The organism is Nostoc sp. ChiQUE01b (genome assembly GCF_034531255.1).
Lineage (GTDB): Bacteria > Cyanobacteriota > Cyanobacteriia > Cyanobacteriales > Nostocaceae > Nostoc.
This window is the reverse complement of sequence record NZ_JAVRBM010000051.1, coordinates 1-57,671: the sequence shown is the minus strand read 5'-3', so window position 1 is coordinate 57,671 and position 57,671 is coordinate 1. Positions and strand designations below refer to the sequence as shown.

Sequence of the window (57,671 nt, the reverse complement as noted above, 5' to 3'; positions counted from 1 at the left end):
GGGTACGAGCTTCACAGCCCATCGTAGACATCGCCTCTGATTTAGTTCTTTTTCCCGGAAGATACTAGCTGCCCCTAGAAAAGATTATTGGTAGATGCACCCTGATAACTCACTCTCCTAGTAGGTTAACACCGACTGGGGGTTTTTTTATTTAAGAAAAATAACTGACCCTGATAACTCACTCCCTTGATAGGTTAACACCCACTGGAAGTTTTTTCTACTAGTTGCGTTACCAATAGCGATCGCAAATGCGTCTCATAGAGGAATGTTAGCGAGTCTTTTCCTCTCAGAGATGCTATGCATAGCTTGCTTCTCCATAGAGGTACGAGCGTCACAGCCCGTTATAGACATCGCCATCAACTTTAATTTAGTTCATTTTTCCCGGAAGATACTAGCTGCCCCTAGAAAAGATTATTGGTAGATGCACCCTGATAACTCACTCCCCTAGTAGGTTAACACCGACTGGGGTTTTTTTATTTAAAAAATAACTGACCTTTGTACAAATTTATCCGGAGTATGGTCTTCAACCTGAGAACATTTAATTGGTAGATGCACCCTGATAACTAACTCCCCTGGTTGGCTAACGCTCGCTGGGGGTTTTTTTTGGCACAGACGCGTAGCGGTAAGCCACATAACTGGAGTACATCACTACTTTTGTTACTACTGGTGGTAGACCTTGAGTATCCTCCTGTTGCCAGGATAGAGCATAACTTACTCACTCAATCCCTGAATTGCTTTCTTTTTATTGTGAGCTAAAAATGCCACTCCAAAATGATTGCTATGATATTTAATCAAATTCTTAATTTTTTTTATATATTTTCACGAGTTCCTTTTTAACTTTCACTATTTGTCTGCTTGTCTGTCTTTAGCAAACTTTATACCAATTTAAAAAAAGAATGTGACCGATACATACTTCCAAACTTTGTTCTATCTGGCTTTCTTAATGCGTGAATTTTGTTAGCGCAGCGTTAGCAAGTCCGCGTACTCTTACAGAGAAGCAAGCTACGCGCAGCGTCTCGTAGAGAGCGTCATTTTGAATTTTGAATTGGTATTACCTTCTCACTCAGTACAGACTCACAGACTAAATGTCAAGCTATCCATGTACAGCACTCCTGAAGCAATTGAAAACTTCTAGAAGTTCCAATTTTTTAGCTGGCTGGGATTAGACGGTATTTGTGTGGTAAACAGGCGGTCTAAAATTTCTGATTTCTGTTCTGAACTGAAGTTGTCATCAAAATTTTCAAGTTTCTCAACTATTGGGAAATTTCTCAAAGCCTCTAAATTAGAATCTGGTTTTTCAATTAGAGATTTTTGTTTATTCTGGGAATAAGTAAGTATGTCTACTGTATGATTATTCGTTCGATGCACAAGCTGCATTAATAAATCCATTGCAACAGTTGGCAGAACACGGTAAGTATCATTCACAAAAAAATCAAAAGTCATATTTCCTAGACGGATGCGATCGCCATCTTTGAGCTTGATCGGCCTAACAGCGCGATTACCATTCACAAACGAGCCATTGGTACTGTTGAAATCAATTAAGTAAAAGCCTTGCTCGTCAATATGCTGAATCGCAGCGTGGCGACGAGACAGATGACTGTCAGCAATGTAAATACCACTGTTGCGATTACGACCTATCGTCCAGATTTGTTGTGGCTGGTGTAAACTCTGAGTCTGATTGTCACCCAAGTTAGTTATCAAATAAACAGCAGTATTATCCACGACACCATGTACGTAACCCGCCTTGACTCTCCTCAACGACGGTTGAGATAGGTTTTCTAGCTGAAGAATTTCATCTAGAAGGCTGCTGTGGTGTTCATACAACTTGAGGAATACTTGATATAAAGTTAATCGCCGTTCTATTTCCGTTTGTGCAAAGTCAGTCATTATACGTAAACCTTATACTACCTGATTTCGGTTGTGATATACTTCTCCAGCCTACAATCAGGGATAATTGATTTTTTGCTTTTTGTTGCCATCTGAAAAATTTAGTGGTTTAGATCATTCTATTTTAAAAATTTTAGGTGCGAGATTCACTGTTATTTATAGCCATAAAAAGCATGGAAATATCTTTAGAAAATTATTATGATACTTTATTATTTATTGTAAATAATCATTTGTTATTTGTAACAGATAAAAATCATAAAGATTTCATGAAGAATTGACAAATATCTACGTATTTTTACTAGATAATTGGATATTTTTTAATATTTGTCACACAATGCAAGGATTTTAGATTTTAGATTTTAGATTGACCCCAGCAATCAAGTCAGGGGCTTGAATAAAGAATTTACGATGTTTGGATTTTAAATTTATTCTCGCGTTTAAATTCGGGAGCCACTGCGTTGGACGGGTTCCCCGGCTTGTCCCTTGCGCGTCTCTCCTTCTCCCAAAGGGAGAGGCTAGCGCCAAGGGAGAAGCAAGTGGCGTGGGCTTCAAACCTTTTTAAATTTTGAATGAGAGAATCTTCAATTCCATTATTCAAAATTTAAAATCTAAAATTCGGTGATAGTGATGGCTATCGATCAACCTAAACATTATATATATTTGGTCAATTCTGAATGAATCTAAGTTTTTATCGAGAAGAATCAGCCCTAATTTCCCAGATATTAAGAAAAGTTCAGCCTTGTGATTCTGATATAGCAAAAGCCTTGGTGATTAGGACATCAACAGATGATAAAACTTAGACACAAAAAGACTTTTCACCCAGTCCCCATTACCCCTTATCCTCAGAGGGAATCCCACCTTCCCCAGTTCCCGTCCCTTGCTATAAAATAAGTGTTTTAAAATTGTTACTAAAAATGGAGAATTTCAAAACAGAGAGGTTGAGGCTATTTTACTAATCTCAAATAATTGATTTTAATCAAAAGGGTTCATCTGTCAGGATAATCTAGAATCTAATATAGGAGAATATTCGCATAGAACTACGGCAACAAAAGAGGCTATTCCCGATGAATTGGGAAACCCCATCCGTCTAGAGGTTGGGGTAGTTCACACTTTAAAATCACAACAAGCCTCGTTTCCCATTGGGGCGCACGGTCATCCAATTTGTTTTTGCTAGTGCTAGCTGCTCATCAGAAATTTTGGCACTGGTGAGATTAGCACCACACAGATTAGCTCCTCGGAGGTTAGCATTACTGAGATAAGCATTGCTAAGGTCTGCACCTCGCAGGTCTGCTCCTTCTAAATCAGCATGGTTAAAGTATGCTTTGCTCAAATTAGCATCCTTAAGATTTGCTCGAGTCAGACTAGCTCTGCCAAAATCACTATTGTGAAGATTAGCTCCCTGAAGATTGGTTTTTTGCAATTGAGCAGAATGGAAATTTGTTTGAGATAAATCAGCACCTTGCAGATTTAGCAAATTTAAATTGTGTAAGGCAAAATCTCGTCTTCCCTTCAGATAAGCTGTTAATAAACCTTGGGTATCTAACTTCCGCCCAACTTTAGAATTTTGAACTTGTGAACCATTGCTGTTGCTAGTGAAAGTCGTTGATTTGGCCATCCCAGAACTTTGGTGTAATCCCGCGGCTTCTGCGGTCTTGGCTCGTCTAGCACGAATCGCTGCCGCTACCTGTGCCACTCCAGTGCTGGTAGCAGCAGGGTTGTTACATAAAACAGCAGAATTTTCCAGGTGGTTATGTGTTCGCTCTTTAGATCCATTATCAGATTTAATCAGCAAACCCTTTGCTAAACTATCTAAGTATGGTTCTATTTCCAGCGCTCTGAGAACTTCTGCCGCTGACTGATAGCGATTACGTACAGACACCTCTAACATTTTTCGTAACACATTGCCCAAGTGATCGCTCACTTGCACAAGCTGCTCCCACATCATCTCGCCAGTATTGGGATTGTAATCTAAATCTTTAGGAGTTTTGCTAGTCAGTAAATAAATGCATGTTACCCCCAATGCATAAATATCACTGGCGTAGACTGGACGCATAGCCATTTGCTCTGGAGGTGCAAAACCAGGAGTACCAATAGCATACGCAGTTAATGCTGTCTGTCCTGATGGGCCTGTCGCACTTTGGCTAATTTGGTTTTTGACGGCCCCAAAGTCGATGAGTACCATTCTGGCATCTTGGGTGCGGCGAATTAAGTTGGCTGGCTTGATATCACGGTGAATCACCTTTTGCTCGTGGATGTATTGCAAAAGTGGCAAAATCTCGCTCAAAAATTGCTTAACTCCAGTTTCGCTCAAGATGCCATTAAGTTTGACCTCCTCTTGCAAGGTATCGCCACTGATATATTCTTGAACTAAGTAGAATTGCTCATGATCTTCAAAATAGTCTAACAATCTAGGTACTTGGGGATGATTGCCAATCTTACCTAAAGTTTTGGCTTCTCGTTCAAAGAGTTCTCTGGCCATCTGTAAAACGTGTGGGGCGCTTCCTGATGGGCGTAATTGTTTGATTACGCAACTCGGTTCTCCTGGTAAGCCTTGATCATTGGCTAGGAAGGTCGCTCCAAAGCCACCCTGACCTAATGGTTTGATCACCTGATAGCGATCGCGCAACAGTAGTTGCGAGCCACAAGACTGACACCTTTGGCTATATACCAAATTTTCTGGATTGGAACAGGTAGGATTTAAGCAGTAGCTCATGCACTCTCAACTCGCTGCACGAATAATTACGGGGAGTGTTATACTCCCTTTCAATTATTTAGACATTAATCAACTCTTGCCAGGTAATTTTTGCTGGAAATCCTTTGAAGAGTTCCTAAAGTTTAGCTGAGATTACCTAAAGCGATCGCTAAATAAGATTGTTTATTATACTTAGATTGGCAAATACTGTTTATACTACTTTCTACCAATTCTTCTCTCAAGGCTTGTGACGTGCATCGTGCTGTTATCCCATTCAGGAAATCAGCTTTAATCTGGTTTTTTGCATGGGATAATTGGTATTAAAAGGTATTGGAGGGCAGTGCCCAACGCCAGTTACTATATTTGGGGAGACCCCAGACGCTCGCGGACTCGCTAACGCTGCGCTATCGCTTTTAGCGTCTCCCCTTCTCCCCAAGGGAGAGGCTAACGCCTTCGCGGAGCGTCTCGTAGAGAAGGGAGAAGACCGCACTGGCTACCCTACAGAAAGTCGCAGTCGCTGTAGAATTATTGGATGCCCAAATTTGGAGGCAATTTAGAATCATCTCCGTTAGTCCTTAAGAGATTATTAGCTAGCTTTCATGTTCACACTAATCAGCTGTTCGATAAGTGCAAAAACATCACTGCGGCTGAGTTTCTCTTTACCATTAGCAAGGGCGTCAAGAGTGCCGTTTGCCAAGGTGAAGGGGATTTGACAAAAATCTAAGGCTGGCCCCGTTGGAAGGTCTTTGATATAAGCTTCTGCCAAGGCTAGATTGCGCCGGGCATACTCTTGCATATTTTCTGCACTCCAACCTTCTGGGAAGAATTCTACTCCACGCCCCAAATCTTCAGTATGGTTACGTAAGATATTGACTGCTTGTAAACCCCGACCAAAACCAATCGCCTGAGTACGGTTCGTTTGTGTTCCATCATACCAAGTCCACAAGTCAGAAAGTAACAATCCCACTGCACCTGCAACTCCAAAGGTATAACAATCTAAATCAGATTCTGTATAAATTTTCCAGTTTTTTTCTGCCCAATAAGCCATCCGGTCTGCCATTGCAGCAGTGGCATCCCAAATTCGAGGTGCAATGGTATCTGGTGCTAGCAGTGACCATTCTCTAACCCTCAAAGTGACTTCTTCTAATGAATTCTCATACCCACTAAATCCCGCAAAGAAAGCATCTACTGCGAAGCCATCAACTCCTGCCTGTAATGTCAGGCTAATAGTTCTTAGCAGCTTTGCTTTAGTAGCGTTATCTAGTTCAGGATGATCTTCAATTTCATCAATGGCACGCATACACAAATATGCTGATGCTACTGCTTCTTGTAATCCTGGCGGTAAAACACTAATTGGGATATAAAAAGTTCGGCTAGTTTCTTTGAGGATTTGCAATGCATCTCTACGTAAATTCATGTTTTCACTCCCCACTTGATTTTTGCACCACATGAAGTTTGCAGTTTTTTGATGATACTGGATATAGTTTTGACTAAACCTTAAAAACTATAGACTATAAGATACGCTAGTATTTCATCTAAAAATTCATAGTTTTTGGTGTTGCAATTAACAAAACTCTCAAATTTATCAAAGTTTAGTCTAGTATAGAGGTTTTTGGTTGCAAAAGTGTTTGAGGTGTTGTTTGATATAGCTTTCATCAACTTTTAGTATAAATATAAATAATTATGGTAATATTTGGTTGGATATGACGAAATTTTTCTATAAGCAAACATCCATTTTCGCGATTTAAAAGTGCTTTAAGTCTGCGTTAATCTGACTAACAAAGTGTAATTATTGTATATATAAAGACAATTCAGGAAAAGCTGACAACGGATAACAGCATTTGTACATACCTTTGGATGGGTACAGTGGTTTACCGAAGAGTTAGGGTCAGTCAAATTGGACGACATATAAGGCTGCAATGCCTAAGTTGGACTATACCTAATCGATTGGAGTCAGAACCGCCTTGCTGTTCAAAGTGACATAAAGTGACTAAAACTCAAAACAAGAAGTTCCCGTATATTTACGAGATTGACAATAAAAAGTTGGCTGTTTGCCCACTCAACAAAATATTTGTGAATATTTGACCTTTCATATCATGTCCGCTTGATTGCTTATTAAACCCGAATAAACTCAAAGAGCTTAAACTACATTTCATCTCCCCTCCCTGCTTATCTACGGTGCACACACAAGTCCTAAAAACCTAAGCTTGATGAGGTTTTCCTCGTTCCCATACTCTGCATACGAATGAGCGGACAATAGTAAATCGAGCTTTTTTCGACTTTTGTATAACAAGGGACTCGGGACTGGGTGAAAAGTCTTTTTGTGTCTAAGTTTTATCATCTGTTGATGTCCTAATCACCAAGGCTTGTGCTATATATGCTAGCCCACTTGCAGAGAGGAGATTAAGGGGAAGCATCAAGAAATTAGTAGGTTTTTAGAGACCCCTCCCAATTTGCTCTTACTAAGGGGAGGTGCCGCAGGCAGTGGGGTTCTTTCGCGTATTCATGAAGAATCGGTATTATAGTCCAGATTATGTTTACAAACAAACCGAACAGTCTGTAAAAACTCAAAAAAATATTGAAGTATTTCTAATGATTAAATTTTCTGAATCCCTTGTTGATAATGTAAATATTTTTTCTGTAATTCCTCTGGAATGGGAATCAAACGATTATTTTGCAGACTGACAAAACCACCCTTCTGGCTAGCCACTGCTGCTAACTCATTGTTAGATAAAATTTCAGCTTGCACAGTCCACTTTAAGCGTCCTAAATTACTCAGCCATAAACGTCCAATCACCCGATCGATAATCTTTATTGGACGTTTATATTCAATTTCAGTTCCGGCTAGAATCGGTGTATATCCTTGCTCAATTTGTTGATTGAGTTGCCAATGTTCATCTAAAAACTTTAGACGTAAATCCTCTAGCCATCTGATATACACGATATTACTCACAATTCCCATAAAATCAATGTCGTATGTTTTTACAGGAATTGCTAATACTACTTCTAATGGTCTGTATAAGTTTTTATTTACTAGCATTATTTCTCTTGATATTTTTTCATACTGCTCGGCCTGTTCAATTAAAGAGAAGTTTCCAAGTATTGATTCAGGTGATTAACTACCCTATGGATATGAATTGAATTTCCATAAAGCTTGCTGATCATTATGCCTCCTTCCAGTGTTGCGATGATGATGGTAGCGATTTCATCAGCACTCACTTCCGGGCGAATTTCACCCTTTTCAATTCCTTTTTCAATAATTCGACAAATTAGATGCAGCCAAGAGTTCATCGCTTTTTGAGCACGTTCTCGCAACGCCGGATGAGCATCATCACTTTCCACAGCAGTATTCAGCAGTGGACACCCTCCCTTGAGCGGTGGATTTTGTGCGAAGCTACTAAATACCCCAATAATTGCTTGCAGACGTTCTACTGCGTGGTGTTTGCTTCGTAATGCAAATCTAGTATGCTGCTTAATGCGAGCGATCGCAAAATCAAAAGCCTGTAACGCAAGATCATCTTTGCTTTGGAAGTGATTGTAAATTCCTCCTTTTTGCAATCCGGTAACACGCATAATGTCTGACATCGATGAACCTGCATACCCCTGTTGATTAAACAGTTCGGCTGCTTGCTGGAGAATTCTGGTTTTTGTTTCTTCGCCTTTGGACATTACAGCGATTTTGATAGTAGGGAGTAGGGATTTTATTAAATTGAAAATTGCTGTAAATAAAATATTACCGACCGAATGGTTTGATTGAACTTAGCATGATAGTTGCTTGCAAGTCAAGCTTTTTTCAATACTTGGCCTTGAGTATTGTAATCACTTTCAGGATGTTGCCTAATTGCAACATAAATGCGATATATCGCATCTCTACAAAGTTTGGAATTATCCCTATGGTTATTAACTTGTAGGTAAGTTTTTTCGCAACTAGTCCGTAGTGAGTTTGACGGACTGCGGTGTATTATCCAGATATTTGAGCGATATACAACGCGAATACGCTAGACGTTTAATCATACTTCCGAGTAAAATACGGTAAGTTCATCGCCTTACGTGATTTTATATGTAAAACTGGAGAAAGACCTAGTTAGAAGTTGAGTTTGGCAGAGCAACTGACCAATAAGCAGTTATCAAAGTCTGTTTAAGCTAAATGCCAGTTGTCATGCTGACAAAAACCTCCACACAGGTTTTAAGTTGTCCAAGAATTCTTGAGAAACGCAATAACTTATTATAACTAGCCCCTGTCTACCACTGGGCTATAGTTTGGCTGAGTTACTGCTCTCTAGCTGCTCGTAGTTAAGTCAGTGAAAAGTTATCAAGGCTTCGTTTGGGGATTTAATCAACCCTTACCGACGCTGCTCACTTATAGAAGTGGGAGACTCAACAAGACTCTGATAACTGATAACTAGTTGTTGAAACCCCCGAAGAGTATGCACTATTTCTTACTACCGTTCTTAAGCTTTTTTGTTGGTATCATCGTTGGTTTGACGGGAATTGGTGGAGCGTCTCTCATCACCCCAATGTTGATTTTTATTTTTCAGGTTCCGCCTTCTATCGCTGTGAGTTCTGATGTTGTGGCTGCCACATTGATGAAGATTGTTGGTAGCGTCAAGCATTGGGAACAGAAAACCCTTGACATAGAAGTTGTCAAATGGCTGGCATTCGGGAGTGTTCCAGGCTCACTGTTTGGGGTAGGGATTTTGCACCTCATTAAACGTACAGGTGAGTATAACCTAGATAATATCTTGCTGCGTTTGCTTGGCGGGATGATTTTGTTAGTCACAGTTTTAGCACTAGTGCAATTGTTGTTATTGACTTTTTTCCCTAAATTTAATTTACCCGAACTGCCAAAGTTAAACTTAGAAACTAACTTTGGTCGATTTATGACAATTACTTTGGGAGCAATTTTAGGCTGTTTGGTTGGTCTAACTAGCGTCTCCTCAGGTTCAATGTTTGCCCTAGTGCTGATTGGGTTTTTCCGCCTTGATGCCCGGAAGTTAGTGGGTACAGATATTTCACACGCAGCGATTTTACTGCTGTTTACAGCCCTTGGTCATCTGAGCCTGGGAACAGTTGATTGGAGTTTGGTACTCCCTATATGGCTAGGCTCTGTGCCTGGGGTGTTACTAGGTGCTAAAATCTGTCAGGTAGCTCCCCAGCGCCCACTACGGTTTATCATTTATACCATTTTGATGATGGTAAGTTGGAAATTAGTTCATCAGGTTTGACAGGACTCGGTAATAGAGTTTGGTTGTAAAAGTTTTTCGCTGCTCACTCATTCTCCAAAAAGACGGCACCGAGATTAGGTGCAGCTAAATCTATCCCTCCGTTCGTTCCAGTATTCGTAGGAAAACAAGAATTAGCGACATTCAGCAGTGTTTTGGGAGTGCAAGTAACATCAGGGGCAAACAGCGAGTAGCCGTAGACCTTTTTTCCCTGTGACACCAGTTCGTCGGTGCGAATCAGAAGACCTCCTAAAACTTGGTTCGGTGGAATAGTGAGTGCAGGGTTTGTGGGAATTCCACTATTATTTTTAGCAGCATTGTTCAGGAAATAATATTGGGGAATCGGGTCTTGTAACGGTGTTTTACCCCAAGTGGAAGCTGCTATCAAGTAAATGGGTCCGTAGGAAGTGGGATTTCCGTGTTTATCCACACTTGTAATCGCCGCAATACCGAAACCATCGTGTCCAGTAGGTAATCCCCGCTCGAAGACGGTAAAGCCAATTTTATTATTTGCCTTCACAGGTCTAACAAGTACAAAGTCAAGCCGCTCGATACTAGCGTTACCGTTGTAAAGTGTGCCGCCTAAATTTGCACCTGTGTTAGTAAAAACGTTATCTGGGCCTGCCAAGATATTGTTGATACTAAACAGCGTTTTCTCTGGAAGTGGGCCCAAACTAAGAAAGTTAAAGGTATTAGAGGAAGAATCAAAACTGCCTTGGTAGTAAGCTAGCTTTCTGTCATCTGTGGCGGGGTTACGACGAATCTGCACAAAAGCAGGGATGGATCTAAATGTTGTGCTGCCTTCTGTGGTGGTCAATCCTGTAATTGATTGAATTTGCCCGCCGAAGTTGAGAGTAAAAGTACTGCCTGCGAATTCGCTATCACCTGCAACGTTTGTAATGGATGTAGTAGGAAACGAAACAGTATCAGTAGTGATTGAAGTGATATCTTGCCCAATTATCCGCGCTTGTGCTGAATTAAAGCACAAAAACGGGGCAATCATGGAAATCAGACAAAAAACAGGTTGAATGCTTGGGCGAAAATGGATAGAATTGTACCCAATTGCAGATATAAAAGAGTATTGCATGACATAGCTTCCAATGATTGAAAAAATCATTGTTCATTATATTGATGTTAAAAACACGTTTTGGTTAAGAATTGGTAAACAAAAAAGTTTGTCTCCGAATATCGAACACTAACAATTTAATTTCAGATTGGAGTTTTCATCGTTCAATCCCACCAAATCCAGCATTCAAAATCCAACGTTAATTAACTTCTCACCCAAGGTAGTAGAGTGAATGTACCTCGTTCATACATAATGAATAGACCCAAGCCAATTAACACAAAAGGTACTACAGCTTCACCGTAGCGAGTTAAAATATCAGCAATCGTAGGTTGACGGCTTAAAAAATAAGCGATCGCACACCAAACCCCTACCATGATAAAAAATATACTTAGAATTACTCCCAAGCTAGCAAGATCGTGACCAGCGAATAAAGGGATATATATACTAATATTGTCACCACCATTAGCGATCGTTACTGCTGCCACTTTATAGGTTTGGGGATGCAAAACACTCAAAATAAAAGACAATACCGAGTTAGTCGGTGTGGACTGCCTAAAATCACTACTGACTGTGTGAACTGTTATAGTTTCTTCTTTTCTAGATACTAATTGTTGAATTCCAATTGCTATTGGTAACAATCCTAGCAATCCTATCCATTCTCGCTGTACAACCAATCCCCCAAAAAAACCTGGTAAGCTAGCGATGATAATGGCTGTAAAACCCAGATATTGACCGAGTAAGATATGCCGCCGTCGAAAGTTAACATCTACCTGTGAAAAAAATATTAACAAGATAATGATGTCATCTATGTTAGTAGCTATGAAGGCAATTATCCCTTCACTGAAGGCTGTCCCTAACTTACTCATGCTGGATTTTCAGAACTTACGATTTCTCACCATACCAAATTCACTAATTCGTAATTCAAAATTCGTAATTCGTAATTATTGAGTTTAAGTTACTCACCAAATTGTATTTCTTGGTGATTTATAAAAAAGTTAGGATTTAAATTCCCAACTAAGTAGAACGATGTGGAAAAATCAAACTATGTTAATAAAAATTAAATAGACTCAAACCCTCTTCCCTCCTGCCTCCAGCATAGCTACCTCCTGCCTCATCCCAACGATAAATATTCACACTGACCGACTTAATTAAATTACGAATTCTTTTAACCTTCTGGCACAACTAAGCTTTAAAAAGACACAAGTCAAATTACCCCCCTTAATCCCCCCTATCCATTACCCGGATCTTTCTCAACATTTGTGAGAGTATTCACTCACATTTTTTCTAACCCTTATGATTTCGTCGTTAATTCTCAATAAAAACGTAGTTTTATCGAGAATTATAAGAGTCGCAGAAACTGAACTAACTTTCTACCTGAGTTTTGCCCTTCCCCATACTTACGAAATTCCCGCAGGTAGAGAAGTTGCGACTATTCGCACCGAAACAGAAGAAGCAATAGCTTTAGTGAGACTGGGCAACCCCCCGCCCCCAGCACCGTTGCAGAAGCTGATGTTGTCTTGCACTTGCCTCAAGAATTTCCCGTCACCTACTAACCGGGCTGTAATTCAGCAGGGAGGTGCGCTGGCTGTTCAGGTATTGGTGCAAAACCGGGGCGATCGCTATAAGCGTTTTATTGATTTGGAATGGTGAGGCAGTCCGGTCTTCTCCCTTCTCTACGAGACGCTCCGCGAAGGCGCTAGCCTCTCCCTCTATCCATTAGTCACATCTTTCTTTACAATCTTGAAACGCTTGTTTTGTAGGCATCTTAAACACGCTCGGTGTGAGGCATACTTGACAAGTTACCTCTTAATATTCTTGCTAAAAGTAGGTTTTTATTGAGAATTAACGACGAACGAATCAGGGTTATAAAAAACGTGAGTGAATACTCTCGCAAATGTTAAGAAAGATCCGGGTAATGGATAGCTTTGGGAGAAGGGGAGACGCCAAGGGCAATGGGATGAGGAACTGCCGTTAGCGAGCCTGCGTTCGCGAGTGCGTCTCGTAGAGAGCGTCACCCGTTAGCGAGTCTTCTCCCTTGGCGTTAGCCTCTCCCTTGGGGAGAAGGGGAGACGCCAAGGGCGAACGAGCGTCAGGGGTGGTTTATTTACGCGCCCGTTGTACTAGTGAGTAATTAATAATTAATCAAAGCAATGTGAACAACAAGATTCCCGACTTCTTAATTAAAAAAGTCGAGAATCTAAGCCGCACATCTGATTATTTTGCACCTAACTGATATCTTTCCTTTAACAGATGGGTATTATAAGCCTACTCTGCTGGTAACATCTTCATAAATTTGTCTTCAAATAAAACACATTTACGTAAATCTACTGTGAAGTAATGCTCTTCTTATTTATTAGACTTGAACTAAATAATTCTAAAAAAATCAGTGTTTACCGGATAAAATGAACAGTTTATAAATGATATAACTTTAATAAATTATCTTTTTTTTATAGCTATTTTATTTGGTAGAAGTTAGTAAAGCCAAATGTAGTAGTTAGATAAATATGGGAGCATCTCATGCCTGTGAAAATACTTGATAGGCATAAGTGAAAACTTTGAAAAAATGAAAATCCGCTATAATCCACTTGACCAGGAAGCAGCTATGTCTCGAAAACGTCAGCTATTCAAGGTAATTCAAAAAACCTTCAAACAAATTAGCAAGCAGTTTTTATCTGCAATTAATAAGCAAATTATTTGGCTTTTGCGAACTATTTTTGGTACTCAAAGAAGACGTGGCTCGGTTAACTCTGGCTTTGTATTGCCAACAGTGGCGATGGTAGTTTTGGTAGTCGTACTGTTAACAACTGCAATTTTATTTCGGTCTTTTGAGCGTTCTAAAAATGCTAGTAATATCCGTGTAAATGAAGCAACAATGCAAGCCGCCACTCCTGCATTAGAAAGGGCTAAAGCCAAAATAACTGCACTGTTTGCTGACCCAACTCTACCACGCTCTGTTCCATCAAATCTAACCCTATACAATACCTTAATTAATAAACTTTCTGTCTATACATTTGGTGATGAAACTCCTATAACCCTGGCTTATAACCTTAATAAAAGTACTTCAACTCCGATGATTGAAGCAGGTAGTAGTATGGCTTTAGAAAATCAAGAAAACATACAAACAGCCTGGAAATTTCCTGCCGATACAGATAATAACGGTAAATTTGATAGCTTTATTCTCTATGGTCTCTACTTCCGCACTCCCCCCCAAACTCGTACAACAACTGGTACAATCCAAACCAGAAGTAGAAGCCCACTAGATGCTAGAACCCCTCCGATGCTACCAGCTAAGGCAGGTGGAGCTTGTGACGTAGCTGGTGATACTAGTGCCAGCTTAGTAGGTAGTTCGGGTTGGTATAAGCTACCAACTGGCGAATTGAAAAAAAGCTTTTTCGTTTATGCAGTAACAGTTCCCATTAGTGATATTGCTCAAGCTACTTCTCTTAATACACCAACAATCAAATATGAGCAGTATCGAGGTAATAAGGGCTTTTCTGCATTAGAAATGCAACAAGATCGTAGTCAAGTTTCTATTACTAATAATGCCGTTGTCTATGAAGATGACTTAGATATTACACCAGGGCCGAGATTCCGTCTCAATGGACGCATCTTTACCAACAGTAACTTATTTACTGCTAAAAGCGATCAAAATATAACCCTATTTCAGGTTAGTAGTAGATATTCATGTTATTACGAACGTGAAAATAGCAAGATAGTTGTTGGCGGTAATATTGCAACTAGTAGCCCAATAAGTACAAGTAATACAGGTGGAACATTCGTAGATTTATTTGTAGAAAATAATACACCTACTACAAATAAATCTTTAGTAGGTACTAATAAAACCACTTCAAATAACTCGAATGACGTTGCCTATAACACTCAGGCTTATGCTCAACGCATAGACTTATTAGTGAACGCACAATTAGCTAATACTGATCCTCAAGAAATCCAAACTAATATAAATAATCGGCTTCTAAGCGATCCAAGCTTGGATGCGACTAAAGTACGTAAGGAAGAATTGGGAAATTGGTTCCGTAAACGTACTAGGCGTGTACCATTTATAGAAGTTCCTTATGGTACTTCTGGTATTGAAAAATCTGCTGGTGTCGATTACACCACAGCAGATGCAGCAACTTTTCTGAAAGGTTCTGTTAATACGCTACGTCCAATGGATGCGTGGATTTATCCAACAGATGCGAATACAACACTAACACTAAATACAGCGCAACTACCTACTAGAGATCCAGACGTTGTAGATAATACTCCTGTAATAGAAACAGAGTTAGGCGATCGCATCGTAGTAGGCAATAACCTACCTGAACTTATATGGGACAACACAAAAGGAAAGTTTGTCGGAGATGATGATCCCCAACCCATCACTCCTGCTGTGAAGTGGACAAGTAGCACTACTAAAGATCGAACTCGTACCACTCGCGTCAGACAGTTATCAGATTTAGGGGTAACAGGACGTGATGGTTTTTGGGAAATTTCAGCCGCTTCACCCCGATCTAATCCCCTTGATGTGGTCGGTGGACTGAGGGTGATTACAGGTGCGGGAGTATATAGACCTATAGGTTCTGGACTAACACCTACTCGGCCAACACCAAGTAACGATCCAAGCACCTCAGCAGTCAACGAAAATGCTGGGACAGTAGTCTGGCCTGATACTATGCCTATGCTTGTACCTGATGCGACCGATCCTCTTGATGCGACTAAACAAAAACGTGGTGATTTGGTAATGCGTGCCACAGCAGTTTATCACTACAAGTTTGATTCCTACGATCCCAAGGCGGCTACACCAGACGATTATCAAACACCCATGGCCTGTGTAAGTAGCTACTATGATCCCACAAACAATGAGACAGCAAGAAATACAGGTACACTACCGGATGTGAGCGGTCAAGTAGTTGGTGCTAGACCTGCTGGAGCCAAATCAAATAATGGGGTTGTTTACGCTGCTCCCGCTACTACATCTGCTGGCATAACTAGAGGACAGACAGTAAATAGCAATGGTTTTTTTACACCTGCGACTAGCGCTGATGATGTGACAAACACTAGTGTAACTTTGCTAGATCGCTTGAAATATCAAGCCAACTTGGTATTTCCCAATGGACGCCTTGTGAATCCTCTACTACGACAAGCACTGGCCAAAGCAACTACCAGCAAACTCACTCTCTCTGAGCAATCAGCAATTGACTCTACCATCTGTGCAATAAACATTGCTGATGGCACTCTATCTCAGAGTACTACCTACATTCCTGATGGTGCAATCACAGAAAGGGCATTTCTTGATGCCCGACAAATTAAAGCTATAGATAAAGCTGATCCATCAACATTAACTGGAAACTACAATCTGGAAGTCGAACAGCGTCAGCCTCTAGAAATTCGTGCCACTACCATAAATTTAGGTCTGCTTCGCGCACAATCAATCGGCGCTGCATCGGATAACGAATATCTATTGCCCAATAGCGGCATTATCTATGCCTCCCGTGATGATGCTCAAAAAGATGCCAGTAACTCAACTAGTGAAAATGTCAGTGCTAGTGACTACAGGCTCGATCCAGAACGTCGACCCAACGCCATTATGTTGATTAATGGCAGTGACTTGAGTCGTCAGACTAATTATAGACCAGAAGAAAAAGGCTTAATTTTAGCAACTGAGCTACCAGTGTATGTTAAAGGCGATTTTAATCTGCACACTAAACAAGAATTCAAAACCCCGGATCTTTTACCTGCTCCCAGCGCTTCTAACTACGATACTAAATTTTACACTCGTGCTGAGGCAAATCGCGATCCTGACTTTGCTTGTCGTCCTAATGACCCCAGACTACCCAATTGCACAACAGGCGAAACCTGGCGACCAGCATCAGTAATTGCCGATGCTGTCACCTTGCTTTCTAATAGCTTCCGGGAAGGTTTCCGTAATGAGGGTGATTACGACTTGCGAAATAACCAAGGAAGTGAGCCTAACCTCGTACTCAGCCGACTAAAGGTAGGTTTCTGGAATAACAACTTCGTCACTTCATCTAAATTCTTGATTGACTCTGGTAGTGATGACTACTATAAAGATACTCCCGCTTCTACTGACTCAGTAAACAATAACAGTTCTTACTTGAACAACTTCGTCACACCCATTCAGCGCCGAGGAACTTTCCCAGAGTATGTAATGGAGATGTGCTTCAAGATACCAGTTTCGGAATGTGGAGTAACTGATTGGTATATTGGTTACGATAGCGATCAAACAATACAATCCCATAATCTTCCAGCAAATGCAGAGCGTAGCAAACTCTTAGCTGGTACTACTGCCCAACCAGCAAAGGCTGGTTTTGAAAGATTTGCCCGCCGAGTTGCCTACAAACGAAATACTTCTGGTCAAACAGTTAATGCTTTGGGTGTTTTTATACCTTTTAATACCGCTACTCCCGTTGTACTGGGCATAAAAACAGTGGGCGGAACTAAGGTAGTAGACTTTTTTAGTAACGGCACCTTACCTGAAACAGCAACTAATGCCCTATGGTTTGCAACTACAACAGATCCTGTTTACACTAAAGCACCAGATTCACCACTCAATACGATAAAATACAACGCCACTAATCGTCTATTCTTCAGATACCACAAACCACCAGCACAGAGTTTGAGGGATTTTCCTGGAACTACAACAGGATTGATTCTTCAAGTCAGAGATGCGACATACCAGCCGTTATTAGAACCTGTATTGCAATTACAGGTAACAACCGCAGCACCTCAAGATAATAATTACCCCAGTTTAGCAGGATCATCTAGTCTCGTTAAAAACACTAGATGGTTGTCTCAGGCAAGTGCAACAACTTTTAATCTAGTAGTTGCGGGTGGTGATAGTCCGGCTCGTGTGGGTGCAAATACTTACGAAATCAATGGGGGTTTGCATAACTTTGTGCGCTTCTTAGAAAACTGGGGTGGGATTGATGCCAATATCAACGGTTCATTCATCCAATTTAAACGCAGTATCTATGCTACTGCACCATTCCAAGTGTTTGTTAGACCAGGACCAACAACTGCTCCAGCAACCACTGCTGACCCTAATAATAATGACACTGTTAGCCTTGCTAGGAATAACAGTATCTTTTTTAGAGTTCTGCATTCTGACAGACCTGGTTACACATCAGATAGTACTTCTATAGGTGCTACTGGTGCTGGTGAAGCGCCTTATTATATACCTCCTAACCGTAACTGGGGTTTTGATGTGGCGTTATTGGCGCAAAACCCCGACTTGTTTGCCCAGCGCTTTGTAACTCCAGCAGCAGATCCTCCGAATGAATACTTCAGAGAAGTAGGCCGCGATGACCTTTGGGTGAAAACTCTGTTGTGTGCTGTCCAAGATGAAAATGCGAATGCAGGGGATGGGTTTGAGGATGCGCCCAGTGCCTACTTTGGCACCATCGTCTCTACCCCTGTTACTACCCCTCCGACCCCTGACCGCAAGTTCAAATTTGCGCTACCTGCAACTGAACGCCCTACTAGCTGCCAACTCCAACCATCCTAAAGTATCTGAATGAGAGTTTTTACCAGCACTTTTTGGGTGAATAAACCACGTTAACAGACCTAGCCTCCTTCCCTTAATGGGGAAGAGGTTTGGAGAGAGGTTACGAATGTATTAAGCTGTTCCACATTTAAATTGCATAAGCTGGGCGGGCAGGATGCCCACCCCACAAGAGTTATATTTAATTCGATTATGCAAATTAGATGTTTTTTAGCTTACACCCGATCGCAAATTACTTTAAAACATAGCCTTATTAAGAAATTGAATATGAACCCACGCCAACTACAACAATTATCTGCCCAGTCTAACGAGTCAGGTTTTACGATCATTGAGTCGCTTGTAGCGATCCTCGTGGTTGCCATTTTGCTAGTAGCGATCGCACCTGTCCTAGTAATGTCAACAGCAACTCGTGTGCAAGCTAAACGGGTCGAATTAGCAACAGGAGCGGCTAAAGCCTTCATTGATGCTATTAAGTCTAAAACAATTGCAGAATCTCAAGTATCAACTCCTACCCCACTCAGTGCTGCAACCGCTACTTCACCTAGAACAGTATCAAGTTCAACTACCAGTGGTGACTATTTAATCAGTAGTGCAGCTGTTCCCGCAGACGCAACTAGTTTATATTGCTTTCACAATGATGGGAAAATAACTCTACCAAGCGACTGTACAACCTACAAAACAACCAGCCCAGTTCAGTTTTACATTCAGGCTTTTGGCAATGCAGTTGGAATTATCAGCACAAGTACCACTCAAATTGATAGTGGTCAAAGCTATCGTTTGGGAGTTCGGGTATATCGTTCAGATGCCTTCATCGGTACTGGTAGCTTGAAAAAAAGTAGTGATAGCAATGGAAAAACAGCAGCAACATTCACCGGAGGACTAGGCGATCGCAAAGCACCACTAGTAGAAATGACAACTGAAATTGTCAGGGGTCAAAGTTCCTATAACGCTTTGTGCGATCGCCTTGGTGGTTGTCAACCATAATTAACCTGGTAAACATAAATAATTTCATAACTCAGTATCGGTCACTAAGGAGAACCTGTAGCAAAATGAATATATTGAGGTGGCTGTTAAGTACTCAGCTAAAACCCTCTCACAAGCAAAACAAAAATAGTGGCTTTACCCTGATTGAATTACTAGTGGCTATGCTCATTGCATTTTTAGTAATTACGCCGTTACTAGGTTTTATGATCAGTGTTTTAAATACTGATGGTCAGGAACAAGCCAAAGCAACCTCTGAGCAAGAAATTAAAGCAGCCCTTGACTATATCACTCGCGATCTCCAACAAGCAATATATATATATGATGCTACTGGAATTGCTTGTCTAAGCGGTACTGTTGATACTACTTGCCCAAATGCAAGTACAACTGGGAATCAACTACCTAGCCCAACAGATAAAGTTCCTGTGCTTGTCTTTTGGAAACGAGAATTTAGCCAAAACGCTGTTGAAACTAAAAATTCTTCAGATGTGGTTCAATTTAAAGATGATTCTTTTGTATACTCATTGGTAGCTTACTATTTAATTAAAGACAGTAATCCTAACTGGTCTAAGGCTGCCCGCATCGCCAGATGGCAAATTAAAGATGGCGTTACAAATAGTACTGGAAGTACTTGTAGTGGATTTACTGAAAAATATAGTCGATGTCCAGATATAGGTTTTAAGCCTTTTGATTTATCCCAAAAAGGCATAACATTACAAGGAAAAATGAATAGTTGGACAGGAGGGGGAACTTACAATCAAGATCCCGTGGTTCTGGTTGATTTTATAGATCAAACAACAATAACAGACGAAACCCCGACAGTTACAGCAGCATCAATAACTTGCCCTGCCCCTACTAGCTTAGTTTTTCAACGAGTTCCATCAACGATTGTTAGAAGAGGCTTCTATGCTTGTGTTAATTCGGTTGGTGCAGATAATAGAAGTGCTGTTGAAGTTTATTTAAGGGGTAATGCACAAGCTCGTCTAATACAAAATGATGAAACTAAAGTACGTTACGCGCAGAGTAAATCTAGTTATTTTCCGAGTGCAAACATTAAGGTTCAAGGAAGCAGCTTCATCTTTACCAAATAGCTTCTATCTTTGACAAATATTAATAAAAGCAGGATAGTATGCCAAATATTCCTAGTTTAAGACTATTAGATTCTTTCCAGTTACACAGCCGAGAAACAAAGCTAAAGCAGCAATATTTAGCAAACAGACCCTCTACCAATGGCTACAATCAACAAGATCCTGGATTTAGTCTTATAGAGTTAATAGTAGTACTGCTGTTAGTAGGAATTTTAGCAGCGATCGCAGCTCCTGGTTGGGCTGCCTTTGTAAATCGGCAACGGATAAATAAGGTTAACGACGCCGTTTTCGCTGCACTGCAACAAGCACAGCGCGAAGCTAAAAACAAAAAACTTAGCTACAGTGTCAGTTTTCAAAGAAATAGCACAACCCAAAATGTAGAAGTTGCTATTTATCGTACCGATACAGCAACCGCCACATGGACATGGAAACCTTTAGGGGGCGATGTGGGAGCCAATTCTGATAAATTTTTGCTAGGTGGAAATCTTAGTGGGGAAAACATTGCTAATACTACTACTAATTCTCCTGTATCCTACCCTTTAAGTACATCAGCAAAAATTACCTTTGACTATATGGGAGCTCTAACTCTGCCAAATAACTTTGGAACAGTGGCAGCAGGTACAGAGCCACCCGGGTTAAAAATAGTGGTAGCTGTACCAAGCTCTGCAAATCCTACATCAGCTAGTAGCGTAAAGCGATGCGTCATTGTGAAAACTCTCTTAGGCTCAATGCTGACAGCAAAAGATGATAAATGCAGTTAAGTAATTTAAATACCACTATTTATTTAAAAATACGTAATATTGCTGAACATAAAATTGCACGTTGATAGCAAAATTGAAACATCATCTGCAGTTTTAATATTTGATAGATTTATTTAAGAGCCATTGATAAATTAACCATTGCCTGAACATAATAAAAAGCATCATCAAAATATACTTTTCGGAAAATGACTGAGAACCTTGATTTTACTGTAGCTATCCCAACTTATAACGGTGAAAGTCGTTTGCCTGAACTGCTAGAACGACTACAAAACCAACTTCACACCGAAAATTTATCTTGGGAAATTATAGTTATAGACAATAACAGCACTGATAATACAGCTAAAGTTGTTCAAACCTATCAAAAAGATTGGCGATGTCCTTACCCTTTAAAGTATTGCTTTGAAGCAAAACAAGGCGCAGCTTATGCTCGAAAAAAGGCAGTTTTAGAAGCTAAAGGTAAATTCATAGGTTTTCTAGATGATGACAACTACCCAGTATCAAATTGGGTAGTCGCAGCTTATACTTTTGGTGAAAAATATCCCAAAGCGGGAGCTTATGGCAGCCAAATTCACCCAGACTGGGAAGTAGAACCACCGGAAAACTTTAAGCGAATTGCTCCATTCTTAGCAATTACAGAGCGGGGTAGTCTACCGCTATTATATGAAGCATTTAAAAAATTACTACCCCCTTCTGCCGGACTTGTTGTTCGTAAACAAGCATGGTTAGAAAGTGTACCAAATAAGTCTATTTTAACTGGTAGAGTTAAAGACAATATGCTTACTAGTGAAGATTTAGAAATGTTGTCTTATCTCCAAAAATCAGGATGGGAAATCTGGTATAACCCCGAAATGGAAATATCACACAAAATACCAAAGTTACGTTTGCAAAAAGATTATTTGATTCCATTCTTCCGAGGGATTGGACTTAGCCGTTGTGTAACTAGAATGGTTAATATAAAACAAATATATAGACCATTTGCTCTTTTATCTTATATGATAAATGATTTGCGTAAAATCACGTTACACCTACTCAAATATCGAACTGATCTGAAAAATGATTTGGTAGCTGCTTGCGAAATGGAACTTTTTTTAAGTAGTTTCATTAGTCCTTTTTATCTTTGGAAAAATGGATACTTTAAAAAATAAATTATTAAAATATTAGGTATTATGACTGAATTAGCAGATGAAAATTTAGATATTAGCGTAGCCATTCCTGCATACAATGGAGCAAACCGTTTACCAAAAATTTTGGATAAGCTATTAACCCAGACAGGAGTAGAACAACTTAGCTGGGAAATTATTATTGTGGATAATAATAGTTCTGATAATACGTATGAAATAATTCAGAATTACCAAAAAATATATGATGGAAACTGTCATTTAAGATATTTTTTAGAACCCGAACAGGGAGCAGCTTTTGCCAGATTGCGAGCAGTACGTGAAGCCAAAGGGCAGCTAATCGCATTTTTAGATGATGATAACTTACCTGCTCCTGATTGGTTATCAGAAGCATATACCTTTGGATTAGAGCATCCTCAAGCAGGTGCTTGGAGTGGACAGATTCATGGTGATTTTGAAGTAAACCCGCCAGAAAATTTTGAAAGAATTCAAGCTTTTTTAGCTATCAGAGAACATGGTTCAAATCCATATTTGTTTGACGCAGATAATTTAAGACTTCCTCCTGGTGCGGCGCTTGTTGTTCGGAAACAGGTATGGTGTGAAAATGTACCACAGCGGCCTAATTTAAGTGGGAAACTTCCTGGTATTTTGGTACAGGGTGATGACTATGAACCATTGCTTTATATACATTATGCAGGCTGGCAAATTTGGTATAACCCTACCATGCACACCTATCATCAAATACCACATTGGCGACTTGAGAGAGATTATCTCTTAACTCTGGCACGCGGTTGTGGCTTGTGTATTTTCCAATTAAGCTTGATAAATACTAAAAATTGGCAAAAGCCAATAGTGTTTATGAAAACTGTTTTAGGGAATTTACGCCGAGTATTACAGCACCTTATTCAGTATAGAGGGCAATTGAAAAGTAATCTAATTGCACTTTTTGAAATTGAATTTTACTTAGCTAGTATGATAAGTCCTTTTTACTACTTAAAATCTAATTTTCGCAAAGGATTAAAAAATAAATTAGCCCTATAAAATGATTAACTATAGTCAACATTTGCCAAAAACTTCTGTAATTATCCCTGCTTATAATAGTGAAAATACTATTCATCACACAATTCAATCTGTTTTAAATCAAACTTTGAACGATTTAGAATTAATTGTAATTAATGATGGTTCAGAAGACTCAACTTTAGATGTTGTTACACAAATTAAAGATCCCCGAATAAAAATATTTTCTTATACCAATGCTGGCGGAAACGTTAGTCGTAACCGAGGTCTACAGCTTGCAGTTGGAGAATTTGTTAGTTTCTTAGATGCGGATGATCTTTGGACGCCTGATAAGCTTCAGTCTCAGTTAAAGGCTCTGCAAGAAAACGCTACTGCGACAGTTGCTTACAGTTGGACTGATTATATCGATGAAAATAGTGAAATAGTACTCTCAGGTACACACGTTATAGCTAATGGAGACGTTTATGAAAAGTTATTGTTGACAAACTTTTTAGAAAATGGCTCGAATCCTTTGATTCGTAGAGAAGCTTTGCTCAAATTAGGTGGATTTGACGAATCTCTAAGTGCTGCTCAAGATTGGGATATGTGGTTGCGATTAGCTGGCCAGTTTGATTTTGTATGCGTACCATCTGTACAAATATTGTACAGAATAAGTGCTAATTCAGTTTCTTCTAATCTTGTAAGGCAAGAAAAAGCTTGCTTGCAGGTGCTTGAGAGAGCATATAAAGAAAGACCCTTAGCACTTAAGGATAATTGGAATCTAAGCCTAACAAATTTATATAAATATCTGACATGTAAAGCCCTACAAAAGCCGTTTAATCGACAAAAAGCTTTAACTGCGGCTAAATTTTTATGGAATTATATTCTGAATAATTCTTTAAGGCTTCAGCGTATAACTTTCACTTTAAAATTATTATTAAAAATTTTCATAATCCTTTTAATGCCTAGATTGCTCGACAATATTACTAATCAGCACGAAGCAAAAAGTTAAAAAAACTGAAGCTTTGTTTAACAGCTAGGTAGCTGAAAAACTATCAGAAGGAAAATGGATAGCCTAGTGCATCTACCGCCTTTAGTTTATGCAAAAAACCTCTTGAAGAATAATCATTCTAACAGTGGTTTTACCTTACCAGAGATGTTAGGAGTTATTGTATTAATTGGTATATTAGCTACGATCGGAATATCCAATTGGCTGGCTTTTGTGGAAACTCGCCGTCTCAACGCTACCCAAAATGAGGTTTATTATGCTATGCGCCAAGCGCAAAGCCAAGCCACTAAAGATAAATTGACTAGGCAAACCAGTTTTCGCATACAAAATGGTGTCGTGCAATGGGCAGTTCATCAAGCAGAGGCAGGACAATTCATTCCTGATACTGTTAAAAACAATGGCAACCTATGGCATAACCTTGAGCCAAACATTCGCATTGATGAAGAGGAAAACAATAAAGGAAAAAAGGAGACAACTTTACTAAAACACCCTTCACAGCAAATGTGGCGAGTTTTATTTAACTATCACGGTTGTCCTATCTCTGAAATTGGAAATCAGTGTACAGTAGGCGGATTAGGACAGATAACCTTCTACAGCTTGAATGGTGGTAAAGCTAGACGTTGTGTCTATGTTTCTACTATTTTGGGGGCTATGCGAATGGGAAAAGATCATGCTAGAGCTAACGAAAACGACAAGTATTGCTATTAAGATATTTTTAGTTGATTCAAACAAGGTATTTTGTGCTGAACTTACCAGCAAGCCCAAAACAGCATCTGATTATTTTCACTCGCTATCCAGAACCAGGTAGGACAAAAACTCGATTGATACCTGTTTTGGGAAATGTTGGTGCTGCCAATCTTCAACGAGAAATGACTGAGCATACAATATTTCAGGTTAAAGAATTGCAAAAAGCCATTGACATATCTGTAGAAGTGCGATTTGCAGGTGGCGATTCGCAACTTATGCAAGACTGGCTGGGGTTGGATTTGGTTTACCAGTCTCAAGGTGAAGGGGATCTAGGTTTGCGGATGGCGCGATCGCTTTTTGATGCTTTTCAATCTGGTGCAGAAAAAGTAATTATCATTGGTACAGATTGCCCCGGAGTGAATGCCCAGATTTTAGCAACAGCTTTTGAGAAGTTACACGCCTTTGACCTCGTACTTGGGCCTGCGATCGATGGTGGATATTACTTAATTGGTTTGTGCCAACCCATCCCGGAGCTATTCGTTAACATCGAGTGGGGAACTGCTCAAGTATTCCAGAAAACGGTGGATATTGCCCAGAAACTTAATTTATCATACGTGGACTTGTTGCCCTTAGCTGATGTTGACCGACCGGAGGATTTGTCAATTTGGGAACAAGCCCTTGCAGGAAAGATGGAGCGATCACTTTAGACAGAAGCAATAAAATCTTGGGAAATATCAGCACTGCTGAAATAGCTCCTTAAAGCTTTTTGAGACTGCTTCAGGTTTAGCAACAATTTCGACAATTTTATTGCGTGCATCGGCTTCAAACAGCGCCTCAACAGCAACTTGGGCGACTTTCTGCCTGGGGATGCTACCATCAAACAGTGTATCTGCACTCTGCATTACGATGTGGTCGGAGTTGTCTTCATTCTTCAACCCCCCAGGCCGGACAATCGTATAAGTAAGACCACTTTTCTGAATATACTCTTCAGCTTGTTTTTTCCACAACAAAATTAGCCAAAACAAGTTCAGCGGATGGAAAAGCCGGGAAGTACACAAAGAAGAAACTAAGATAAAATGCTCAATTCCCTTTGCCTTAGCAGCATCTACTAAATTTTTAGTCCCTTCAAAATCCACTTTATAGGGGCCAGTGGGGTCAAAGCTAGGTTTTGCTCCAGTCGCAACCAACACAACTGTGCTATCTCCCAAGGCAGCAGTTAAACTTTCTGGTTGTAATACGTCGCCTACCACTAATTCGGCTTCAGGAGACAGAATACCTCTAGCTTTCTCTATATCCCGCACCAAGGCTCGAACGGGAATGTTCCGCGCGATCAATTCTTGCACAATCCGCCGACCTGTTTCACCTGCTGCCCCTGCTACAAATGCTTTCATGATAAATGCTATCCTGGGAAACTATTGTGTGCTTGTTCTGTTCTTTATTTTAGTAATTCTATGGAGTCGATCGCAGATTAATGAGGTTTCGGTCAAAATGGGATCTGAATGCGAAATGACCCAGGTGTGTGGGGAATCATTAATATAGACTAACGCCAAAATATACAGTAATGCATTTATGCTTTCAAGAAAAGGCGAATATAAATCCTGGGAAATAACAGAAGCAGTTTTACCTGTAGCGTCCAGCCAAGAAGCCGAGGACACATTAGCAGAACCAAATGTAGCGACGCTCACAAAATTTTACGGTCGTTATCAAGATTTTATGGAAATGGCTGCCCCAGTAGAGAAGGTTGCTGAGTATCTAAATGCTCACGCTTCATGGTTTTCGCGCTGTGCTGAACCCATGAAGGTACAATCACTTGGGGAAAATGGCTATGCTTTAGTAATTGGTCGTTTTGGTTCTTTTGGTTATGAAGTAGAACCGAAAATAGGTTTGGAATTGTTGCCTCCAGAGGAGGGTATTTACCGCATCCGTACAATCCCTATTCCTGACTACCAACCGCCTGGTTATGACGTAGACTATCGTGCATCTCTACAGTTAATAGAAACCGATGTTTCCACTAGCATTAGTAAGGTTACAAGAGTTGAATGGGAATTGGATTTGATAGTTTATCTTCACTTTCCCCGGTTTATTCAGCGATTACCCCAGTCTATAATTCAATCTACAGGCGATCGCTTACTTAATCAAATTGTCCGCCAAGTTTCCCGCCGCTTAACTCGCAAAGTTCAGGAAGATTTTCATAAATCTTTGGAAATACCTTTTCCTGCTAATTCTAAGAAAAAGCGCTGAGTCAACAGTCCTTTGTCATTGCTCATACACTAATGACAAATGACAAAGGACAAATGACTAGGCTTGAGTGAGAAGTTTTTGGACAATTCCCACCCCAGTAACAGCCTGCCAAGCAAAAAGTCCCAAAAGGGTAAAATTCAACAAAATGTGAATCGCACGTGCCCAATTTGCCCCTTTCTGCATATAAGGCGACAAAGCAGCAGAAAATGCAATCATACCCGTCATACCCAGTCCTGCTAGCAGGTGAGGCCCGACAAATAACTTTTGGTTATTGATGTAAGTGACACCCATCCCTCCAATTGCACCTGCCACCATCAAAGCTAGGAGGATAGACCCGATTTGGTAGTGTCTGACGTTATATTTACCTTTAATCAGTTGTTTCTTTTCTTCTCCCTGAGCATTTCTGGTACGCTGTACTTGCAGTCCTAAATAGGCAGCATAAATTGAAAGTACTAATAGCGCCCACATGAGCACCGGATGGAAGAAGTTCAGCCAATATTTCACCGACGTAGAAGGTTCCAGACTCATCGTGTTCTCGCCTAATGATTAAATCTTCATAAAAATTAGCATAACTCTATTTTCTGTGCTTAAATTTGCACAAATTAAAAAAGACTTCTCCACCTCCCCCGACTATTTTTCTTTGCCCTCTTGCCAAAGTGGATAAACAATCTCAGAGTGAACTACCTACACTGTACTGCTAGGTCAGTGTAGGCTTCTGACTTCATTGACCGTTGCCCCTTGCCCAAAAGAGTAGGTGGTCTGACACAGCCTCCATCAGCAACAACGGGGTTCCCTCCGTCATGATTTAATATCCGAATTCCTTCAGTTCTGATGTTCAATGCTGCATTACCATCACGGTCATGACGAGCTTCACATTTGGGACAATCCCACTCACGGATATCGAGTGTCAACTCATCCATGACATGACCGCAACATGAACAGGTTTTAGAACTTGGGAAGAAGCGACTTATTTCTACGAGTTGACCGTCTTTCGCTTTCAACTTGTAGTCTAGGAAGTTGACAAACATCCCCCAACCTACATCGGATATTGACTTTGACAGCTTGCGGTTTCGTACCATTCCCTTAACATTGAGATTTTCAACAATGATGACTTGGCTATCGTCTACCAATTTCCTACTTAATTTATGTAGGAAGTCTTGGCGGGAATTTGATACTCGTTCATGAACCTTGGCTACGAGTTTTCTCTACTTGTTTCTCGAATTACTTCCTTTAAGTTTACGAGCAAACTTTTTTTGCTTGCGTGCTAGATTTTTCTCGTGGCGTTTAAAATATTTTGGGTTTGAATGCTTGGTAACTTCATTGCCATCATGAACAATAGCAAAATCTTTAATGCCCAAGTCTATACCCAATGTCTTATCGCCTGCATATTGATTTGTGTTCGCCTCTGTTTCAAGCAGTATCGAAGCAAAGTATTTATCTGTAGGAGTTTTGCTAAGAGTAACTGTTTTTACTTTTCCATTGATTGGTCTGTGAAATATTGCTTTTACTTCACCAATTTTAGGAACTTTTAAGCAGTTATCCACAACTTCAACGTTTTGTGGATACTGAATTGACTGCTTATCAAACCTTGATTTAAATCTAGGAAACTTAGCTCTTCCCTCCAAAAAGTTAGTATAAGCTTTGTTCAGATTGATTGCTACGCACTGCAAAACAGCAGAATAACAATCTTCTTTCAACCAAGGATGCTCTACTTTTAGCTGAGGTAAATAAGCCTTGTATACACTTAACTTTAACGATTTTCCTGTATCTTGATAGTGCTGAATGCAAGCATTTAAGGCGTAGTTATAATACCATCTAGCACAGCCGAACGACTTGGATAGAACTATTTCTTGCTCGGTTGTTGGATATAGCCTAACTTTAACTGCTTTCAACACTTTTACCACCTACTTGTATACCTATGCTAACATAAATGTGGGATATTTGAGGGAACAAAAATGAAAAATAAAGAATTAAAAATCCGAATATCAGAACGCAGGTTAAACAAAGTACGCTTATATGCAGCGAGTAAGGATAAAACTATGACTCAGGTAATTGAAGAATGTATTGATGGATTACCAATGCCAGAAATTGACAAAAACTCAACTACCCTTCTTCCTGTCAAACCTACGGTTTGATTTGGTCAAAGGGTGTTTCGTTTTTGTCCCAAAATTCATCCCAACACTGTCAGCCGTACAGGTACAGTGTGGGGCTTCTTTTGGTTTAAGCTAAATTTTGAGGGTAGACGAACAAAACCCCCTGTGTGGGATCTCATTCATGACTGAAAACAACGATACTTTGCTGCTAAAAGCTGCTAAAAGTGGCGATATCAAGGGTCTGTGTACGCTATTGGCTGCTGGTGCGAGGGTGGACGCGTGCGATCGCCAAGGCACTACGGCGTTAATGTTTGCTGCTAATCTAGGCTACACCGAAATTGGGCGATCGCTGTTGGATGCTGGGGCAAATATCAACTTGCCCAGAAAACTCTATGGTTTGACGGCTTTGATGTTGGCGGCTAGTGCCAAACAGCTTGACATTGTGCAACTTTTACTATCTAGAGGTGCGGATGTCAATGCCACTAATGAAGATGGCAGTACAGCTTTAATGGCAGCAGTACTCAAAGGTCATATCGATGTAGTGCGAGTTTTATTGGCTGCTGGTGCCCAAGTTAATATCGCTGATAAAGATGATGATACGGCGTTGAAACTCGCCGTTAAGCAGGGAAAAATAGAAATTATAGAAGCAATTCTTCAAACTGGTGTCGATGTCAATATCCACGATGAGGAAGGTGAGACACTCTTAATGCTAGCGGCAGACTTGGGACATCTGGAGATTGTAGAAGCACTGTTAGCAGCAGGGGCTGATGTGAATGTGAAAAACGCTGATGGTGGAACTGCCCTATCGGCAGCAGCGGCGGCTGGACACAGTGCGATCGCAGCAGCTTTACTAGATGGAGGTGGTGAGATTAATCTCCAAGATAAAGATGGTGAAACTGCCTTACACCTTGCCGTTGTGGAAGGCTACATTGATGTCGTGCAAATATTACTTAACAGGGGTGCAGATGTCCAAATTAGCAACCACCTGGGCGATACACCACTGCTTGTAGCAGCATTGCAGGGGCATAGCCACATTGTTGAGGCACTGCTACGTTCTGGCGGAGATATAAATGGGAAAAATCTTGGTGAAGTACCTTTAACGTTGGCTGCATCACAAGGACACACCCAAACGGTGCAAGTGTTGTTAGACTATGGTGCTGATGTCAACATTCCAGGGGATGATGGCAAAACTGCTTTGATCAAGGCAACCGAACGCAAACACAAAGAGATCGTACATTTGCTGCTGGCAAAGGGGGCAGATGTGAATTTTCAAGACTCAGCCAGGGCCACATCATTGATGTGGGCTGCTTCAGCAGGTTATGGCGAAATTGTGCAGTTATTACTCCAAGCTGGGGCAGATGTGAATTTGAAAAACCGGGGTGGTTATACTGCTTTGATGATTGCAGAATTTAATGGTTATAAGAATGTGGTGCGGAGTCTGCAAAAAGCTGGGGCGCAAGAATAGCAATCTAATTTCTTCATCTAAAATATTTTCAGAAATCTCTTGACAAATTATTAAATGAAGGTTAACAGCTTAAATACCAAGGAAGTTTAAAAAAACCAAATCTAGACCGAAGAAACAAAGAAAGCAAAACTCCGTCGTAGCTGTTGTGAACTTGCTACGGCGGAGAAAGAAAAAATTAAAACGCCAAAAGGGAGCAGACCAAATGCTTGCGTCACAAGGATAGAAAGAAAGCAAAAATGAAGAAGTAAATTTACCTTTTACTTTTTACCTTGTACATTTTACCTTTTACCTGCTCTCCCCCTTGGCGTTTCCTACTGTGCTAGATGTGCAAAATATATAGTTTTTAATTGAACAGAAAAGTATTCTAACGATCATTTTTTATATTTTTATCCGAAAGGCTAAATACAAACAATTACCAAAAAAGGTTGATATGCAAACGTTTGAGAGATCGCTACAGAAACTCAAATAAAAATAAATAAAAATTAAATTTAGTGAAATCATTGTGGTGCATCCTCTGTCACCATAAACTCAAGCATTGACTCATGACTTGAACGAGTATAAATAGCCAATGATTATAAGATTTGCAGAACAACTAGTGTCATATCATCAGTGTTTTGTTTATCAGCACCGATGAATTGCTGAACTTGGTCAAATAGGTAATCCACAATCTCCTCTGGCCCATTGCAATATTTACAAGCCGTATTGAAGCCAGTCACAAAATTGTCTTCATCGAAGCGATCGCCACCAGCAGCAGCGGCATCAGTTAAGCCATCTGTATAATAAATAATTGTATCTCCAGGCTCTAGCTGTGCCTGGGCATCTTCATATTGGCTGTTAGCATCCAAACCGATTAACATTCCCAAAGTATCTAAACGGGTGACAGTTTTTGTAGCTGCGTGCCACCATAAAGGAGGATTGTGTGCCGCATTGCTATAAGACAGAATTCGACTGTGGGGGTTATATTCTGAGTAAAATAGTGTTACAAAGCGATGGGAATTTTCCAAATCCGCATACATAACCCTATTTAAGTTTTGTAGAATTCTGGCGGGGGAATTACCATGTAGCACTTCTCCTCGTAGCATTCCCCGCATCATCGTCATAATCAGCCCAGCAGGGACACCTTTGCCCATGACATCTCCAATAACCAAACCCCAGCGACTAGTTTCGGTGGCACCTTTGATCTTGGGCTGAATCTTATTATGATTGGTAGCAATAAAGTCGTAGTAGTCTCCGCCGACGCGATTGGCAGGTTTACAGCGTGCCGCTAGGACTGCACCAGGAATTGTAGGGCATTGACGTGGTAGAAGTCGCCGTTGAATTTCTGCGCCAATTTCTAGTTCTTGGTCTAGGCGTTCTTTTTTTCTTAGTTCTACAGCTAGTTCATCGTTTTCGATCGCTACTGCTGTTTGGTCTGCCACTAACCTAACTAACTTTTGCCTGGTTTCTGTCCAACTATATTCTGGATCGCGGCTCAAGACATAGAGCCATCCCCGTTCTGTATGCTTTATCAGAATCGCTGTACCAAAGATTTGCACATCTGGCCCCAAATAGCGATGCATCTGGTCATCCAAAATCCCCGTGGCTTTCGCTACGGGGGCAGTATTGGGCAAAAGCGTAATTTGACTACTGGCTATTTCTAGCGCTTTGCGGATATTCTTGCGCTGGCCACTATCTTGCCAATGTAACTGTTCTAACCTGACTTGACCATTAGGTTTGTAGAGAAACAGGGCGCTACCGTCTGCATCTGTTACTCTTGTTGCCATCAGCGGAATCAGTTCCAAAAACTGATTCAAATTATTGAAACTTCTCAGGGCAAATCCTAAAGAACTTAGCAAATCTTGAATTTTGTTCTGTTCCCGGTGCAACCTTGCCACGAGTTCTTTGAGTGCCACGACTGGTGTGACATCCGTGCTGGCACTACTATTATTATCAGTGGGTTGAGAGGGCAGTTGAGACACAGGCACAGGTATTATTGCACTTTATATTGGCAGATTTTAGATTACTTATAAATCTTTTGGCTTTGGCATTGCTAAACCATATTTAGACAAGACTTGCCATTTTAGCAAGAGTATAAAGACGTAACAGGCAAATTTTATAAGTATTTTATTTGCTTCTTGTATTTCTGATGGAATATTAGTAATTTCAAATCATGTATTTTTAGTCCAAATTCTACCCGTAAAAATTACCAGTTTTGCTGATATATCAGAAAATTTTTCATTTTTTCATAACTTAATTACCAAAGCATATCTCTAAAGTCATAAAAATACTTTATTCAAAGAATAATTTATAACGCTTTCAGAGGGACTGTTTGGGCAGAAGCAACTAGGAGACTTTTCGATTCCCTTTTCAATGGCTGCAAGATAAAAGTCTAGGAGCTTTTGTATGTAGCACTAAATACCGTACTACTACATTTAAAAAGCCCGTTTAAGACTTCAAAAAGGGCATTAGCTAGAAATTTTAGCAAAAGTCACCCATTTATTGTGACAAATTCATAATTTTAGGACTTGATCTGTTTCTAGTTAGTTCAAGTGATAATAACAGATCAGTCATCCTAAATTTATCAGTTTTAGGACTTACGAAAAAATAGCTAAAAAGCTTAATTTATCGAATCTCCTTCTCTGTCAGAGGCTTACGCCAATGCGCAGCGTCTCTCAGAGAAGAATCATACAGTATTGGGTAAGTCCTAAGTTTGTTAAGAAAAATTTTTCACTCGAAATTTTTTAACTAACCACTCAAGAGAGCTTCGACAAACTCATAGCTCGAAAAGGGACGTAGGTCTTCAATTCCTTCGCCAGCACCAATAAAGCGAATAGGTAAACCTAGCTGCTGCACAACGGCAAGAGCAACGCCGCCTTTGGCAGTGCCATCTAGCTTGGTTAAGACAACACCACTGAGTTGGGCAGCTTGGGAAAAAACTTCGGCTTGCCGCAGTCCATTTTGACCCAAAGTGGCATCTAGAACCAATAGTGATTCTACCTTGGCATTTGGGGCTTTTTTATCGATAATTCGCCGGATTTTACCGAGTTCGTCCATTAAATTTTTCTTGTTTTGCAATCGCCCAGCTGTATCTACCAGAAGCAATTCGGTTTGACGTGCTTGTGCGGCTGCGATCGCATCAAATACAACTGCTGCCGGATCTGTATTCTTTCCCGGATTAGCAATTACATCCACGCCGCTTCTACTACCCCAAACCTTCACCTGTTCTACGGCGGCAGCACGGAAGGTGTCTGCTGCCCCAATCAAGCATTTATAGCCAGATTTTTGTCCAAGATGGGCAATTTTACCAATAGTGGTGGTTTTACCGGCACCATTCACCCCAGTAATTAACCAAATATTCAAGGTTTCTTTTTCTGGGGTGAAGGTAGTTTTGTGAGAGGTTTTGCTCGGTGCATCCAGCATATCCCGAAGGATTTTTTTTAGGAAAGCGATCGCTTCTTCAGGTGCGGTAACTTCTTCTCGAAGTTTTGTCTGTAGAGCATTGATAATAAAGTCTGTCGCCTCTACACCCACATCAGCTTGTAATAGCAATGCCTCAATCTCCGTCACAGCAGCTTGATTAAGCGGCCCTTGACCAACGATCGCCTTCAGTTGGTTGAGAATACTACGGCGAGTTTTGTCTAATCCTTGCCGGAGCTTTTTCAGCCAGGTTATTTCTTCAATCGAAACGTCTTCTGCACTTCTACCTTGAGCTGCTAGAACTTTCGCTGACCAGACAAAGCCATCATCAAATAGCAGTCCGGGAATTTCTTCTCCTGTTTCTGAGGTTGTCGCTACTGGCTGTACTACCTCCGGTTCTGGAACTTCAATGGCGGTGGCTATTAGTTGTTCTAGCTTGGCTTGCCGTTCTGCCGCCGCCCGCTCTAAGAACGATGGTGCTGTTGGCTGTGTTGCCTCTGGCGTAGCTAGTGGTTCGGTGGGTGTTGGTTCAACTTCACTTGCCGTGAGTTCTGAACTGGAAACATCTGGCTGTTCGGCAATTGCGGCCACTGAGGAATCTTCTGTAATTTCTTCCTCACTAGCAGCTTGGATAACCTCTGGCTGTGTAGTTTCTACGGTTGTATTAGCAACTTCCTCAGTTGCTTCTGGTTCAGCGATTTTTGCAGTTACCGTTTCTGCAGTTTCAGGTTGTGCTGATGCTGCTGAGGCATCTGCTGAATCAGCCGGGGTTTCTACTACCTCGGCTTGTTTTTGCTGAATATTTTTGTAAGCAGCTTTCGCAAACGCTAACAAGTCTGTCGTTGTGTCTGGAGCAGTTTCAGCAGTTGGTGTTGAGATTTCGGCTAGCTCTGGCTGAGGTTCTTGTGCAGGAAGAGTTTCTTCCTGTTTCTTATCAGAGGGAGTGTCAGAGGAATCGTTATATTTACGACGGAACCAATTAAAAACCATTGCAGCAGTATTAGTTATATGAGTTATAAGTTATAAGTTATGAGTTTAATTTAACTTGGGGCATTGGGCGTTAGGAGTGCTGAGTGCTGAGTGCTGAGTTAGGAGTTAAGAGTTAGGAGTTAAGAGTTAGGAGTTTTGTTTGTCCCCTTGTCCCCCTATCTTCCTCATCTCCCTCATCCCCCTCACTTTGGCAAGTAAAAAAGGCTATGCAGTTTTTTTCTGCTCAGTGACTCGGCGCAAAACACCGTTAATAAACCGATGACCATCGTCTCCACTGTAGCGTTTGGCTAGCTCCACAGCTTCGTTGATGGCGATACTGTCTGGAACTTTTAAGAACTTCATTTCTGCCACAGCAATTTGCAAGATATCGCGGTCAATTTGGGCGAGGCGAGTTACTTGCCAATCTACTAAGGCAGCAGAAATGAGTTCATCTATAATGTGTCGATTTTCGTTGACGGTAATCACAAGCTCTTTAGCGTAATTCCGAACTCCCTTGTCCTGATTAGCTAACTGAATCAATACTGGGAAATCAACTGCCGTACCCAACTGATTAATTGCTGTCTGGGTGCAGGCGATCGCTTCTTGAAGCATGGTTCTAGCAGTATTGAGGTCGGAGGCCCGAGTTTGGCTACTTAAGAGGCGATCGTTACTGCGTTGCAGTTCACCTGCGGCATTATCAAGGGTATCTTGTACCTCTGAGGTTAGAGTCCGTACTGCTCCTAGTAGCAACTTGGATACTAGTTGATCGTCTTCCAATTTCTCTAATTTCTTGGGGTTGACTGGCAATTGACTAAGGCTTAAAAGCGCCAATTCACGAGCAATTTGCTGGGGTTTACGAGGTTGCATAAAACTGAGGAGTGATTGTGCGAGAACTGAATTAACTAGGCAAGACGAACTTACAAGCCTATCAATTTTGGCACAGTTAAACAACAACATTACGCATTTGCTTGTGACTATGCCAGATTGATTTTAAGTTTCTTCAACGGGAATAACCTGCTGCTTGATTTCGTTGTGTTTCACTTCCAATGTGGACTCTTTGGGGAAAACCAAAGGCGTATTGGAGGCGACAATGCCACCTGATACAACTATTTTAAAGGCGTCTTCAATCGACATGGAGAGGTTCACCACCTCGTCTTCAGGAACGACTGCGTACCATCCGGTAGTCGGATTTGGAGTGGTGGGGATAAAGACACTTAGCACAGGGCGAGACATCTGGGCTTGGATATCACTGCTGATTGCACCAGTAACAAAAGCGATCGCCCAAATTCCTCGGCGGGGATACTCTACCAAAATTACCCGACGAAATTTGCCATTAGAATCTTTCAGTATTGTTTCTAAAAGCTGTTTGAGAGTTTTGTATACCTGTCCTGCTAAAGGAATTGCCTGTAATAATCGCTCACCAAAATCTAACAACCACCGCCCAGCTATATTCCGAGCCATCAAGCCCATCAGTAATATACTTAGTAGGGGTACAGCTAATCCTACTAACAAATTAAGTATATTTACTAAAACTGGGTTTAACCCATCAAAAGGATTTAATTGTTTGGGAATTTGGGTGAGGAAGTTGATTACCCAAGTCGCAATGGTAATTGTCAGCCAGATAGTGGTTGCTAGAGGAATTACTACCAACAAACCAGCAATCAGGTCGTTTTTTAAGTCCTGTTTTAGGCGATCGATTACCAAGCCTCGATTCTCCTGTTTTAAGCTAGAGGAACTTTTGTTATTTGTATCCATACCAGCAGATTCGTCAAATTCCGAAGATTTTAACTTTGGCAGTTTCTGCTGCAAGTAACTGTCTACAACGTTAGCAAGTTGCCTGCTGCTGGAAATCAGCTATTTTCCTATAAGCATACACATAGACATTAACTAATCCGATGGTGACTGGTTATTCTTAGAGGATGTTACTTTTCTTTATAAGACTTGTAAATGATTGTTGCAAGTTCTTATACCAATTTTATATGAAGCTGCATATAATAGAGAAAACAAACTCGATAAATTAAAAGAACAATGAGCCGCCCTTTTAAGATTGAAATCGCAGAGAGCGAAGAAGAACTTAAAAAACGTCTACAAACAGCCAACTTAGGGAATCAGAAAGAAAAACTTATTATGCTGTGGTGGATAAAAAGCGGGCAGGTTAAAGAGCAGCAAGACATTGGAAAACGCTTGGCAAAAGATACTTCAACGGTCACGAGATGGTTGCAGAAGTATAGAAATGATGGGATATCAGGCTTATTAGAAATCAAAAAGGCACCAGGAGCAAAACGGAAAATCGATGATGCTGCGATCGCAGCACTCTTAGAGGAGTTAAAAACAGGAAAAGGCTTTAGTAGCTATGGTGCAATAGTTGAGTGGTTAAAAGAAGAATATGGACAAGATATAGAGTATGCAACGGTTTATGCCTGGGTTCGATATCGATTAGGGGCAAAACTAAAAGTGCCTCGCCCTCAAAGCCATAACCAAGACGAGAAATTGGTATCTGAATTTAAAAAAAACTCGGAATCATTCTTAATTGTCTAGAAAAACATCTAGCACCCGGCAAGTGTGTTCGCTACCTGTGCCAGGATGAAACTAGGGTTGGACTGAAAACTCTTACAGGAAAAGTGATTACAGCTTCAGGAGTCAAACCCACAGTTGAGGTGAAATGGCCACGGGAAAACTTTTGGATTTGATTAATGTCACTTTTAACAAAGTATTGTCACTGTTAACAAATTAGTGATTATTAGGCAGTCCGGATACCGTATATCCCTATATCAAAGATGAACCGCTAAGTCACAATACCAATCTAACAAGGACGTAACTGGATTCGCTTTCAACCCACCCTTTTCTAAAAAGCTTTTGTTATAAATTAGCTACTAGACGGGAAGCCCCGCGCTCTACCCGATAGGGTGAGCGTCGGGATGAGAGGCGCGTGAGTAGAGGTACGTTGCCTGACTAATGCGTTCGCGCAGCGTGGCGAAGCCTCAGCGAGGGAAGGCAACAGTGCCGAGATGAACAAACATATCTGTCGGCATCAGACAGAGAACTGATAACGCTCTTCCATCACTCTGGTCAAAGAAAAATTTCAGCCAACTTTTAAACAAAGGACAGGAACTGGGTTTGGAGCTTTATTTTTTAACATTAATGGCTAAAATCATCTCTTTTGCCTGAAAGTCTTGTGTGTCAAGGATTATTGTTTTATGCTCTGGTGAGAGAGAGTTTTTCCAAAATCTAGAAACTATATCAATCAACTTCATGTAGTTTATGAAGATAATCTTTGTATTTATTCATTCAACCACGACTTTTTTGTAACCCAAGAAAATAAGCAAATAGGTATCAGCTTTGGAGTTAAATAACAAGTTTATATATTGAAATTAGATGATTAAACGATTGTTCCCTGTCCCCAATCATCTCCACGAACAGCTCCCAATCCTCACGCAAGACAAAAAGCAACTCCTCCAACAGCAAACCATCACCCAAGATTCCCCAGGAACAATTCTGCGGGACTTTCAAATCATCCTAGAATTTATCTTTGATTTACGGGATGAATGGGAGTTTGATTTGCAGCTAGAAAAAATTGAGCGTGCTAATGCCAAAATGAAAAAGCCCAAAATTCTTGAGTCTCATAGTGAAGCGCCAACACAGTATGGCGAAGAGGAAGAGCTTTACTGATGCGATCGCACATTCAAGACGTGTCAGAATTAGTGATGCGATCGCACATTGAAGTTAATATGCTGTGGTTGATAGTCGCTCTAAATAATGCCTAAGAAAATTAGGGAGTTAAAACAATGGTTACGCCAAGTAGGTTTTACTGAACTCCCAGGAAAAAGAAGCCACACTAACTGGATACATCTTTTATATGCTGGAAAGCTAACGGTTTCAGGGAAAGATAGTTCGGACGCTAAACCCTACCAAGAAAAGGATGTGCAAAAAGCTATAAAAGAGGTAGAGTCCAAACAACAGCACCAGAAGCAGGAAAATGAGTAAATTGAAGTATCAAATGTTGATTCAATGGTCTGAAGAAGACAACTGCTTCTTAGTTGGATTTCCTGATTTTCCTGGACAACGTTGGCGGACTCATGGCGATACTTATGAGGAGGCTGTGACAAACGGTATTGAAGCGTTAGAATCCCTAATTATGGCTTACGAAGCTACAAATGAACCGCTTCCTCAGCCAACTGTTAATCAGGTTGCCTAAATCGTGCTTGTTACCAGATGTTTCAGAATTGATGATGCGATCGCTATTACTGTATTAGTGTAAAGGAATAGGTAGTGCGATCACCTCAACGTAGCTTGTATCTCGTCTCTGGTTTATTCTCTATCTTCCACTGCACCTAATGCTTTAAGTGATGCTTTCGCAGCTTCTGTTAAACCTTTAATACCTTTGATGCTCATGTTTTCGTAAGGTCGAGGAACTCTCAATATCTTAAGGCACTCACCTGTTTTGATATCCCAAACCCTAATAGTTTCATCTTGGCTGCTACTTGCTATAATCGAACCTTCGTAATTTAAAGCAACTGACCAAACACCTCTAGTATGTCCATGTAAAGTTTTTAAGCATTCACCGTTTTTTGGATTCCACAGTTTTACAGTTTCATCAGCACTACCACTAACCAAATTTTGATCGTCAGGACTAAAAGCTAATGATTGAACATCATGAGTATGTCCTTGTAAAGTTTGTATGCATTCGCCTGTTTTAATATCCCATAATTTGATTGTGTCATCTTTGCTACCACTAGCTACCGTTAAGCCATCAAAACTGAACACTACTGTATGTGCATCAGCAGTATGTCCTCGCCAAATGTAAATGCATTCACCTGTTTCAATATCCCATAGTCTAACTGTCAAGTCGTAACTAGCACTAACAAGTATTTTGCCATTAGGACTAAATGCAACTGATTGCACTGGGTCAGTATGACCTATTAAAGTTGTAATACATCTACCGTCATTTACATTCCATAACTTGATTGTATCGTCGGCACTTCCAGTAGCAAGATTTTTACTATCAGGGCTAAAACAAACTGATCTAACTCTATGAGTGTGTCCCTGTAGAGTTCTAAGGCATTTATTTGTATTAAAATTCCACAATCTAACCGTTGTATCCTCACTGCCACTAGCCACAAATTCTCCATTAGGGCTGAAAGCAACTGACCATAACCAACTTTTATGCCCTCGAAAAGTTTTTAAACATTCATCTGTCGCTATATCCCATACCCTTATCGTATAGTCGTCACCACCACTTGCAAGCAAATTGCTATTAGGATGGAAAGCAACTGACCATATCCAGTTTGCGTAACCCTGTAATGTTTTAAGGCATTTACCTGTATTAACTTCCCATAATTTAACACTTCGGTCATGACTTGCACTAGCCAGAATTTGATTATTAGGACTAAAAACAACTGAGTCAATTGGGTGAGTATGCTCTCGGAAAATATGTAAGCATTCGCCTGTATGAATATCCCATAGCCTAACTGTTGTATCGTCACCTGCACTTGCTAGTAACCTGCCGTCAGAACTCCAACTTACAGACTGTACCTGATTTGTATGTGCATGAAACGTTTTAAGACATTTACCAATTTTGATATCCCATAAGCGTATGGTTTGATCAGAACTTCCACTAGCAAGAGTATTACCGTCAGGACAAAAAGCAACTGAACGAACCCAGCCTGTATGTCCCTGCAAAATTCTTATACAATCACCTGTCTTTACATCCCACAAGCGTATGGTTTGATCAGAACTTCCACTAGCTAAAGTTTGATTATTAGGGCTAAAAATGACTGTCCTTAAACCTTTGCTATGTCCCCGCAAAATTTTTGCACATTCACCTGTATTGATATCCCATAAACGTATAGTTTCATCAATACTGCCACTAGCAACTATTTGACCATGAGGAGAGAAAACAACCGATCTAACAACGTTTGTATGTCCATAAAATGTTTTTAAGCATTTACCTGTTTTAATATCCCATAAGCGTATAGTTTTATCAGAACTTGCACTAGCAAAGGTAACACCATCAGGGCTGAAGGCAACTGACATTGTCCAACTTAGATGTCCTTTAAAGTTAAAAATTTCTTTTCCATCAGCAACTTGCCAAACACGAATTTGACCATTTGCATCACTTGCGACTAAATATTTACCATCAGGGCTAAATGCTACTGATTGAACGCTTCCAAAGGCTTGAGTAAAAACAGAATAAACTAAGTTGGCTTCATTAAAATTGGTACTTTGCAAACTGGCATCAGTAAAATCAGCCCCCTTAATCACTGCACCACTAAAATTTCTGCCCTCCAAAGCCACCTTGTCTACCTTTACAGCCAAAGTTGCTGCATTCCCGCCAATATAACCCACTTCATCTTCGCTTTTACCTCGTGTCGCCTGAATAACGTTAATAAGCGACTCATTATTACCTAACATTGGTAAAAGTAAATCCATGACTGCTTTTGTGAGTGGCGCTTTGCCAAAAGTATCCCTCAACTTATTTAAAGACTCACTTCTAAATTTCCTAAGTGGTGCGTTCCCCAAAGGGGTTGCCGCAGGCATCGCCACACTACACCCAGTGTCATCCAATTGACGCGAAAAATAACCAGACCAAGTATAATCAACAGGCGCTGCACTGCTATCCAAACCTGACTGTGCTTGGGCTAATTCCGTAAAATCGCTAGCCAAAGCCCCCAACTCTGCGGCAAATTTATATGCCCCAAAAAACTCTAACAACGATCTATGTGCAGGAGTATAATCACCATCAGCATTGCGGACAAGCATTGTCTGCGCCATCATGTCATAATGCCAGTGGTCTAAATCTTTCTCCTCCTGGACACTAGAACCAAATAAGCGACGAATGCGTTCTGGGAACAGCCGATAATTCAGGCTCATTTGGTCATTAGACAACATTTCCCAAGAAAGTTCGCACAAAAAGTACAGTTTTTCTGCTAAAGAAGTAAAAGTACGTTCTGCCTTGATATCGCGTTCCATTTTGCGCCGTACTGCATACAAATAAACCCGTGACATATCCACAGGTTTACCCGCCTCAATATCTGGCAATGCTTCCAAGATTAAGTCAGTCATCACAGGACGACGGGCTAAGTCTAATAATTGCGGATTGCCGATTACTTGTTCAACTGTCGCTGCTTCAGCTTGGTATGAAAGCACCTGCCGAATTTGCTCATCGTTAAATTTCTCCAGTTCCAGAACTTCAAATTGTGGTGTTTCTCCCGTTAATTTTTTAGTCGATGCTTGCAGTTCTGCATTTAGTAAAGCGCGTCCTTCCTTTGCCTCTGGAAAATGCTCAGTACGACAGGTAAGGATAACTTTAGCACCAGGAACTACCACCTTTGCCAATTCCCAAAAGTTATTAATCATCTGTTGACGGTCAACTTTTGCTGCCATTTCGTCAAAGCCATCGAAAATTAGCAGCAATTTACCCATGCGGTTGAGTTGGTCAAAAACTTCGCTGTTGATGCGGATATTGTGTTGGGTAAAAAAGAAACCTGCTAAAACATTCTCCACATTTAACGCTCTAGCAAAGTCACGCAAGGTAATTACTAAAGGGAGGCGGGGACGTTCAACACCACGTTTTTGGGCATCGCGGTAACGTTGCAGTGCAGTCCAAGCATAGTGAAAGACAAACCAAGTTTTACCTGTGCCAAATTCTCCCAGAATTGAAATATGCTCTTTTGCAGGGTCATCAAGCCACAAGTCAATATAGCCATCAATCCAGCCGTCTTCTTCCTCATATTGACTCACTCCAATTCGCCGCTTGGTAACTGGGTCAATTTCTTCTTTTGTACAAGCAAGGGGTACATACTTGGTATCAATTTTTCGGCGTTTGATTTCCGCTTCTAACCAGTCGAGATACCCACTAAAGTCAGCATCTAAATCAATCAGTTCGTCAAAGGTGAAACAATCAAGGCGATGATTTTCTTTCTTCTTGACTTCATCCCTTGCGGCGCGGGAAATCCTGCGGGTAGTTACTAACCATCCTTCATCAGTTTTTTGCTCATTAACTGAGGAACGCAATGCCATTACATCACTCAGTCCAACTTCTCCAGCAATGCCACGGATAAGAATGCGGTCATAACTGCGACGTACCGGGATGTGAATTATCCATTCAAAATATTCTTCTGCCCAGATTTCATATTTTTCAAAGTCATAGCCCAAGGTTTCAAACCATCCTCGCATTTGTTGGGCTAAGGCGATCGCTCTACATTGATTTTCAGTTACATTTCCTGGTAATGCAGGATAATTCTCTACTGCTAATCGTGCTATTTCTGTCCGAATTCCCTCCAGCGTCGGCAATCTTTCCAGTTGTTCTTGGATACTCGCAATCCTTTTATGTAGAGAACCAATTTTTTGGTTCAGCAATACATCAGCAGGTGTGCGAGTGCGTTTAGCAACTTCGATAAATACCGTTGCAAATTCAGCTACTTCTCGCCTGACATCAAGTTCCAAACTTCTGATATCATCACCCAAGGTATAGGCATCTAGAAAAGTATCAACCTCAGAAAGCAGAATTGAGGGGTTATTGTGGTCTAATGCTGTGCGAAAAGCTTGTTTAATTGCTTCTTGTCGGAATAATTCTAGCAATGGTTTTGGTTTATCAACACCGTATTCTACTAAGGCGTAAGCGTAAACACCACTAAAATCAGCAGGTGGATGCTCTGGATCAAGGTTAAATTGCTGGAGTAACTTAATTACAGTCTCCGATCGCAGAATTTTTTCTTTAATCAAAGGATTGGCGATGCTAGTAATGGCGTTAAAGACCAAATCCAGGTTAATGAAGCTCATTAGGATACTCCGAAAGCACAGAGCTATCTTGCTAACTAAGGGTTTATTACTATTAGAAATGATCTAGTGCCAAAAAATGTTTTATTTTATACTTTCTCAATCATTCTCGAAAAAATACACCTCATAACTGTAATATACTCAAGCTTTGGGATTTTTCGCAGCGATGCATTCATCAGGTAGACAACAGGTGAGGCTTGCATGATGGCTGGAAGTAAGCAACCAAATATGAATTTGAGCCTGTCTTCACAGCGATCGCCATCTCAAAAATATATTATTCTTCGTTACTAATGAAACTACCTGTAGCATCACTCAATGGCTAACGAATCCTCAACCATCGTTCAAAAACTTTGGAATTACTGCAACGTCCTCCGCGATGACGGCGTTATCTACAGTGACTATATAGAATAGCTTACTTATTTGCTGTTCCTGAAGATGGTTGAAGAACAAAACCAACTTCCTCCACCTTTGGGCAAACGTTCCACTATACCCTCAGAATACAGTTGGTCAGCACTGCGATCGCAAGATGGTGATACTTTAGAAACCCAGTACCGCCACACTTTAGAAAACCTGGGTAAAGAAAAAGGACTATTGGGCGTTATCTTCCGCAAATCACAAAACAAAATTCAAGACCCCGCCAAACTCAAGCGATTGGTAGAACTCATCAACTCAGAAACTTGGATTGGTTTAGATATCGGAACCTCTATCTACTAGTCTTGAATCATGAAAAACAAGATCCCCGACAACTTTTACGAAGTCAGGGATCTATATAGCACGTCTGTGCGCCTATGATTTTGCGATCGCTATACAGGAAATCCTTCTAATCTCGAGCTCTCTTCACGCCGCATCAACCTGTCTAGTTTCAGAATCCGCGCATTGCAACTGTTGTGTACTCTCTTGTACTAAAATTGCTGTTGCATCTAAATTAGGTTTTGGTAGATACTTCATTTCCCAGACTTTGAGCAAAATCAGGTATTCGTAGAATGCCTGCAATGTACACCAAGCGACTCCAGCGCGTCCATCTAAACATCCGCCTAAGATAAAATACATATATATAAACCGTAGCAACGGTCTGGCGGGCAAACGCAAAGACAAATCTTTCAGGGCACGCCGTCTTTCGACTTCCGATTTACCAAAGAATAAATCTTGCCAGTTAACCTTTCCCTGTTCTAGCTGATACAATGTTTCTTGAGCTTCATCCGTAGAATAACGGTTGTGCTTGTCAATCCAGCGGCTCAAACCTTTGCTGCAAGTGTAGTGTGGGTATGTTTCTTTTAAAAAGCTAGTTGCACCTTCACAAACTTCTCGCTCAGTATGACCGTAGTCTGTAAACCACACTTTCCCGTGGCGGAAGAGTCGCATTTGGTAACGGGGATACTGTGTGCTGTAGCGAATCCAACGATTCATGAACATGACGCGTTCAGCCACGTAGTAACCGATGTAATCTGGATTCTGACTTGCCTTTTCGCATTCCGCAAACAGTTCTGGTGTCATACGCTCGTCAGCCTCGAGAATGTAAACCCATTGATGCTTCGGGGGAATAGACTCTAACATCCAGGTGCGTTGGCGTCCGTGGCTTTCAAAAGCGTGTTGGACGACGCGGATGGGATAGCGACTGGCGATTTCCATAGTGCGATCGCTACTGCATGAATCCACAACAATGATGTCATCTGATAACATCGCCGATTCGATACAAGCAGCAATATCTAGTTCTTCGTTATATGTCAGTATGTAAATTGAGAACATTACTCAAGATTTATAGCGATTTTACTCAGTGATAATTGTCTTTTTATTGTTATTAGCTATTAGCCGCATGGCAGTATAATCCTTCAATAATTTTTGGATACGTCTTACTGCCATGCCAATAGTGGATTAGCGTGCGGCAGCTCTAGGTTTACCACCTTGTACAGCACCCCTACCTCTTAAGCCTGTCCAGCCGATGATAATGTAACCAATGGACAATAGCAAACTGCTAATACCAATCCGCAGTCCAGACTTCCAAGCAGTATCTTTAGCTTGTTTGAGTGCTTCGTCTCGGCGCTGGCGAAGTTGGCTCAGTTGTTGAGTTTGCAGCGTTTGAATATCTGTTTGTTGTTCGATAGCTTTGTCAAGTACTTGGGGATTTGTTTTAGCCTTCTTCAGTAACTCTTTTATATTTGCAGGAATTTGAGGGCTTTCAATTGCTTGCTTATATTTTTGGTCATCTTTGAGGATTTCACTAAACTGAGCTTTGGTTTGGTTTCGCAGCTGATCTAGTTGCGCTTTTCCTTGATCAGTATTCAATTGTGCTTGCAATTGCGATAACCGAGTGTTCAGTTGATTTTCTGCTTGGTCTGCTTCTTGGGTGATTCGGTTGAGTGTTTGAGTCTTGGCTTGATTGACGTTATTTAGGTGCAGGGGAAAAATCAGCAAGAACATCAACCCTAAAATACTGGAGATAATCGCGGCAGGAAATCTTAAATCGATGCCTTGGGGGCGATCGCTTGCTGCATCAGCATTCTCAATCCAATAGGCAGCAAATAGAAGCCCCAAACCGACTAGAGGAACAATTCCTCGATCGACGAGCGCGGTTCCCAAATTGATTTGCCATACCCGATCGGTGGGTTGAAAGGGTAACAACAGAATCAAAAAGTCAACGAAAAAGGACAAAATGCAGATTATTCCAACTACCTTAAGTGTGAGAGCAGTACTCACGGAAGTAAAACGGTTAACCATAGTTTTTCAAACTGGTGGTGAATACGAGTGATTTTCATATTTCAAGCTACTTGAATATTGTGCCCATGACTATGACTATTGTGTAAAAACACAAAGCAGATTCAATATTGGTAAAGGCTATCTGCCTCTTGGTTTTCAACTAGGCCACAGTAACATTTGTTATCTACAGTGTCTTCAGGAAATTCCTGGTATTTTAAGATACGAAGTTGATGTGGGGCTGGAGCAGACTCATTAATTACCCAATCTCCCCGATCGCAGTTCTCAATCGGTGGTAATATAGACCTTTCGTAGGGCACCACAGATGTGCATCGGTGTCAACTTAAATCGAAACCTTTGCGAAGACGCTGTCTCGACTTATTGCCCGATTTGAGTCAGGAAGCAATTCTTACCAAAAGCAATTGAATTTATACTTAGTCGAGATTTTTGCGAATATAGCAATCCTATCTGATTTGTGAAAATTCTCGGTGTCCAGATCCCCGACTTCGTAAAAGTTGTCGGGGATCTAACTTTTCACGAATGATTTAGGATTGCTATATCTCACTTGTTATACTTACAGTAGTTTTCTTTTGCATGAAGTACAAAGCTACGGGTTTTGAGCCAGGAGGTAGAAACTCTTTATATTTGATGCGTGAGTCCTGCATTTTGTACCTCAGTTACTTACAAACTTCTGTATTTATACTGTTTTTTGCTAATTCCTAAAAAAATGAGCAAACCGGAAATAATAACTAACAATCAGGTGTGAACTTTACTCGAATCAGTTCGTCGATGATTTTTGTTAGCAAAGAGAGTGAATTTGAAGGAGTCAGACTCTGAAAGGCTTTGAATTCAAAGGTGTTGAAAAACTTATTGGCCCAATAGCCGCGCTTCTCGGCTTTGTGTATTTGTTGCAATGGTATATTGGAGACTTGCGATCGCCTTCCGATCCCATCTTTGAAAGTAAACAGCCGCCTTTGGTGATGAAACAGGGCGACCCTTATATCCGCGCTTTAATGCGAACCATCTCGGCAAGTGAGGCTAGTGGAAATCGTCCCTATTCGCTGTTATACGGTGGACAGCAAGTCAACGACCTCAGCCGACATCCTGAGATATGCGTCACAATTGTTACAGGTCCCAACACAGGTAATTGTTCTACTGCTGCTGGCAGATATCAAATTATTAACATTACTTGGTATCGTTTAGCCCCTCGTTATCACCCAAAGCCGATGCAGATGATGTTTTGGACTACTTATAGTTTTGAAGCAGAATATCAAGATGTAGTAGTTTACCGTTGGTTAAATGATTCTAAAGTTTGGGGAATTAATATTTCGCAACTGTTGCGTCAAGGAAAGTTAAATGATGTATTGCGGCGACTCTCTCCCACTTGGACAAGTCTAGGATATGGCATAGAGACTAATTCTGTTAGTAACTCTTTGCCTAAAGTTTATCAGAAAATGTTGCAAGAAGAATTAAGCGCAGCTAAACAACCAACAGCCCCAAATTTGCCACCATCCCCTACTCCTTCTAGCAAGGCAGTAAAAAAGTAGTAAGATTATCCTAATTTTTAACTTGCTGCGGACAAAAAACTTTTGATATTTTTCACAAATGCCAAAGTATTTTCAAAGTGGATATTGTGTCCAGCATTACTAATTATTTTTATCTGAGCAAATTCACATATTTTAGCCATTTCTGTATTAATAGATATAAATTTTTGGTCGTATTCACCGACTAGTAAAAGCATGGTAATTGTATTGCATTGTAGCTTTTCCCATAAGGAAGGTTGACATCCAGTACCCATAAAGCGCAGAGATTTATCTAATTCCTGTGGATTATTTTGCAACCGACTTTCTATCATGCGATCGTATTCTGGATGATTTGTTATATAACCAAAAATCGGCTGATTATACCAATTTGATAGAAAAGCAGCAAAATCATTTTTTTCAAAAATTCTTGTTAATTTTCTACCTATTTGTGTATCAAGTTTAATCCGTTCTAATCGTTCTGGTGCTGTTGGTAAACCTGGAGAAGCTGACTCTAGCACAACTTTATGAAAACGTTCTGGAAAATGCAGGGTTAGGTATAAAGCCAATCTTCCACCCATTGAATAACCAACTAAAAAGCACTTAGCAATTTTTAACTCATCCAGTAAGTTGATTAAAGCATGAGCAGTGTTTGCCATTGTATAGTATTCCTCCTCACCCAAAACTTGAGTTTTGCCGTGTCCTGGGAGGTCAAGTGTTAAATAAGAAAATTCGTTAAATAGTAATTTTATGGCTTCATCAAATTCATCAATGTTACCCATGAAGCCATGCAAAAAAAGAATTAGTGGTTTATCTAAAGTTCCAATTAAAGAATAATGAAATTGATAGTTTTTTAGGATCATAGTCTAGCTAAAACCTTCGTCATTCCACAGCATATTATCTGATGAAAAAAGTTTTTACCTTGTTCACTTTTTCTACGACTAAACGAGGGCAAGTCTATAAAATAGGTTGTCTACAAGTTCTCAATATGATGTTGCCGGGGTGAATGTCACAATGCACTATTAAATTTTGATATATCGCTGCTAGTGCATCAGCAATTTTGCAAATGTCTTGTACATTATTTTTTTAATTTTTAAGGTAAAAATCGATCTAAAGCAGCTTTTAACTGTTTAATTTCAATGTCAATATTACCCTCTTGTGCAGCTCTACCAATACACTCAGTTAAATGTTCATCCAAAACAATTCGTGCTACCCGATCTAATGCGCCTCGCACTGCGGCAATTTGCAGTAGAACATCAGGACAAGGGGCACTTTGCTGCACCATTGACTTAATACCTCGAACATGTCCTTCTATACGCGATAATCGATTGACAATTCGCCGTAAAGACTCTTCACTATGGATATGAGGATGAGCTGACTCTCCAGTTCCATGAGTACGATCTGTATGCTCGTGGTCTGTATCGTGATGGTGGGAATGTTCTACTTGCTGGGATGTTGGCAAGGATTCCTTACCTAATCGGTTTGATCCATTCATAGGCTATCAAAAGACTTGTATTACTAAGATCCTAGTCTAGTACTCGACCAACCCAAAATTTCTGGGTGAAGGTGGGCCCCATTCACCCTAACTTTACTACTGACGTTTGGCTCTTTCTTGAGGAATAATCTCCGTTACTACCCTACCGCTAGAATTGCCACCTTTGACAAGAATATTTTCTGTTTGCAGATTACCAACTGCTGTTTCACCCACAAAATTTAATGGTGGGTCAATTTGTCGATAAACAACATTTCCCTGAGCTTCAACTAACTTATTATCTAAATACCAAGTTAGTGTATTGGATCTTAGAGACTGGCGACGCTGACCAACGGCGTTGACATTACCTGTTAAATAAACGGTTTTTTGTGGTATTTTCATTTCACCTTGATTAGCTGTCACTGTAACATTTTCGGCACGCTGGAACATTCGCGTCGGTGAGTTTGTGGTGACAGTTTCTGCGTTCATGTTCCAGGTCATAGAGTTACTAGCTATTTGCAATGGTGGGTCTAGTAATTCTAGTTGAGCATTTTTTTGGACAGTGGCAATTTTTGTTTTTAAGTTGACTTCGGCAGAATTTCCCTTACCGCGATCGCTAATTTTATTATCTTTGTAGCGATCAATTTCTAGGGGGCGATCGCCAATCAGTTTTTCTTCTTTAATATTCCAGATTAAATGTTCAGTTCTCACTTGCATCTGGGGATCAATAGAATTTGCTACTACTCCTCCAGAAAATTCCATCCGCTGTTCGCGGGTTTTAACTCGCACTTCCTGCGCTACTGCTTGTAGTTTTTTATGGGTGCCGTTAATCTTGTTACGAACAATTAACAAATCTTCTTTAGGACGCCATTCTAATTCATTACCTTGCAACACAATTCCATTATTAGGATCTGTGGCAAATATCTTACCTTTTAGAAACAACTGCTTTCCATCTTGGTCAATGTCTGCTACATCTGCCTTAATTTGGTAAACAATTTTACCATCTTGATATAGTTCACCATAAGGACTTTCAGCCTGACCAATTTGTTTTTCTTTGGTGTATTTTGCGGTTTTAGCCCTGACTTTCCAAATTGGTCTTCCCACTTCATCTGCTTGTTCTAGGGTGACATCAAAGAAAGTCAAATTACTATCTCGATCGGATGAATCCGCAGTGTTTTGTTGGGAAGCTGGGGGGGATTTGCCCCCGCAGGCAACTAAACCAAATACCAATAAAAAGGTCAAAGGTAAAACAAGAAAGGAGGGAGTGGAGGAGAAATTTGGAATTTTTCTCTTTCCCCATCTCCCTCTTTTATGAAATTGATACGCCATTATTCTTGGATTTCTAGGTGTCCATCACTAGTTCTGGGGTCTTCCAAAAAACCGATCCCAGATAACGGTCGGTATGGATAGCTTTGGCGAGGGGTTTTTTGAATATCTTCTTTGATGGCTTCTAAATCAATGTAGCGATCGCTTACATTAATTAAGCTGTCGCTGGTCATCGAACGCAAGCTCACTACTTCTACCCGCACGCCACGATAGCTGACTGAATTTACTGCATAAGCCAAATCCCCATCACCGCTAACTAAAACTGCGGTATCATAAGAATCTACTAGTGCCATCATGTCTACTGCTATTTCTACATCCAGGTTAGCTTTTTTCGAGCCATCTGGTAGTTGGACTAAATCCTTAGCAATGACTCGATAGCCATTGCGACGCATCCACAGCAGAAATCCCTGTTGCTTCTCGTTTGTCCGGTCTACACCAGTGTAGAAAAAAGAACGCAGTAATCTAGAACCTCCTGTTAATCGACATAATAACTTCGTGTAATCTATTTCAATCCCTAGTTGCAGTGCAGCATAAAATAAATTTGAGCCATCAATAAATATGGCGACCCTACCCCGATTCTCCAAAACTTGTTCTGGCGTAAATATTGAATCGTTTTCCAAATTATTCAACATCATTGTGATACCTCAATTTTTATCTCTGTTATTTTTGATACAAATTCCAACTTTTAGATGCTAGTCACAGCGGCTTATGAAAATGTTCCGCGGCTAATTTAAATTGAGCCACGATAAATTTTGTGAGAAAATAAAAAAATTGAACAAAATCAGAGTTTGATAAGGACTAATCGTTTTTCGGGGGTTCTATTCGCTTAAAAATCGGTTGGGGTGTACCCAACTGTTGTTTGCTCGATAGTAGCCCCCATTTAGCATGGATGGCAAAAGGAGCATTAACTGAACTTTGTTTTTGATCGTTAAAATTTATTCCAAAGCCCAGCTGCTGATAAATATCGCTACTAATGTTCGGAATAATTGGGGATAGCAGATAAGCTGCTAGTCTAACTGATTCTAGAACTGCGTAGAGAACCTTTTCCACTGACTCCTGCTGTCCCTGTTTATATAATGTCCAAGGAGCTTGTTCATCAATAAACTTATTACTGGCTTGCGCCAATGAAAGGATGGCCTCGCAGGCTTGACTGAAGGCTAGCTCTTTATATGCATGTTTTACATGTTCCCCTAGACGTAAGCCAATTTTTTTTAAAGGATTTTCGTCAGGAATTCCTTCATTGCCGATTGATGGTACTTTATTCTCAGCACAGTATTTTTTCACCATGCTCAAAGTGCGATTGAGCAAATTACCTAAATCATTTGCCAAATCTGCATTCAGAACATTAATGAACCTAACTTCATTAAAATCTCCATCCTTGCCAAATTCGATTTCCTTAAGGAAGTAATAACGAACGGCATCACTACCATAGCTTTTAACTAATGCCACAGGATCAAGGGTGTTACCCAGACTTTTGCCCATCTTGAGACCATCTTTGGTCAAAAAGCCATGCCCAAAGACTCTCTCTGGCAAGGGTAAGCCAGCTGATAAGAGCATTGCTGGCCAGTAAACTGCATGAAAGCGCAGAATATCTTTACCAATTAGGTGCAGGTCTATTGGCCACCATGTTTCTAAAGCATTTGCTAAAGTTGGTTCTGCATCTGGTTCTAGTAATGCTGTGACATAACCCAGCAGGGCATCAAACCAGACATAGAGGGTGTGCTTGGGATCGATTGGTATGTGAAAACCCCAATCTAAATTAACTCGTGAAATAGAAAAGTCTTGCAGTCCTTGATTGACAAAGCTGAGGACTTCGTTGCGCCGACTTTCTGGTTGAATAAAATCCGGTTTAGATTGATAAAATTCTGTCAGCTTAGTTTGATATTTGGATAAGCGAAAAAAATAGTTTTGTTCGTCTCGCCACTCCACTTCTTTGTTAGTATGAATTGGACAACGGTGGCCTTCTAGCAGATCCCGTTCTTCTTTGAATTCTTCGCAGGATACACAGTACCAGCCTTGTTGTTGTCCTTGGTAAATATCACCAGATTCCCAGACTCGCTCAAAGAATTCTTTAACGATCGCTTGATGACGAGCCGCAGTAGTCCGACTAAAGCGATCGTATTGAATGTCTAATAATTGCCATAAACTCACGAAACTAGGGACAATTTCATCACAAAATTCTTGTGGCGCTTTCCCTAAACTTTCTGCCGATCGCTGAATTTTTTGCCCATGTTCATCTGTACCTGTAATTAGTAATACTTGATGTCCCAGTAGCCTCTGAAATCGCGCCACTACATCGGCTGCGATCGTCGTGTAAGCACTGCCTATATGAGGGACATCGTTTACATAATATAGGGGTGTGGTCAGCGCAAATGTCAATTCTTTTTTATTCACTAGATTCATACAAAATAAAAATTAACTTATTAAAACGTTTTACATCTTAGCTTTTGGCGGCAAAGCCACGCAATTATACAACATGATTACCATTTTTTTCGATAATATCTTCAATACTAGCAAATTTATCTGGTCAAAAATTGTTTGGTAATATGCATCAATTAAACTCATTTTTACCTAAAAGTGGAAATTAACTAATCATAATTTTTTTCAATAGTTTCTATTAAATATTCTTGTGTTCAAGAATACATAATTGAGAACCCAGAAAATCTAGTTGCTTTGGTAGATTAGATATTTCTATCTTAAGACGGTCATGGCAATAGTAAAGAAATGTAAAAATTAAATTAAGACAAACTGCCATATTTACCGGAAGATATATTGATTAGGTATGAGTGGAAATAGCCCCCTAGAGATTTCTCGCGCTTTGGTGGCGGCATTCTCAACGCAAATGTTCCGCTATTACGAAGACCGCATTCCCCAAGATGCAAGCGTCTTGGTAGTCAGCAATCACCGCAGCTTTATGGATGCACTGATTTTAATGGCGGCGTTATCAAGTCCGATTCGCTTTGCTTGCCATCACTACATGGGACAAGTACCAGTCATGCGGGAGATTGTCACCGGTCAATTGGGGTGTTTTCCCTTGGAAGAAACTCAAAACCGCCAGCAAAGCTTTTTTTCGCAGTCACAGGTGCTATTGCAGTCCAAGCAAATGGTGGGAGTATTTCCAGAAGGGACTGCACCAATGGTGAAATTTACTCAGCCCAACCAGGTGGGTGAGTTTCAGCGGGGATTTGCCCATTTGGCATTACGAGCCAATGTGCAAGATTTAGCTATTTTGCCGATCGCGATCGCTTCCTTAGAAGAAGTAAACACTAATGGCTTCCCATTAAGACTTTTGAGTGTATTCGACCCTTCAGAACCTTTATTTAAGCAAAGTGGTTGGCATCCTTTGGTAATTTATCGTCGGGTTGCAGTGTTAATCGGTCGTCCTTATTGGATTACGCCCCAACATCAGAAAAAATATCATGGCAAACAGGCCAGAACTGTTGTGGCTGAACTGACAGAACACTGTCACAGCGAAATTAGCAATTTACTGCGTCAAGGTTGCTATTAAAGCTATTCGATTTTGAATTTTGGATTGTCTCCACGACTTTCAGTAGCTTGTTCCGAGACTTTTTTGTTTTTGCTCAAAAGTACCGAAGCTCATAAAAGCAACAATCAGCAGTCCAAAAGTTTTATACCATTGACAAATGACCAATGACAAATGACCAATGACTATCACAGAAGTTGAGCTAAACCCTTGTTTTCTTACTCCTAAACGAGTACAGCCAGAGTATCCGCTATTGGTATATTTGCCAGGAATGGATGGAACTGGTCAACTATTGCGATCGCAAACCGCAGGATTAGAAATTGGCTTTGATGTCCGTTGTTTGGCGCTCCCCCGGAAAGACCTTAACAGTTGGGATGTGCTTACTAAGAGTGTATTGGACTTGATCGACGCCGAATTAGAAAAAAGCTCTCACAGACCAGTTTACCTGTGTGGTGAGTCCTTTGGTGGTTGCTTGGCAATGAAAGTGGCAATCCAAGCACCCCATCTATTTAAGCGAATTATCTTAATTAACCCAGCTTCAGCCTTTCAGCTTCGCCCTTGGTTAAGTTGGGCATCCCAACTAACTTACTTAGTACCATCAGGATTGTATGATGTTGGCGCACTAGGCTTGTTGCCATTTTTAGCATCTTTATCACGCATTTCTCAAAGCGATCGCCACGATTTGCTAAAAACTATGCGTTCTGTCCCGGAAGAAACTGTTCTTTGGCGGTTGTCTTTACTGCGAGAGTTTCATGTTGATGAGGAAAAGTTAAGGCGTTTAACTCAACCAGTTTTGTTGATTGCTGGTGCTAGCGATCGCCTTTTGCCTTCTGTAAGTGAAGTAAACCGGATAGGGAACATCTTACCAAATAACAAGATTGTAGTGTTGCCCAATTGCGGACACGCCTGTTTGCTAGAGCAAGATACTAATCTCTATAAGATTCTTAAGGATAACGACTTTTTAGAAAGGAAAGCTGATATGGGTACGGAGCTAGAGGCGAGAGGATAGGGTAATTAACTTACTATATATCCACCATCTAACTTTCAGCTTCTTTGAGCCACTCTTCATAACCACAAACAAGCAAACGCTGTTTCACCTTGTCAATAGCTTCAGCCTTTGGCACATCAGTTGTTTTCACACGATACACATCATTTAGAACAACGCCATAATGCTTTGTTGTGTAGTGAGCTACAATTTCTGCTAAGTTTCGATCTGACATTTCATCATAAAGCAATGCCAACAATGGTAAATAGTATTGTGTTTCTATTCCATTGGGAAAAGCACACTGAATCAGCTTATAGGTACTCAACAGATAAGGTGCAATAGTAATTTGCATGATTAGTTTCCTCTTAAAGGGCGAGGCAGATGGATATACACATTGAACTTTACACCCTGAGAAAGTGCTGCTCTGACCGCTTTAGCATCTGCTGTCATTGTCACAATTCCTAACTGATTCCCTGTTCCTAGAATGATGATATCATTTGTCCCCAAACTCCTAGTCGGCTGTAAGTTTAGGGCTACAGTTGAGGGATTGTCAGGTATAATGTTTAATCTTTGCAGTAATCTACTTGATCTCGCCTGTTCTAATACTCCGCCTGACCATTGAATAATATCAGTAACTTCTTTCAACGCTGTTTGAGTAATTACCATTTGTTGCCCTTGTACATATTGTCGTAATTCATAGCGCACAGGTGAGCCTTCAGAAATAAACGCAAACACAGTGCCTGTATCTAGATTGACCATTTCAACGCCATACTCAACGCGATTATTTTATGGGAGTTAGGTCACTTTCGGTAAAAGCGTCATAGGAATTGTTGATCTATAACTTGTACTTGTGGGGAGATGTCAAGCCCCTCAAACTTCGCTACAAGTTTAAACAGAGAGGCTTTACAAGATGGTGGTAAGCAATGGCAGATAAACCCCAAGAAAGAGAAGTAAATAAATTAGTTAATTCACCCAGAAAAACTTCAGAAATAGGAATTCCGGCTCAATCATCAATAGAAAATGAACCGTCTATAGTAGAGTCTTTGATTAAAACTGTTGCTGAGACTGGCCAAGCAGTTTTAGACACAGTAATAGGGGTGGGAGAAGCGACAGCGAAAGAAACACACAAATTCATTGAGCAAACAACTCAAAGCAGCGGTCAGGTTGTAAATCGCCTCAGCGAAAATTGGCTGATTAGAAAACTATCTGGAGTATTAAATCTTAATTGGCTGATTAGCGATACTAACCTTGTTGATTTGGAACAAGCAGAAGCGGCAGTAAACAAACTCAAGAAACAGTATCCAAATGAATCACCCAGCCAGCTTGCTCACCGAATCATGGTAGAAAAAGCAACTAAAGCAGCCACGGTTGGATTAGCTACTAGTTTTTTGCCAGGAATAGCAGTGGCATTGTTGGCAATTGATTTAACCGCAACAACAAAATTGCAGTCAGAAATGCTTTATCAAATTGCATCTGTCTACGGGCTAGATTTAAAAGATCCTGCTCGGAAAGGTGAAATTTTAGCAATTTTTGGGTTGGCTTTGGGTGGAGGGCGTTTGTTGAAAGCTGCGGGGTTAGGCTTGCTGCGAAATGTGCCCTTGGCGGGTGCAGTTATTGGAGCTAGTTCCAATGCAACGATGATCTATTCATTGGGGTATGCTGCTTGTCGATTTTATGAAGCCAAGCTGGATGAATCAACTTCCCTGGCATCGCCACAGACATTGGCAACATTAAAAGCCGAAAGTGAAAAGTATCTAGAAACTGCGATCGCTCAACAAGCCCTCATGGATCAAATCTTAGTTCACATGATCCTAGCTAGTCATCCAGAAAAGACTTGGCAAGAAATTTTACCAGAATTAAAAGCTTTAAACCTCAGTCCCACTTCCTTGGATGCCATTGCCCAAAATATCAAATCGCCCAAGCCTTTAAATGTATTGCTCAATCAACTGAATCGTGACTTTGCCATACCCTTGTTGGCTCAATGTTACAAAATTGCCCAGCTTGATAATCAGATTACAGCACCTGAGCAAAAAATCATAGAAGCGATCGCCAGCAAATTTGACATTGACACAAATAAAATTGGGGCATAGGGCATGGGGCATTGGGCATTGGGCATTGGGCATGGGGCAGGAAATAAAAGAGTGCAGTTCATAGCTTCATTAATGAGTATCAAAGACTCATTAACGGAGTTCTGAGGTGGATTAACGAGTATCAAAGACTCATTAA

At 40.6% G+C, this 57,671-nt stretch carries 47 protein-coding genes and 1 pseudogene; 23 read left to right on the top strand and 25 right to left on the bottom strand.

Features of this window, described 5'->3' with window-relative positions; all coding sequences use genetic code 11:
* Positions 1-1,131: 1,131 nt before the first annotated feature.
* The 5 genes from RMY63_RS27375 to RMY63_RS27355 all read right to left on the bottom strand — a co-directional run bounded on the left by RMY63_RS27375 (position 1,132) and on the right by RMY63_RS27355 (position 8,248).
* The gene (locus tag RMY63_RS27375; RefSeq protein ID WP_322731717.1) at positions 1,132-1,887 is read right to left on the bottom strand and encodes an FHA domain-containing protein; all 756 of its coding nucleotides are present in this window, start codon (positions 1,885-1,887) and stop codon (positions 1,132-1,134) included.
* 1,117 nt (positions 1,888-3,004) lie between these two features.
* Positions 3,005-4,600 (bottom strand): serine/threonine-protein kinase, encoded by a 1,596-nt coding sequence (locus tag RMY63_RS27370; RefSeq protein ID WP_322731716.1) that lies wholly within the window; start codon positions 4,598-4,600, stop codon positions 3,005-3,007.
* Positions 4,601-5,165: 565 nt separating this feature from the next.
* Positions 5,166-5,996, bottom strand: coding sequence for a phytoene/squalene synthase family protein (locus RMY63_RS27365; protein WP_322731715.1), 831 nt, complete (start codon positions 5,994-5,996; stop codon positions 5,166-5,168).
* 1,179 nt (positions 5,997-7,175) lie between these two features.
* Positions 7,176-7,619, bottom strand: coding sequence for a thioesterase family protein (locus tag RMY63_RS27360; RefSeq protein WP_322731714.1), 444 nt, complete (start codon positions 7,617-7,619; stop codon positions 7,176-7,178).
* A 41-nt stretch (positions 7,620-7,660) separates the two neighbouring features.
* Entirely contained in the window at positions 7,661-8,248 is a 588-nt protein-coding gene (locus RMY63_RS27355; protein WP_322731713.1) for a TetR/AcrR family transcriptional regulator, read from the bottom strand.
* 758 nt (positions 8,249-9,006) lie between these two features.
* On the opposite strand from RMY63_RS27355, the gene RMY63_RS27350 reads away from it, so the two are divergent.
* Complete coding sequence (locus tag RMY63_RS27350) at positions 9,007-9,804, top strand: sulfite exporter TauE/SafE family protein (RefSeq protein ID WP_322731712.1); 798 nt, start codon at positions 9,007-9,009, stop codon at positions 9,802-9,804.
* Positions 9,805-9,847: 43 nt separating this feature from the next.
* On the opposite strand, the gene RMY63_RS27345 is transcribed toward RMY63_RS27350, so the two are convergent.
* Complete coding sequence (locus tag RMY63_RS27345; protein WP_322731711.1) at positions 9,848-10,888, bottom strand: hypothetical protein; 1,041 nt, start codon at positions 10,886-10,888, stop codon at positions 9,848-9,850.
* Between the two features lie 182 nt (positions 10,889-11,070).
* Positions 11,071-11,733 (bottom strand): cadmium resistance transporter, encoded by a 663-nt coding sequence (locus RMY63_RS27340; RefSeq protein ID WP_322731710.1) that lies wholly within the window; start codon positions 11,731-11,733, stop codon positions 11,071-11,073.
* Between the two features lie 427 nt (positions 11,734-12,160).
* Between RMY63_RS27340 and RMY63_RS27335 the strand changes: the two genes are divergently transcribed.
* The 10 genes from RMY63_RS27335 to RMY63_RS27290 all read left to right on the top strand — a co-directional run bounded on the left by RMY63_RS27335 (position 12,161) and on the right by RMY63_RS27290 (position 25,733).
* The gene (locus RMY63_RS27335; protein WP_322731709.1) at positions 12,161-12,517 is read left to right on the top strand and encodes a hypothetical protein; all 357 of its coding nucleotides are present in this window, start codon (positions 12,161-12,163) and stop codon (positions 12,515-12,517) included.
* Between the two features lie 913 nt (positions 12,518-13,430).
* Positions 13,431-18,389 carry a hormogonium polysaccharide biosynthesis protein HpsA gene (gene hpsA, locus RMY63_RS27330; protein WP_322731708.1) on the top strand — a complete coding sequence of 1,653 codons (4,959 nt, stop codon included), beginning with the start codon at positions 13,431-13,433 and terminating at the stop codon, positions 18,387-18,389.
* A 264-nt stretch (positions 18,390-18,653) separates the two neighbouring features.
* Entirely contained in the window at positions 18,654-19,370 is a 717-nt protein-coding gene (gene hpsB / locus RMY63_RS27325) for a hormogonium polysaccharide secretion pseudopilin HpsB (RefSeq protein WP_322731707.1), read from the top strand.
* 65 nt (positions 19,371-19,435) lie between these two features.
* Complete coding sequence (gene hpsC, locus RMY63_RS27320; protein WP_322731706.1) at positions 19,436-20,458, top strand: hormogonium polysaccharide secretion pseudopilin HpsC; 1,023 nt, start codon at positions 19,436-19,438, stop codon at positions 20,456-20,458.
* Positions 20,459-20,496: 38 nt separating this feature from the next.
* A complete protein-coding gene (locus RMY63_RS27315; protein ID WP_322731705.1) occupies positions 20,497-21,216 on the top strand; it encodes a prepilin-type N-terminal cleavage/methylation domain-containing protein in 720 nt (239 codons plus the stop codon).
* Between the two features lie 185 nt (positions 21,217-21,401).
* The gene (hpsE, locus tag RMY63_RS27310) at positions 21,402-22,361 is read left to right on the top strand and encodes a hormogonium polysaccharide biosynthesis glycosyltransferase HpsE (protein WP_322731704.1); all 960 of its coding nucleotides are present in this window, start codon (positions 21,402-21,404) and stop codon (positions 22,359-22,361) included.
* A 21-nt stretch (positions 22,362-22,382) separates the two neighbouring features.
* Complete coding sequence (hpsE, locus tag RMY63_RS27305; RefSeq protein ID WP_322731703.1) at positions 22,383-23,375, top strand: hormogonium polysaccharide biosynthesis glycosyltransferase HpsE; 993 nt, start codon at positions 22,383-22,385, stop codon at positions 23,373-23,375.
* Position 23,376: 1 nt separating this feature from the next.
* Positions 23,377-24,342 (top strand): glycosyltransferase, encoded by a 966-nt coding sequence (locus RMY63_RS27300; protein ID WP_322731702.1) that lies wholly within the window; start codon positions 23,377-23,379, stop codon positions 24,340-24,342.
* Positions 24,343-24,396: 54 nt separating this feature from the next.
* The gene (locus RMY63_RS27295) at positions 24,397-25,047 is read left to right on the top strand and encodes a type II secretion system protein (RefSeq protein ID WP_322731701.1); all 651 of its coding nucleotides are present in this window, start codon (positions 24,397-24,399) and stop codon (positions 25,045-25,047) included.
* Between the two features lie 32 nt (positions 25,048-25,079).
* On the top strand, positions 25,080-25,733 hold the full coding sequence (locus tag RMY63_RS27290; RefSeq protein ID WP_322731700.1) for a TIGR04282 family arsenosugar biosynthesis glycosyltransferase: 654 nt from the start codon (positions 25,080-25,082) through the stop codon (positions 25,731-25,733).
* A gap of 27 nt (positions 25,734-25,760) precedes the next feature.
* On the opposite strand, the gene RMY63_RS27285 is transcribed toward RMY63_RS27290, so the two are convergent.
* Positions 25,761-26,417, bottom strand: a complete 657-nt coding sequence (locus tag RMY63_RS27285) for an NAD(P)H-binding protein (protein ID WP_322731699.1) — start codon at positions 26,415-26,417, stop codon at positions 25,761-25,763.
* Positions 26,418-26,595: 178 nt separating this feature from the next.
* Between RMY63_RS27285 and RMY63_RS27280 the strand changes: the two genes are divergently transcribed.
* Positions 26,596-27,267, top strand: a complete 672-nt coding sequence (locus RMY63_RS27280; RefSeq protein WP_322731698.1) for a DUF1997 domain-containing protein — start codon at positions 26,596-26,598, stop codon at positions 27,265-27,267.
* Positions 27,268-27,324: 57 nt separating this feature from the next.
* Here the strand turns inward: RMY63_RS27280 and RMY63_RS27275 are convergent, their stop codons facing one another.
* Both RMY63_RS27275 and RMY63_RS27270 read right to left on the bottom strand, forming a co-directional pair.
* Entirely contained in the window at positions 27,325-27,795 is a 471-nt protein-coding gene (locus RMY63_RS27275) for a DUF4079 domain-containing protein (protein WP_322731697.1), read from the bottom strand.
* A gap of 152 nt (positions 27,796-27,947) precedes the next feature.
* Positions 27,948-29,162 (bottom strand): annotated as a pseudogene (locus tag RMY63_RS27270) (RNA-guided endonuclease InsQ/TnpB family protein).
* Between the two features lie 60 nt (positions 29,163-29,222).
* Between RMY63_RS27270 and RMY63_RS27265 the strand changes: the two are divergent.
* Both RMY63_RS27265 and RMY63_RS27260 read left to right on the top strand, forming a co-directional pair.
* Positions 29,223-29,402, top strand: a complete 180-nt coding sequence (locus RMY63_RS27265; RefSeq protein WP_322731696.1) for a hypothetical protein — start codon at positions 29,223-29,225, stop codon at positions 29,400-29,402.
* Between the two features lie 139 nt (positions 29,403-29,541).
* Positions 29,542-30,825: an ankyrin repeat domain-containing protein gene (locus RMY63_RS27260; RefSeq protein WP_322731695.1), complete on the top strand. Its 1,284-nt coding sequence runs from the start codon at positions 29,542-29,544 to the stop codon at positions 30,823-30,825.
* A 572-nt stretch (positions 30,826-31,397) separates the two neighbouring features.
* On the opposite strand, the gene RMY63_RS27255 is transcribed toward RMY63_RS27260, so the two are convergent.
* The 4 genes from RMY63_RS27255 to RMY63_RS27240 form a co-directional block, all read right to left on the bottom strand.
* Complete coding sequence (locus tag RMY63_RS27255) at positions 31,398-32,789, bottom strand: PP2C family protein-serine/threonine phosphatase (protein WP_322731694.1); 1,392 nt, start codon at positions 32,787-32,789, stop codon at positions 31,398-31,400.
* Between the two features lie 760 nt (positions 32,790-33,549).
* Positions 33,550-35,211, bottom strand: coding sequence for a signal recognition particle-docking protein FtsY (ftsY, locus tag RMY63_RS27250; RefSeq protein ID WP_322731693.1), 1,662 nt, complete (start codon positions 35,209-35,211; stop codon positions 33,550-33,552).
* 204 nt (positions 35,212-35,415) lie between these two features.
* Positions 35,416-36,057, bottom strand: a complete 642-nt coding sequence (nusB, locus tag RMY63_RS27245) for a transcription antitermination factor NusB (protein WP_322731692.1) — start codon at positions 36,055-36,057, stop codon at positions 35,416-35,418.
* Between the two features lie 123 nt (positions 36,058-36,180).
* Positions 36,181-36,945, bottom strand: a complete 765-nt coding sequence (locus RMY63_RS27240; protein ID WP_322731719.1) for a DUF502 domain-containing protein — start codon at positions 36,943-36,945, stop codon at positions 36,181-36,183.
* Positions 36,946-37,218: 273 nt separating this feature from the next.
* Here RMY63_RS27240 and RMY63_RS27235 point away from each other — a divergent pair, with 273 nt between their 5' ends.
* From RMY63_RS27235 to RMY63_RS27220, 4 genes are all read left to right on the top strand, one after another.
* Entirely contained in the window at positions 37,219-37,728 is a 510-nt protein-coding gene (locus tag RMY63_RS27235) for a helix-turn-helix domain-containing protein (RefSeq protein WP_322731691.1), read from the top strand.
* 837 nt (positions 37,729-38,565) lie between these two features.
* Positions 38,566-38,859 (top strand): hypothetical protein, encoded by a 294-nt coding sequence (locus RMY63_RS27230; RefSeq protein ID WP_322731690.1) that lies wholly within the window; start codon positions 38,566-38,568, stop codon positions 38,857-38,859.
* An 87-nt stretch (positions 38,860-38,946) separates the two neighbouring features.
* Positions 38,947-39,174 carry a type II toxin-antitoxin system HicA family toxin gene (locus RMY63_RS27225; protein WP_322731689.1) on the top strand — a complete coding sequence of 76 codons (228 nt, stop codon included), beginning with the start codon at positions 38,947-38,949 and terminating at the stop codon, positions 39,172-39,174.
* The gene (locus tag RMY63_RS27220) at positions 39,167-39,385 is read left to right on the top strand and encodes a type II toxin-antitoxin system HicB family antitoxin (RefSeq protein ID WP_322731688.1); all 219 of its coding nucleotides are present in this window, start codon (positions 39,167-39,169) and stop codon (positions 39,383-39,385) included. Before RMY63_RS27225 ends, RMY63_RS27220 begins: the two co-directional genes overlap by 8 nt.
* A 113-nt stretch (positions 39,386-39,498) precedes the next feature.
* Here RMY63_RS27220 and RMY63_RS27215 read toward each other — a convergent pair whose 3' ends face one another.
* Positions 39,499-43,971: an NACHT domain-containing protein gene (locus tag RMY63_RS27215; RefSeq protein WP_322731687.1), complete on the bottom strand. Its 4,473-nt coding sequence runs from the start codon at positions 43,969-43,971 to the stop codon at positions 39,499-39,501.
* 417 nt (positions 43,972-44,388) lie between these two features.
* Here RMY63_RS27215 and RMY63_RS27210 point away from each other — a divergent pair, with 417 nt between their 5' ends.
* Positions 44,389-44,682 (top strand): hypothetical protein, encoded by a 294-nt coding sequence (locus tag RMY63_RS27210; RefSeq protein ID WP_416212555.1) that lies wholly within the window; start codon positions 44,389-44,391, stop codon positions 44,680-44,682.
* A gap of 123 nt (positions 44,683-44,805) precedes the next feature.
* On the opposite strand, the gene RMY63_RS27205 is transcribed toward RMY63_RS27210, so the two are convergent.
* The 3 genes from RMY63_RS27205 to RMY63_RS27195 form a co-directional block, all read right to left on the bottom strand.
* The gene (locus tag RMY63_RS27205; protein WP_322731685.1) at positions 44,806-45,714 is read right to left on the bottom strand and encodes a glycosyltransferase family 2 protein; all 909 of its coding nucleotides are present in this window, start codon (positions 45,712-45,714) and stop codon (positions 44,806-44,808) included.
* 126 nt (positions 45,715-45,840) lie between these two features.
* On the bottom strand, positions 45,841-46,683 hold the full coding sequence (locus RMY63_RS27200) for an HpsJ family protein (RefSeq protein ID WP_322731684.1): 843 nt from the start codon (positions 46,681-46,683) through the stop codon (positions 45,841-45,843).
* 101 nt (positions 46,684-46,784) lie between these two features.
* The gene (locus RMY63_RS27195; protein WP_322731683.1) at positions 46,785-46,982 is read right to left on the bottom strand and encodes a hypothetical protein; all 198 of its coding nucleotides are present in this window, start codon (positions 46,980-46,982) and stop codon (positions 46,785-46,787) included.
* Between the two features lie 576 nt (positions 46,983-47,558).
* Here RMY63_RS27195 and RMY63_RS27190 point away from each other — a divergent pair.
* Complete coding sequence (locus tag RMY63_RS27190) at positions 47,559-48,206, top strand: glycoside hydrolase family protein (protein ID WP_322731682.1); 648 nt, start codon at positions 47,559-47,561, stop codon at positions 48,204-48,206.
* A 17-nt stretch (positions 48,207-48,223) separates the two neighbouring features.
* Here the strand turns inward: RMY63_RS27190 and menH are convergent, their stop codons facing one another.
* The 5 genes from menH to metG all read right to left on the bottom strand — a co-directional run bounded on the left by menH (position 48,224) and on the right by metG (position 53,379).
* The gene (menH, locus tag RMY63_RS27185; protein WP_322731681.1) at positions 48,224-49,042 is read right to left on the bottom strand and encodes a 2-succinyl-6-hydroxy-2,4-cyclohexadiene-1-carboxylate synthase; all 819 of its coding nucleotides are present in this window, start codon (positions 49,040-49,042) and stop codon (positions 48,224-48,226) included.
* Positions 49,043-49,272: 230 nt separating this feature from the next.
* On the bottom strand, positions 49,273-49,674 hold the full coding sequence (locus RMY63_RS27180) for a metal-sensitive transcriptional regulator (protein WP_322731680.1): 402 nt from the start codon (positions 49,672-49,674) through the stop codon (positions 49,273-49,275).
* A gap of 96 nt (positions 49,675-49,770) precedes the next feature.
* Complete coding sequence (gene lptC, locus RMY63_RS27175; protein WP_322731679.1) at positions 49,771-50,979, bottom strand: LPS export ABC transporter periplasmic protein LptC; 1,209 nt, start codon at positions 50,977-50,979, stop codon at positions 49,771-49,773.
* Positions 50,979-51,608: an NYN domain-containing protein gene (locus RMY63_RS27170; RefSeq protein ID WP_094348455.1), complete on the bottom strand. Its 630-nt coding sequence runs from the start codon at positions 51,606-51,608 to the stop codon at positions 50,979-50,981. The genes lptC and RMY63_RS27170 overlap by 1 nt, the downstream gene beginning before the upstream one ends.
* A 166-nt stretch (positions 51,609-51,774) precedes the next feature.
* On the bottom strand, positions 51,775-53,379 hold the full coding sequence (gene metG, locus RMY63_RS27165; protein ID WP_322731678.1) for a methionine--tRNA ligase: 1,605 nt from the start codon (positions 53,377-53,379) through the stop codon (positions 51,775-51,777).
* 379 nt (positions 53,380-53,758) lie between these two features.
* Here metG and RMY63_RS27160 point away from each other — a divergent pair, with 379 nt between their 5' ends.
* Entirely contained in the window at positions 53,759-54,484 is a 726-nt protein-coding gene (locus RMY63_RS27160; protein WP_322731677.1) for a 1-acyl-sn-glycerol-3-phosphate acyltransferase, read from the top strand.
* Between the two features lie 157 nt (positions 54,485-54,641).
* Positions 54,642-55,469, top strand: coding sequence for an alpha/beta hydrolase (locus RMY63_RS27155; protein ID WP_322731676.1), 828 nt, complete (start codon positions 54,642-54,644; stop codon positions 55,467-55,469).
* Positions 55,470-55,497: 28 nt separating this feature from the next.
* On the opposite strand, the gene RMY63_RS27150 is transcribed toward RMY63_RS27155, so the two are convergent.
* On the bottom strand, positions 55,498-55,797 hold the full coding sequence (locus tag RMY63_RS27150; protein ID WP_322731675.1) for a DUF3349 domain-containing protein: 300 nt from the start codon (positions 55,795-55,797) through the stop codon (positions 55,498-55,500).
* A 2-nt stretch (positions 55,798-55,799) separates the two neighbouring features.
* A complete protein-coding gene (locus RMY63_RS27145; RefSeq protein ID WP_322731674.1) occupies positions 55,800-56,204 on the bottom strand; it encodes a DUF1308 domain-containing protein in 405 nt (134 codons plus the stop codon).
* Positions 56,205-56,368: 164 nt separating this feature from the next.
* Between RMY63_RS27145 and RMY63_RS27140 the strand changes: the two genes are divergently transcribed.
* Positions 56,369-57,535 (top strand): EcsC family protein, encoded by a 1,167-nt coding sequence (locus RMY63_RS27140; RefSeq protein ID WP_322731673.1) that lies wholly within the window; start codon positions 56,369-56,371, stop codon positions 57,533-57,535.
* The last annotated feature ends 136 nt before the right edge of the window (positions 57,536-57,671 follow it).

What these genes read in the sequence shown, in the direction of transcription:
- RMY63_RS27345 (WP_322731711.1), bottom strand. Translation starts at nt 10,888, where the DNA reads ATGCAATACTCTTTTATATCTGCAATTGGGTACAATTCTATCCATTTT.
- hpsC (WP_322731706.1), top strand. Translation starts at nt 19,436, where the DNA reads ATGAATATATTGAGGTGGCTGTTAAGTACTCAGCTAAAACCCTCTCAC.
- RMY63_RS27160 (WP_322731677.1), top strand. Translation starts at nt 53,759, where the DNA reads ATGAGTGGAAATAGCCCCCTAGAGATTTCTCGCGCTTTGGTGGCGGCA.
- RMY63_RS27335 (WP_322731709.1), top strand. Translation starts at nt 12,161, where the DNA reads ATGATTTCGTCGTTAATTCTCAATAAAAACGTAGTTTTATCGAGAATT.
- RMY63_RS27230 (WP_322731690.1), top strand. Translation starts at nt 38,566, where the DNA reads ATGATTAAACGATTGTTCCCTGTCCCCAATCATCTCCACGAACAGCTC.
- hpsB (WP_322731707.1), top strand. Translation starts at nt 18,654, where the DNA reads ATGAACCCACGCCAACTACAACAATTATCTGCCCAGTCTAACGAGTCA.
- ftsY (WP_322731693.1), bottom strand. Translation starts at nt 35,211, where the DNA reads ATGGTTTTTAATTGGTTCCGTCGTAAATATAACGATTCCTCTGACACT.
- RMY63_RS27205 (WP_322731685.1), bottom strand. Translation starts at nt 45,714, where the DNA reads ATGTTCTCAATTTACATACTGACATATAACGAAGAACTAGATATTGCT.
- RMY63_RS27200 (WP_322731684.1), bottom strand. Translation starts at nt 46,683, where the DNA reads ATGGTTAACCGTTTTACTTCCGTGAGTACTGCTCTCACACTTAAGGTA.
- RMY63_RS27275 (WP_322731697.1), bottom strand. Translation starts at nt 27,795, where the DNA reads ATGAGTCTGGAACCTTCTACGTCGGTGAAATATTGGCTGAACTTCTTC.
- RMY63_RS27340 (WP_322731710.1), bottom strand. Translation starts at nt 11,733, where the DNA reads ATGAGTAAGTTAGGGACAGCCTTCAGTGAAGGGATAATTGCCTTCATA.
- hpsA (WP_322731708.1), top strand. Translation starts at nt 13,431, where the DNA reads ATGAAAATCCGCTATAATCCACTTGACCAGGAAGCAGCTATGTCTCGA.
- RMY63_RS27265 (WP_322731696.1), top strand. Translation starts at nt 29,223, where the DNA reads ATGAAAAATAAAGAATTAAAAATCCGAATATCAGAACGCAGGTTAAAC.
- RMY63_RS27370 (WP_322731716.1), bottom strand. Translation starts at nt 4,600, where the DNA reads ATGAGCTACTGCTTAAATCCTACCTGTTCCAATCCAGAAAATTTGGTA.
- hpsE (WP_322731703.1), top strand. Translation starts at nt 22,383, where the DNA reads ATGACTGAATTAGCAGATGAAAATTTAGATATTAGCGTAGCCATTCCT.
- RMY63_RS27225 (WP_322731689.1), top strand. Translation starts at nt 38,947, where the DNA reads ATGCCTAAGAAAATTAGGGAGTTAAAACAATGGTTACGCCAAGTAGGT.
- RMY63_RS27215 (WP_322731687.1), bottom strand. Translation starts at nt 43,971, where the DNA reads ATGAGCTTCATTAACCTGGATTTGGTCTTTAACGCCATTACTAGCATC.
- RMY63_RS27260 (WP_322731695.1), top strand. Translation starts at nt 29,542, where the DNA reads ATGACTGAAAACAACGATACTTTGCTGCTAAAAGCTGCTAAAAGTGGC.
- RMY63_RS27155 (WP_322731676.1), top strand. Translation starts at nt 54,642, where the DNA reads ATGACTATCACAGAAGTTGAGCTAAACCCTTGTTTTCTTACTCCTAAA.
- RMY63_RS27145 (WP_322731674.1), bottom strand. Translation starts at nt 56,204, where the DNA reads ATGGTCAATCTAGATACAGGCACTGTGTTTGCGTTTATTTCTGAAGGC.
- lptC (WP_322731679.1), bottom strand. Translation starts at nt 50,979, where the DNA reads ATGGCGTATCAATTTCATAAAAGAGGGAGATGGGGAAAGAGAAAAATT.
- RMY63_RS27170 (WP_094348455.1), bottom strand. Translation starts at nt 51,608, where the DNA reads ATGTTGAATAATTTGGAAAACGATTCAATATTTACGCCAGAACAAGTT.
- RMY63_RS27150 (WP_322731675.1), bottom strand. Translation starts at nt 55,797, where the DNA reads ATGCAAATTACTATTGCACCTTATCTGTTGAGTACCTATAAGCTGATT.
- nusB (WP_322731692.1), bottom strand. Translation starts at nt 36,057, where the DNA reads ATGCAACCTCGTAAACCCCAGCAAATTGCTCGTGAATTGGCGCTTTTA.
- RMY63_RS27285 (WP_322731699.1), bottom strand. Translation starts at nt 26,417, where the DNA reads ATGAAAGCATTTGTAGCAGGGGCAGCAGGTGAAACAGGTCGGCGGATT.
- RMY63_RS27300 (WP_322731702.1), top strand. Translation starts at nt 23,377, where the DNA reads ATGATTAACTATAGTCAACATTTGCCAAAAACTTCTGTAATTATCCCT.
- metG (WP_322731678.1), bottom strand. Translation starts at nt 53,379, where the DNA reads ATGAATCTAGTGAATAAAAAAGAATTGACATTTGCGCTGACCACACCC.
- RMY63_RS27295 (WP_322731701.1), top strand. Translation starts at nt 24,397, where the DNA reads ATGGATAGCCTAGTGCATCTACCGCCTTTAGTTTATGCAAAAAACCTC.
- RMY63_RS27375 (WP_322731717.1), bottom strand. Translation starts at nt 1,887, where the DNA reads ATGACTGACTTTGCACAAACGGAAATAGAACGGCGATTAACTTTATAT.
- menH (WP_322731681.1), bottom strand. Translation starts at nt 49,042, where the DNA reads ATGATCCTAAAAAACTATCAATTTCATTATTCTTTAATTGGAACTTTA.
- RMY63_RS27365 (WP_322731715.1), bottom strand. Translation starts at nt 5,996, where the DNA reads ATGAATTTACGTAGAGATGCATTGCAAATCCTCAAAGAAACTAGCCGA.
- RMY63_RS27140 (WP_322731673.1), top strand. Translation starts at nt 56,369, where the DNA reads ATGGCAGATAAACCCCAAGAAAGAGAAGTAAATAAATTAGTTAATTCA.
- RMY63_RS27315 (WP_322731705.1), top strand. Translation starts at nt 20,497, where the DNA reads ATGCCAAATATTCCTAGTTTAAGACTATTAGATTCTTTCCAGTTACAC.
- hpsE (WP_322731704.1), top strand. Translation starts at nt 21,402, where the DNA reads ATGACTGAGAACCTTGATTTTACTGTAGCTATCCCAACTTATAACGGT.
- RMY63_RS27240 (WP_322731719.1), bottom strand. Translation starts at nt 36,945, where the DNA reads ATGGATACAAATAACAAAAGTTCCTCTAGCTTAAAACAGGAGAATCGA.
- RMY63_RS27235 (WP_322731691.1), top strand. Translation starts at nt 37,219, where the DNA reads ATGAGCCGCCCTTTTAAGATTGAAATCGCAGAGAGCGAAGAAGAACTT.
- RMY63_RS27280 (WP_322731698.1), top strand. Translation starts at nt 26,596, where the DNA reads ATGCTTTCAAGAAAAGGCGAATATAAATCCTGGGAAATAACAGAAGCA.
- RMY63_RS27180 (WP_322731680.1), bottom strand. Translation starts at nt 49,674, where the DNA reads ATGAATGGATCAAACCGATTAGGTAAGGAATCCTTGCCAACATCCCAG.
- RMY63_RS27220 (WP_322731688.1), top strand. Translation starts at nt 39,167, where the DNA reads ATGAGTAAATTGAAGTATCAAATGTTGATTCAATGGTCTGAAGAAGAC.
- RMY63_RS27355 (WP_322731713.1), bottom strand. Translation starts at nt 8,248, where the DNA reads ATGTCCAAAGGCGAAGAAACAAAAACCAGAATTCTCCAGCAAGCAGCC.
- RMY63_RS27360 (WP_322731714.1), bottom strand. Translation starts at nt 7,619, where the DNA reads ATGCTAGTAAATAAAAACTTATACAGACCATTAGAAGTAGTATTAGCA.
- RMY63_RS27350 (WP_322731712.1), top strand. Translation starts at nt 9,007, where the DNA reads ATGCACTATTTCTTACTACCGTTCTTAAGCTTTTTTGTTGGTATCATC.